This is a genomic window from Nostoc sp., from assembly GCF_036919495.1.
Classification (GTDB): domain Bacteria; phylum Cyanobacteriota; class Cyanobacteriia; order Cyanobacteriales; family Nostocaceae; genus Nostoc.
Genome location: NZ_JBALBZ010000206.1, coordinates 1 through 57,671, shown reverse-complemented (window position 1 = coordinate 57,671; position 57,671 = coordinate 1). Strand labels below are relative to the sequence as shown.

50 protein-coding genes, 1 tRNA gene and 3 pseudogenes (1 of these 54 running past the window's edge) are annotated in these 57,671 nt (G+C 40.4%); 31 read left to right on the top strand and 23 right to left on the bottom strand.

The features are described 5' to 3' along the window. Together mltA and V7K25_RS28625 are read right to left on the bottom strand one after the other, a co-directional pair. Positions 1-573 carry the 5' end (the start) of a murein transglycosylase A gene (gene mltA / locus V7K25_RS28630; RefSeq protein ID WP_335162882.1) on the bottom strand. It extends 699 nt beyond the left edge of the window, so 573 of the gene's 1,272 nt are visible here — the first part of the coding sequence; the start codon lies at positions 571-573; its stop codon lies off the left edge, out of view. Between the two features lie 116 nt (positions 574-689). Further along, positions 690-2,045 carry a proton extrusion protein PcxA gene (locus V7K25_RS28625; protein ID WP_335162880.1) on the bottom strand — a complete coding sequence of 452 codons (1,356 nt, stop codon included), beginning with the start codon at positions 2,043-2,045 and terminating at the stop codon, positions 690-692. A gap of 78 nt (positions 2,046-2,123) precedes the next feature. Between V7K25_RS28625 and V7K25_RS28620 the strand changes: the two genes are divergently transcribed. After that, positions 2,124-4,316, top strand: a complete 2,193-nt coding sequence (locus V7K25_RS28620; protein WP_335162878.1) for a recombinase family protein — start codon at positions 2,124-2,126, stop codon at positions 4,314-4,316. A 181-nt stretch (positions 4,317-4,497) separates the two neighbouring features. On the opposite strand, the gene V7K25_RS28615 is transcribed toward V7K25_RS28620, so the two are convergent. Continuing rightward, positions 4,498-5,400 (bottom strand): beta-1,6-N-acetylglucosaminyltransferase, encoded by a 903-nt coding sequence (locus V7K25_RS28615; protein WP_335162876.1) that lies wholly within the window; start codon positions 5,398-5,400, stop codon positions 4,498-4,500. A 14-nt stretch (positions 5,401-5,414) separates the two neighbouring features. Between V7K25_RS28615 and V7K25_RS28610 the strand changes: the two are divergent. Further along, positions 5,415-5,558 (top strand): annotated as a pseudogene (locus V7K25_RS28610) (IS4 family transposase); the annotation flags it as partial. 421 nt (positions 5,559-5,979) lie between these two features. Here the strand turns inward: V7K25_RS28610 and V7K25_RS28605 are convergent. Next, positions 5,980-6,414 (bottom strand): annotated as a pseudogene (locus V7K25_RS28605) (YidH family protein); the annotation flags it as partial. Positions 6,415-6,614: 200 nt separating this feature from the next. On the opposite strand from V7K25_RS28605, the gene msrA reads away from it, so the two are divergent. Next, positions 6,615-7,283: a peptide-methionine (S)-S-oxide reductase MsrA gene (gene msrA, locus V7K25_RS28600; RefSeq protein ID WP_335162874.1), complete on the top strand. Its 669-nt coding sequence runs from the start codon at positions 6,615-6,617 to the stop codon at positions 7,281-7,283. A 237-nt stretch (positions 7,284-7,520) separates the two neighbouring features. Here the strand turns inward: msrA and V7K25_RS28595 are convergent, their stop codons facing one another. The 5 genes from V7K25_RS28595 to V7K25_RS28575 form a co-directional block, all read right to left on the bottom strand. After that, on the bottom strand, positions 7,521-8,714 hold the full coding sequence (locus V7K25_RS28595) for a serine/threonine protein kinase (RefSeq protein ID WP_335162872.1): 1,194 nt from the start codon (positions 8,712-8,714) through the stop codon (positions 7,521-7,523). 301 nt (positions 8,715-9,015) lie between these two features. Beyond that, positions 9,016-10,077: a dTDP-glucose 4,6-dehydratase gene (rfbB, locus tag V7K25_RS28590; protein WP_335162870.1), complete on the bottom strand. Its 1,062-nt coding sequence runs from the start codon at positions 10,075-10,077 to the stop codon at positions 9,016-9,018. Positions 10,078-10,126: 49 nt separating this feature from the next. Next, a complete protein-coding gene (locus tag V7K25_RS28585) occupies positions 10,127-11,125 on the bottom strand; it encodes a glycosyltransferase (RefSeq protein ID WP_335162868.1) in 999 nt (332 codons plus the stop codon). Between the two features lie 148 nt (positions 11,126-11,273). Continuing rightward, complete coding sequence (locus V7K25_RS28580; RefSeq protein ID WP_335162866.1) at positions 11,274-11,975, bottom strand: DUF6391 domain-containing protein; 702 nt, start codon at positions 11,973-11,975, stop codon at positions 11,274-11,276. A 497-nt stretch (positions 11,976-12,472) separates the two neighbouring features. Further along, positions 12,473-12,736, bottom strand: coding sequence for a helix-turn-helix domain-containing protein (locus tag V7K25_RS28575; protein WP_069073632.1), 264 nt, complete (start codon positions 12,734-12,736; stop codon positions 12,473-12,475). 364 nt (positions 12,737-13,100) lie between these two features. Between V7K25_RS28575 and V7K25_RS28570 the strand changes: the two genes are divergently transcribed. Further along, positions 13,101-14,078, top strand: a complete 978-nt coding sequence (locus tag V7K25_RS28570; RefSeq protein WP_335162864.1) for a carbohydrate kinase family protein — start codon at positions 13,101-13,103, stop codon at positions 14,076-14,078. On the opposite strand, the gene V7K25_RS28565 is transcribed toward V7K25_RS28570, so the two are convergent. Together V7K25_RS28565 and V7K25_RS28560 are read right to left on the bottom strand one after the other, a co-directional pair. Continuing rightward, complete coding sequence (locus V7K25_RS28565) at positions 14,075-14,242, bottom strand: hypothetical protein (protein ID WP_335162862.1); 168 nt, start codon at positions 14,240-14,242, stop codon at positions 14,075-14,077. The two genes, V7K25_RS28570 and V7K25_RS28565, sit on opposite strands and share 4 nt — an antisense overlap. Positions 14,243-14,261: 19 nt before the next feature. Beyond that, a tRNA-Thr gene (locus V7K25_RS28560) sits at positions 14,262-14,333 on the bottom strand. A gap of 306 nt (positions 14,334-14,639) precedes the next feature. Between V7K25_RS28560 and argF the strand changes: the two genes are divergently transcribed. From argF to V7K25_RS28510, 10 genes are all read left to right on the top strand, one after another. Beyond that, positions 14,640-15,560: an ornithine carbamoyltransferase gene (gene argF / locus V7K25_RS28555; RefSeq protein ID WP_335162860.1), complete on the top strand. Its 921-nt coding sequence runs from the start codon at positions 14,640-14,642 to the stop codon at positions 15,558-15,560. A gap of 232 nt (positions 15,561-15,792) precedes the next feature. Next, complete coding sequence (lexA, locus tag V7K25_RS28550; protein ID WP_104909820.1) at positions 15,793-16,398, top strand: transcriptional repressor LexA; 606 nt, start codon at positions 15,793-15,795, stop codon at positions 16,396-16,398. A 54-nt stretch (positions 16,399-16,452) separates the two neighbouring features. Next, positions 16,453-17,928: a DNA phosphorothioation system restriction enzyme gene (locus V7K25_RS28545; protein ID WP_335162858.1), complete on the top strand. Its 1,476-nt coding sequence runs from the start codon at positions 16,453-16,455 to the stop codon at positions 17,926-17,928. A gap of 283 nt (positions 17,929-18,211) precedes the next feature. Beyond that, positions 18,212-18,385 carry a hypothetical protein gene (locus V7K25_RS28540; RefSeq protein WP_334834704.1) on the top strand — a complete coding sequence of 58 codons (174 nt, stop codon included), beginning with the start codon at positions 18,212-18,214 and terminating at the stop codon, positions 18,383-18,385. Continuing rightward, positions 18,382-20,454: an AAA family ATPase gene (locus V7K25_RS28535; protein ID WP_335162856.1), complete on the top strand. Its 2,073-nt coding sequence runs from the start codon at positions 18,382-18,384 to the stop codon at positions 20,452-20,454. The genes V7K25_RS28540 and V7K25_RS28535 overlap by 4 nt, the downstream gene beginning before the upstream one ends. Positions 20,455-20,465: 11 nt before the next feature. Further along, entirely contained in the window at positions 20,466-21,041 is a 576-nt protein-coding gene (locus V7K25_RS28530; RefSeq protein WP_335162854.1) for a Uma2 family endonuclease, read from the top strand. 53 nt (positions 21,042-21,094) lie between these two features. Beyond that, positions 21,095-21,331, top strand: a complete 237-nt coding sequence (locus tag V7K25_RS28525) for a hypothetical protein (RefSeq protein ID WP_335162852.1) — start codon at positions 21,095-21,097, stop codon at positions 21,329-21,331. A gap of 92 nt (positions 21,332-21,423) precedes the next feature. Beyond that, positions 21,424-21,594 carry a type II toxin-antitoxin system RelE family toxin gene (locus V7K25_RS31740; RefSeq protein ID WP_442948128.1) on the top strand — a complete coding sequence of 57 codons (171 nt, stop codon included), beginning with the start codon at positions 21,424-21,426 and terminating at the stop codon, positions 21,592-21,594. Positions 21,595-21,813: 219 nt separating this feature from the next. Then, positions 21,814-22,284: a DNA phosphorothioation-associated protein 4 gene (locus V7K25_RS28515; protein ID WP_322651025.1), complete on the top strand. Its 471-nt coding sequence runs from the start codon at positions 21,814-21,816 to the stop codon at positions 22,282-22,284. Between the two features lie 31 nt (positions 22,285-22,315). Then, complete coding sequence (locus V7K25_RS28510; protein ID WP_335162850.1) at positions 22,316-23,257, top strand: HNH endonuclease; 942 nt, start codon at positions 22,316-22,318, stop codon at positions 23,255-23,257. Between the two features lie 7 nt (positions 23,258-23,264). Here V7K25_RS28510 and V7K25_RS28505 read toward each other — a convergent pair whose 3' ends face one another. Beyond that, positions 23,265-24,863, bottom strand: coding sequence for a DGQHR domain-containing protein (locus tag V7K25_RS28505; RefSeq protein WP_335162848.1), 1,599 nt, complete (start codon positions 24,861-24,863; stop codon positions 23,265-23,267). Positions 24,864-25,051: 188 nt separating this feature from the next. On the opposite strand from V7K25_RS28505, the gene dndC reads away from it, so the two are divergent. The 12 genes and pseudogenes from dndC to V7K25_RS28445 all read left to right on the top strand — a co-directional run bounded on the left by dndC (position 25,052) and on the right by V7K25_RS28445 (position 35,973). Next, positions 25,052-26,704, top strand: coding sequence for a DNA phosphorothioation system sulfurtransferase DndC (gene dndC / locus V7K25_RS28500; protein WP_335162846.1), 1,653 nt, complete (start codon positions 25,052-25,054; stop codon positions 26,702-26,704). A gap of 78 nt (positions 26,705-26,782) precedes the next feature. Then, entirely contained in the window at positions 26,783-27,403 is a 621-nt protein-coding gene (locus tag V7K25_RS28495) for a Uma2 family endonuclease (RefSeq protein WP_335162844.1), read from the top strand. A 193-nt stretch (positions 27,404-27,596) separates the two neighbouring features. After that, complete coding sequence (gene dndD / locus V7K25_RS28490) at positions 27,597-29,582, top strand: DNA sulfur modification protein DndD (protein WP_335162842.1); 1,986 nt, start codon at positions 27,597-27,599, stop codon at positions 29,580-29,582. A gap of 205 nt (positions 29,583-29,787) precedes the next feature. Next, positions 29,788-30,069: a hypothetical protein gene (locus tag V7K25_RS28485; RefSeq protein WP_335162840.1), complete on the top strand. Its 282-nt coding sequence runs from the start codon at positions 29,788-29,790 to the stop codon at positions 30,067-30,069. Between the two features lie 37 nt (positions 30,070-30,106). Continuing rightward, positions 30,107-30,382: pseudogene (locus V7K25_RS28480) on the top strand (type II toxin-antitoxin system PemK/MazF family toxin); the annotation flags it as partial. A gap of 30 nt (positions 30,383-30,412) precedes the next feature. Then, positions 30,413-30,799 carry a DNA sulfur modification protein DndE gene (dndE, locus tag V7K25_RS28475; RefSeq protein ID WP_335162839.1) on the top strand — a complete coding sequence of 129 codons (387 nt, stop codon included), beginning with the start codon at positions 30,413-30,415 and terminating at the stop codon, positions 30,797-30,799. Positions 30,800-30,850: 51 nt separating this feature from the next. After that, positions 30,851-32,308, top strand: a complete 1,458-nt coding sequence (locus tag V7K25_RS28470; protein ID WP_335162837.1) for a DNA phosphorothioation-associated putative methyltransferase — start codon at positions 30,851-30,853, stop codon at positions 32,306-32,308. Between the two features lie 143 nt (positions 32,309-32,451). Beyond that, positions 32,452-33,726 (top strand): AmpG family muropeptide MFS transporter, encoded by a 1,275-nt coding sequence (locus V7K25_RS28465; RefSeq protein ID WP_335162835.1) that lies wholly within the window; start codon positions 32,452-32,454, stop codon positions 33,724-33,726. A gap of 11 nt (positions 33,727-33,737) precedes the next feature. After that, positions 33,738-34,145, top strand: a complete 408-nt coding sequence (locus V7K25_RS28460) for an ABC transporter permease (RefSeq protein WP_335162833.1) — start codon at positions 33,738-33,740, stop codon at positions 34,143-34,145. A gap of 159 nt (positions 34,146-34,304) precedes the next feature. After that, positions 34,305-34,493, top strand: coding sequence for a hypothetical protein (locus V7K25_RS28455; protein WP_335162831.1), 189 nt, complete (start codon positions 34,305-34,307; stop codon positions 34,491-34,493). Between the two features lie 22 nt (positions 34,494-34,515). Then, the gene (locus V7K25_RS28450; protein ID WP_335162829.1) at positions 34,516-35,040 is read left to right on the top strand and encodes a GNAT family N-acetyltransferase; all 525 of its coding nucleotides are present in this window, start codon (positions 34,516-34,518) and stop codon (positions 35,038-35,040) included. A gap of 174 nt (positions 35,041-35,214) precedes the next feature. Next, positions 35,215-35,973: a HEAT repeat domain-containing protein gene (locus tag V7K25_RS28445; RefSeq protein ID WP_335162827.1), complete on the top strand. Its 759-nt coding sequence runs from the start codon at positions 35,215-35,217 to the stop codon at positions 35,971-35,973. A gap of 98 nt (positions 35,974-36,071) precedes the next feature. Here V7K25_RS28445 and V7K25_RS28440 read toward each other — a convergent pair whose 3' ends face one another. The 8 genes from V7K25_RS28440 to V7K25_RS28405 all read right to left on the bottom strand — a co-directional run bounded on the left by V7K25_RS28440 (position 36,072) and on the right by V7K25_RS28405 (position 45,871). Continuing rightward, complete coding sequence (locus tag V7K25_RS28440) at positions 36,072-36,482, bottom strand: phosphomannose isomerase type II C-terminal cupin domain (RefSeq protein WP_335162825.1); 411 nt, start codon at positions 36,480-36,482, stop codon at positions 36,072-36,074. 175 nt (positions 36,483-36,657) lie between these two features. After that, positions 36,658-38,001 (bottom strand): PQQ-dependent sugar dehydrogenase, encoded by a 1,344-nt coding sequence (locus V7K25_RS28435; RefSeq protein ID WP_335163177.1) that lies wholly within the window; start codon positions 37,999-38,001, stop codon positions 36,658-36,660. Between the two features lie 170 nt (positions 38,002-38,171). Then, complete coding sequence (locus V7K25_RS28430; RefSeq protein ID WP_335162823.1) at positions 38,172-39,371, bottom strand: EAL domain-containing response regulator; 1,200 nt, start codon at positions 39,369-39,371, stop codon at positions 38,172-38,174. 165 nt (positions 39,372-39,536) lie between these two features. Next, positions 39,537-39,929 (bottom strand): hypothetical protein, encoded by a 393-nt coding sequence (locus tag V7K25_RS28425; RefSeq protein WP_335162821.1) that lies wholly within the window; start codon positions 39,927-39,929, stop codon positions 39,537-39,539. 393 nt (positions 39,930-40,322) lie between these two features. Next, positions 40,323-40,484, bottom strand: a complete 162-nt coding sequence (locus tag V7K25_RS28420; RefSeq protein ID WP_335162819.1) for a hypothetical protein — start codon at positions 40,482-40,484, stop codon at positions 40,323-40,325. A 238-nt stretch (positions 40,485-40,722) separates the two neighbouring features. Continuing rightward, positions 40,723-43,524 (bottom strand): family 10 glycosylhydrolase, encoded by a 2,802-nt coding sequence (locus V7K25_RS28415; RefSeq protein ID WP_335162817.1) that lies wholly within the window; start codon positions 43,522-43,524, stop codon positions 40,723-40,725. 103 nt (positions 43,525-43,627) lie between these two features. Then, a complete protein-coding gene (locus V7K25_RS28410; RefSeq protein ID WP_335162815.1) occupies positions 43,628-44,962 on the bottom strand; it encodes a TIGR03279 family radical SAM protein in 1,335 nt (444 codons plus the stop codon). 84 nt (positions 44,963-45,046) lie between these two features. Further along, positions 45,047-45,871 carry an undecaprenyl-diphosphate phosphatase gene (locus tag V7K25_RS28405; protein WP_335162813.1) on the bottom strand — a complete coding sequence of 275 codons (825 nt, stop codon included), beginning with the start codon at positions 45,869-45,871 and terminating at the stop codon, positions 45,047-45,049. 453 nt (positions 45,872-46,324) lie between these two features. On the opposite strand from V7K25_RS28405, the gene V7K25_RS28400 reads away from it, so the two are divergent. From V7K25_RS28400 to V7K25_RS28385, 4 genes are all read left to right on the top strand, one after another. Then, positions 46,325-47,104 (top strand): DUF3120 domain-containing protein, encoded by a 780-nt coding sequence (locus V7K25_RS28400; RefSeq protein ID WP_335162811.1) that lies wholly within the window; start codon positions 46,325-46,327, stop codon positions 47,102-47,104. Positions 47,105-47,613: 509 nt separating this feature from the next. Next, entirely contained in the window at positions 47,614-48,042 is a 429-nt protein-coding gene (gene psbU / locus V7K25_RS28395; RefSeq protein ID WP_335162809.1) for a photosystem II complex extrinsic protein PsbU, read from the top strand. Positions 48,043-48,209: 167 nt separating this feature from the next. Next, positions 48,210-49,886, top strand: a complete 1,677-nt coding sequence (gene nadB / locus V7K25_RS28390) for an L-aspartate oxidase (RefSeq protein ID WP_335162807.1) — start codon at positions 48,210-48,212, stop codon at positions 49,884-49,886. Positions 49,887-50,149: 263 nt separating this feature from the next. Further along, positions 50,150-50,278, top strand: a complete 129-nt coding sequence (locus V7K25_RS28385) for a hypothetical protein (RefSeq protein WP_335162805.1) — start codon at positions 50,150-50,152, stop codon at positions 50,276-50,278. A 785-nt stretch (positions 50,279-51,063) separates the two neighbouring features. On the opposite strand, the gene V7K25_RS28380 is transcribed toward V7K25_RS28385, so the two are convergent. The 3 genes from V7K25_RS28380 to btpA all read right to left on the bottom strand — a co-directional run bounded on the left by V7K25_RS28380 (position 51,064) and on the right by btpA (position 55,766). After that, entirely contained in the window at positions 51,064-53,262 is a 2,199-nt protein-coding gene (locus tag V7K25_RS28380) for a CHASE2 domain-containing protein (RefSeq protein WP_335162803.1), read from the bottom strand. 516 nt (positions 53,263-53,778) lie between these two features. Further along, complete coding sequence (locus tag V7K25_RS28375; protein WP_335162801.1) at positions 53,779-54,762, bottom strand: vitamin K epoxide reductase family protein; 984 nt, start codon at positions 54,760-54,762, stop codon at positions 53,779-53,781. A 155-nt stretch (positions 54,763-54,917) separates the two neighbouring features. Further along, complete coding sequence (gene btpA / locus V7K25_RS28370) at positions 54,918-55,766, bottom strand: photosystem I biogenesis protein BtpA (RefSeq protein ID WP_335162799.1); 849 nt, start codon at positions 55,764-55,766, stop codon at positions 54,918-54,920. A gap of 670 nt (positions 55,767-56,436) precedes the next feature. Between btpA and rimO the strand changes: the two genes are divergently transcribed. Continuing rightward, positions 56,437-57,671: 30S ribosomal protein S12 methylthiotransferase RimO (gene rimO / locus V7K25_RS28365; RefSeq protein WP_335162797.1), on the top strand; the 1,235-nt coding region annotated here is incomplete at its 3' end.

Here is a 57,671-nt window from a genome sequence, read left to right as displayed (position 1 = left end):
AGGATAACGATATTCTGGTGTGGGAACGCGACTGGCTGCGTAAAGCGGTTCATAATAGGCGGTGAACAAAACGGAACCTTTGCTGTCTTTACCGACTGACTGGTAAAGAACAAATTCCCGTTCGATGGCTTGATGTAATTCTCTTGCAGAATTAGTTGTTAGTAGGAGTTCGCGGAATCTTTTCAAGCTTTTTAAAACGCGATCGCGCCTAATCTGTGCCACCGGATAGTTTTGATAAGCAGCCGCAGCATTAGCTGTTTGCAGATATTGGAGACTGCGAGCGATCGCACTCAATAGCGCCTTTTTGTCTGGTATTTCTCCATAGACAAGTTCATCAAAACAAGAGGTATCACCTTGACAACAAGTGATTGGTAACCTCTGAATTAATGGTGATTTTTGTTTTTCAACAGTCAATGAAACTGGTATATTCCACTTTTTCACGCGACATTCAGGCAGACTAAGTTCCTGATGCGCTAAAGATTGCATACGCACCAGGAAAATTGACAAAACTACAGGTAAGCTGATAGCAATAACTTTGTTAAATTTTCCTAACTTAGCAAGTGTTTTTTCCATCAAAATTCAAATTTCTCATATTATCCCACTTTCCTCAAGTTCAAAAATAATGTAATTATTTGAGAATACCAAAATCTTACTCCACTCCCCACTTTCTATTCCCTACTCCCCTCTTCTTATTCATTCATATTCCGATAAGTTGCAACTGCTGAAGGCGATATCCGATTCAAATATCGGAATATCCAATATTTAAATATGGTATCTAAAATCACTGGAAATGTAGCAATAAATAAGAAGATAAAATCTCGATTTGCTGGTAATCCCCAATGACGCGATACACCTTCTAGGAGTACTTCCCAGCCATGAGGAGAGTGGAAACCTACAAATATATCGGTAAACAAAATGATGATAAATGCTTTGGCACTATCACTAAGTCCATAGACAATCCGATCGAAGAAATCTTTAATCACAGCAATAGAAGACTTGCTGACGAGTAAAAGCCAGATAAAAGCACCTACCGAAAAAATATCTGCAAAAACATTTTTGATAGCATTAGAGCTTTCGTGACGAAATTCTTCAGCAAGCTCAACCGCCCTATTTTTCATTTCAATTTCTATCTGTTCAGGCAACAGTGGCGGGGCATTTTTAATGAAATTTTCAAAATGGAGTTTTTCTTCAAATCTTTCTAATTCTCCAAGGGCTTCCTCTTCCATTTCGGAATTGAGGAATATTTGCATTTGCTCTGTGTCTCTAAACTTCTCAAGAACTGGCCCTACTACAAAAGCTTTTGCTATTTGATGCGTTAGAAGTGGTACGATAATTAATAGTAAAATAAACCTAATAGATATTATTGTTCTTCTTTGAGCTTGACGAAAGCTTTGGATTACTTCTTGTTCTGAATTAGGATCTAATTCAACTTGCAGACGAGTGATAGTACTTAAAATAGAGCGGGGTAAAACGCCTGTTGTATCAACTTTACCCTTTGGTCTTGCTTTTGTCTCCCAGTCTTGAGTTGTTATTTTGGGTGGCAACGTTGGATTATTGACGAGCAGCGATTTTTCGTCAGATATCACAGGGTTAACTGCTAGATTTGGAGGCTGAACCACTAAAGCTTTGGAACTTGTTTGATCGGAAAGTGTTTTGTATTTGGATATAACTTGATCGATAAAGTTAAGCTTTTCCAAAACCAAAGAAGGACTGAGAAACTCTATACCTGTTTTCTCGGCAGCTTTTTGATTCTCTTCATTTAGAAACCAACGGCTTGCTTTCAACTCTGTAAGCCGCATCCTCACAGTTTTTAATAGCTTTTTTAGGTCTGACTCAAAATAATCCATCACGCTGTTACTGTATATGGCGGAGTCAGTGTCTATTTTATTACCACTGAAATGCTTGTCTTCTATTTCCTTAATCTTTAATGCTGCATCGTAAGCTTGATTTAAAGAACGTTCAGGAGTTTGTAAGTACCATCGGTAAGTATCAAGTAAGAAAGAATAGATTTTTTGGCTAAAAACAGAGTTTTTCATTGGAGACAATCATCCAGCATTATTTGGTAACTATTAACCTTAAGTTAACGCACGAGGTATACTAGCAAATCTACAAGGAGAAAGTTTGTGGTTTCTCATTCGGTTTGGATTGTTGGCACTAGCCGCAGTGGTAAGACGGCTCGCTTGGTAGAGCAATTTTGTAGTTGGGTACAACCTGAGAAACAGTATGTTGAATCATTTTATACTAAAAAATCAGGACGTAAAAAAGGCGTTCATACACCCGAATTTTTATATCTTAAACAAACAGAGCCAGGAGTTTTAGTCTTAGCTGCTAATGATGATAATCGGCGAGAATTTGGAGATATAATTGTTACATCTACATTAGGAAAATATCCGGTACGTGCCAAGACACCACTAGGTTTTTTCCAGGATGAAGTTATTTTATTTTGGCCATTGCTAATTAACTCCTTGAGCCTGAAAGCACAGTTTCCGGTAAGATTGCGCCCAGAAACGGAGCAAGAATTAGCAACCAAACTCTGGCGTCCCCAATTAGACGAAGAAATTTTACGTGTTGCGGGAGTAAATGAATCTCGCTTGGTGCGTCGCATTCTAGACTTATTGCAATTAGCAGCTTATAGTGGTTTACCTTGCGAAGATATTGCCCAGATTTTGACAAGGGGTTTGGGGGAAAATACTACAACTTTAGAGCCAGAATTTCTGGCCTCTTTGCTCCTAGATTGGCGTAACTGGTGTTTAGAGAGGGGGTTACTAACTTATGGGATTATTACTGAACTGTATAGTCAGCATTTATTAAGCGATCGCAATTACCAGCAGCACCTAACTAAACGCTATCAGGCGGTACTGGCGGATGATGTTGATGATTATCCTAGCGTAGCGCGTCTTTTGTTTGAGTTGCTATTAGATCAAGGTGCAGTCGGGGCGTTTAGTTACAATCCCGATGGTGCAGTGCGATTAGGATTGGGAGCAGATCCCAACTACCTAGAAGGGTTAGCAGAACGTTGTCGGGTTGAAATCTTGACAGGGCCCCCTCCAGAGTCCCTTGGTGAGCAAGCTAAACAGATGGTGGAATTACTCACAGAACCGATGGTACTGTTGAGTTTACCAAAAACGGTGCATTCAATTCAAACTACCTCCCGCGCCCAACTATTGCGGCAAACAGCAGAAGTAATTGCTGATGCCATTCAATCACAGCAAATAGAACCAGAAGAAGTAGCGATTATTGCACCAGGTTTAGATGCGATCGCTCGTTATACTCTAGTAGAAATACTGGTTAAGCAAAACATTCAAGTAGAATCGCTCAATGACCAACGTCCGTTAATTAGTTCACCCGTCATTCGCGCATTACTCACCATGCTGGCACTAGTTTATCCCGGCTTGGGACGCTTAGTAGATCGGGATGCCGTGGCAGAAATGCTAGTTGTGTTGAGTAGGAAACAACAAACACCAGAAAACTCTACAGACGCGATGAATCGGGTATCTAGAACAGACGCGATGAATCGCGTCTCTACAAATATTGATCCGGTACGCGCTGGTTTGATTGCAGATTACTGCTTTGTACCGCATCCCGATCGCCCCAACTTGCTACCAGTATCAGCCTTCGAGCGCTGGGATAGAATCGGCTATGCAGCGACTACAGCCTATAGTGAGATATTACAGTGGTTAGAACAACAGCGATCGCAACAAGAACTGCGGTTAATTCCTAGCCCCATTTCTCTCTTAGACAGAGCAATTCAACGTTTTTTGTGGAATGGTAGTAATCTCCCCTACGAACAACTAGCAGCACTGCGAGAATTATTAGAAACCGCCCAACACTACTGGGAAATTGACACCAGATTACGACAAATTGCCCCAGTTGAGACAACGCCTCACACAACTATTATCGAATTTATTCAATTACTGCGACGTGGTACTATTACCGCCAACCCTTACCCTGTGCGTCCTATTGGTGGAGCGAGAAAAGCTGTCACCCTAGCAACTATATTTCAATATCGATCTAGTAGGCGATCGCACCGTTGGCATTTTTGGCTGGATGCTGGTTCACCTCTATGGGCCAAAGGTGGTGCAGCAACTTTGTTTGGTGCGCCGTTTTTCCTGCGAGACAGGTTAGGCGAACCTTGGACAGCAGAAGATGAAAAATTGGCAGAAGAACAAAGATTGCAAAGAATCTTGACAGATTTATTGTCTCGTGTATCCAAGAGAGTTTATTTATGTCACAGCGATTTGGCCGTGAATGGACAAGAGCAACTAGGGCCTCTGTTACCTTTAGTGAATGCTTGTGTAACGCATTCCGTTATATAAAACTTATTTAAAGTTTTCTAAATTCGCATATTCATACGCTAATTTAGCAGTTTCTTCTTAAATACGTTTGGTTCGCGGCTATTTTAAGCGAACCACTCTTTTTTGTCTAAAGTTCAATAGTCGAGAACATTTATTATTTCTTCTCTACGACCAAAATTCAAAATTTATTTGTAAGTTATGATTAACTCAATATTATTTTATCAATCATATCTAATATATCCGGGTCTATAGTCATATCAAACTTCCTGGCAAATAATTCTTCTGATTCTCTAATTTTATCAAAATCATTTTTTTCTAAAATTTTGGGGTGAAGGGCATTAACATTAGACCACTCTAGATATGTCAAGCGAGTGTTAATAATTTTATCCTTAAAAGGTGAATTTACAATTAGAATTTGGTAAAACAATTCATCTGGACAATAAGTGTAATTAAAACGATTAATAAACTTAGGGTTTTGCTTAACAAAATCATTTATCCATTTTATGGATTCTCCTGTTAAGCACCAAAATGCTGAACCTCCATAAAGAGCAAAGCCTTCAGTAAATTTATGTCTTTTCGGTAAAAGTAAAATCAACAATGAATATAAAAAAGAGTTAATGCGAGATTTAAATTCCCGCTTTTCTGGGATACAAAAATCTCTATCTTTCCAACGAATATGCCAAGCTCCTAATCTTGTTAAACCTCCTTTATACCATTTATCACAAGGTAGTGGAAAATACTCTAAAAATTCTCTCCCTTTATGTTCTTGGAGAAACTTCTTAATATGTTCATTTGACTTGATCAAATAGTCTTGACCCGATAAGTATATGACATAATCGAAATAATTACCTGTTTCAACTATTGATTTTATTCCTTCAAGACTAGCTCTGACAATATCAAAACTTCCCCATGTTAAATTGTATCTCTTTATGAAAAAGACATTTGGAAAATCCTTGAGTTGAGTCAGTACATGATGATAAATTTTATAATCGGCTTTTTTATCTATATGTATAAAAAATGAAACATCATCTGTGTTTAGTTTATAAATAAGACGTACTAATTGTTTTTGATATTTATGTGCCAAAATTATATATGCTATTTTCATAAAAACTTCCTTAGATGTTACTCATGTGGGGTAAATATCTACATTCTTACATAATGGTACGAGCGACTCTGGGACGACAATGTAATTACTTAGGTAGAGTACCAAAAAACGTTAAATTCCCAGTAGAAAATGTGTTGGAGGATGGCTCTTATCTGTCGTAAATTGCTCAGTATCGGTAAATATTTTGAATTATGAATTATAGCGCATAACGTAACATGATCTGCCATACTTTAAATCAATACTTCTTCCAAGAAGATAAAATAAAGGGAATATAATTCGTAATTGCATCTTATACCAATTTAATGTGAATTTGCATATATCTTGATCCCCCTAAATCCCCCTTTTTAAGGGGGACTTTGATAGATTTTTTCCGGTTCCCCCTTTATTAAGGGGGGCTAGGGAGGATCGAATTATATGCAGCTTCATAAAAAATTGGTATTAAAAAGCAGATTTACTATAATTAACGAATAGTAAGCATACTATTAGCCATTATCTAATGAGCTATTTCAAAAACAAAAATATTTGTTTGTATAGAGTAGTAATTGTCCCCTTGTTAACATTGAGGTTTAGGGTTGATATTTGCAAATTTCGGGACTGTGGTTGAATTGGAACAGGAGAATGAGGAGGGACTTTATCACGCCTTAAAAGCAAAGGAATACTGAGAAGTCCCAAAATCATTACTACTCCGGTCATTATCCAAACCATTAACCTATTTGGTTTATAATCTGCTCGTTCAATTTGCCAGAAAACTTGATTGTATCGCCACGCGGCTAACGCAACAGCCAAAATTCCAAAAATTACCAAAGCCAAACCCAAATTTTCTGAATTGGATAATGGATTTACCGGAGGTTCTTGTTGAGTAATAGCAATATTCAACTGGCGCAGAAATATACCAAATCGGGCAATAGCAAAACCAAAGCTAATCAATGCAATTGAAGTGCGTAGCCAAGCAAGAAAAGTACGTTCGTTCGCTTGATGCTCCCTTTGACGGTCAATTTTTGGTATTTTATCCATGAGTATCTTCTGACGCCAATTTATCCTTGAAAAGTTTTATAATTTTCATAATATTGATGAATAGCATGGACTAGTGCCACAAGGTTAACAAAGCCCATTGAAGTAAAAGTCTGTATTTAGGACTCTGAGAAAACCCCAAGCGATCGCGAGAATCTTTACAATAGTAAATAAGGTAAAGATATATATCAGAGTCAAAATCAATGGCACTATTCGGATTTGGCAAAAAGGCAGTTATGCCCACACCTGAGGAAGCTTTGCCAGGAAGGGCACAATCTATCTCAGTACCTGCGGCTCATTATGTCAACAAGAATCCCTTACAACCCCCTTATCCCGATGGATTAGAGAAGGCAATTTTTGGCTTGGGCTGTTTTTGGGGTGCAGAACGCAAATTCTGGCAACTTAAAGGAGTTTACACCACCGCAGTGGGTTACGCTGCTGGGTTCACAGCCAACCCCACTTATGAAGAGGTATGTAGTGGGCGAACCGGTCACAATGAAGTTGTGTTGGTTGTGTTTGATCCGAAAGTAATTAGTTATTCTGAACTGCTCAAAGTCTTCTGGGAAAGCCACAATCCAACCCAAGGGATGCGCCAAGGTAATGATGCTGGCACTCAATACCGTTCGGGAATTTATGTATATTCCGAAAGTCAAAAGCAGCTAGCAGAAGCATCGCGAGAAGCTTATCAGCAAGCCCTCAACGATGCAGGTTATGGCAAGATTACTACAGAAATCTTGGATGCGCCGGAATTCTACTACGCTGAAGCTTACCATCAGCAATACCTGGCTAAAAATCCCAACGGCTATTGTGGTTTGGGAGGGACAAATGTTTCTTGTCCCGTGGGTGTAGTTGAATCGCAAGTTAGTAGTTAGAAATGGAGTTGGTAGGGTAGTCAACTTAACGTGAGTTCGACGAACCTCTCCCTGCCTTGAACTAAAGTTCAAGTCTGTCCCTCTCCGAGTCGGAGAGGGATATGTTTTATTTATTTAAGAATATTTGTAGGTTAGGTTTCGTTCCTCAACCCAACCTACAAATATTCTTAACCGAGCAGTATTGTTATACTTATCTGCCTAAAAAATCTTTCCTTGATATTTACCCAAAAGACTGCTTTACAGTACAGCCTTAAGCAAAGCGATCGCTCGAACCCACATCATAATACTAATAGGCCCTCCAATTAGAATACCAGCGATCGCCCAGCCTCTTTGATGCGCTTTGAATTGTTCAATACTGTTCCACCGTCTACTTTTCCAAGCCCATTCATTGCCTTTTGCACCGAATGCGATCGCCAAAAACCACGAAAACTTTGGTATAAAGCAGAACACTCCACACCACACTTGATTCGGCCACATCCACAACCAAGGCATGAGAAATGCGCCCCAATTCCAACCGAGAATTTCTTCTGGGACTGTTTCATTGTGATTATTTATCCCACATCCAGAATTGTTGATTATTTCTTTTAGCGGCAAAAGCTGATTCTTGTTTGCAGATTTGATAGCCAAACGAGATTTGAGAACATTTAGCGCTTCGCGGGCATTAGTAAATCGTTGTTCTGGAGCAGGTTCTATCAACTTTTGTAGCCAATTGACAAAACTGGGACTCAAGTTAACTCGGTCTGCAAATTGCAACCGTAAATCCTGTTGGGGTAAATCAGAAGGGGAAGTTCCTGTTAACAAATGAATCAAAGTCGCACCTAATGCATACAGGTCTGAAGCCGCAACGGCTCGACCACCAAATTGCTCCATTGGGGCATAGCCATAAGTACCGACAACGGTAAAAGTAACGCCCTCTCTTGCCGCTTTATCCTGAACTGCACCAAAATCAACTAAATAAATCCGATTATCTTCACCCCAGATTAAATTACTCGGTTTAATATCTCTATGCAATACCCCTGGATTTAACTCATGTAGATAGATGAGAATATTTAAAACCTCAACAGCAATTTTTCTAGCTCGCTTTTCACTAAACCTTTCGCCAATAGCAAGTTTTTCCTTGAGCGACTCACCAGGAATATATTCTTGTATTAAAGCAAACCAGAGTGTGCGATCGTCGATACAAAAATAATCTATATATCGAGGGATGTGGGGATGATTTAGCTGTTTAAGTATTTGTGCTTCCCTCTCAAAAAGTTTCAAATCATCCCACTGGATAGTACCGCCAAAGGCCAAAAGTTTGACCACAACGGTCGAATTTTCGCCATCAGAGGCTTGTAAATCTAATGCTTGCCAAGTTTGACGAATTCCATTGTTGCCGAGTTGGCGTTGGATTTGATAACGCTCTTGTAATATTTGTTCTGGTTGCAGCATTTGACACCTGCTGGCAATTTACTCTGATTCTCTTATATTCAAGGATAGTCATTATTTAGAGAAATTGTGGGAGCCAGATAATTTTTTGAAAAGAGAGTACCTAAGCTGTGAGAAAATTTAGAACACTCGATAAATTTGAAGAAGAATACTTCCGTAAGCACCCGGAAGAAATCGACAATTATTTGACCGAGATATTTCAGAAATATGCAAAAGACAACGATTACGGCACATTGTTGTCATCCTTGCGCGTCGTTCGTTGTCCGTGTACGGGAAATTAACGAGATAGCTATTTTAGGTAATTCTACAGATAATTTTTGCGATAATAAGCTTGATATTCCGCAGACAGCAGAGGTTCCCACCAATCACGATGATTGAGATACCATTCAACTGTTAAACGTAAACCCTCAGCAATAGTTACTGAAGGTGTCCAACCAAGTTGAGTTTTAATCTTGTTCGCATTAATTGCATATCTCCTGTCATGTCCAGGTCTATCCTTGACAAAAGTAATCAACTGCTTTGCGGGATGCACAGGTAAATCAGGTGCTAATTCATCCATCATCTGACACAAAAGCTGCACCAGGTTGAGATTTTCCACCTCATTATTGCCACCAATATTGTATGTTTCCCCTGGTTGACCGTGATTGATTACCACATCTAAAGCACCACAATGATCGCCCACATAAAGCCAATCGCGCACATTTTTACCATCACCATAAACAGGTAATGGCTTACCTATTAAAGTGTTGATGCACATCAGGGGAATTAGCTTTTCAGGAAACTGATAAGGGCCGTAATTATTAGAGCAATTTGTGATAATTGTCGGAAGGTTGTAAGTATGGTAATAAGCACGCACTAAGTGATCGCTAGAAGCTTTCGAGGCTGAATAGGGACTATTAGGAGCGTAAGGTGTGGTTTCACAAAAAGCTGGATCATTTGCGCCCAAACTACCATAAACTTCATCTGTAGAAACGTGTAGAAAACGATAATCAGATGGTTGTGCTTTTGCTTCCCAATGTTGCCGAAAAGCTTCTAACAGGGTGAAAGTTCCTACCACATTAGTTTGCACAAAAGCAGCAGGCCCAAGAATTGAACGATCAACATGAGATTCAGCAGCAAAATGGGCGATGATATCTATATTTTCCGTTGATAATAACTCGTCTATGATGGTGCGATCGCAAATATCCCCCTGCACAAACCGAAAATTCTCTTTTCCCTCAACCAGCGCCAAATTTAGACGATTTCCCGCATAGGTAAGCGCATCCAACACCACCACCCGATCACCTGGATAAACCTGACACCAGTGATGCACAAAATTCGCCCCAATAAACCCCGCACCCCCAGTAACTAATAACCGCCGACTCATTCAATTTCCTCTCTTCTCTCTGTGATCTCTGCGCCTCTGCGGTTCATTTCTATTCCTTAAAATATTTCTTCCTCAACTTCCCATATATCCTCTGAGCGAGTAATTTTGCCACACGTATTCTCGTTAAACTTTTAATATTAGATGGCTGCTGTATCTTGTGATCAAAAAACTCATTTAACTCATCCAGAATAACTTGGAAACGCTTAATAATATTTTCAGTCCGATATTCAGCCAAAAACTCTTCAGACAAACTAAAAGCTACCGAAGAATCAATAACTTTTAGAATCCGTTGGACATCATATTCTTGAGAATATCCAGCAATTTTATAGCAATTAAATCCAGGGTCTAAATAATCAGCCAGTCCACCGTTGACACTAGAAAATACTTGACAACCACAGGCAAGAGCTTCCATTGGTTGTAGACCAAATCCTTCGCTAACACGCTGTTGTGCCCAGTACTCAGCCGAATCATACAGGTAAACCTTAGCTCGGTTGAATAGTCCAGGTAAATCCTCTATATATGAATCAACAACCAATACTTTACAACGTTTTTGTAACGCTGGAATCAATTCTTTAATTAAATACTCAGAAGATTTACGAGCTTGAACTAAAACATCAATATCCCGTTCCAGCCCCAAATTTTGAAACTCATCAGAAATTTGATTTGGCAAATAATAAATTAGAGAATTAGGTGATTTTTCTCCCCAATATCCCATTGTATAGCGGCTAACAGTGATGATTGGAATACTTGGAGGTAGCCTAAATGGATAACCTGCGCTATGTGCATGGTAAACAACATTGTATTGCTTAAGTTTAGCCACGAGTTGAGCTACATCAAATCCCCAACTGATGATAAAAATTACATCACTTAAATTTTTCTCTTTTAGCAAATCATCAATAAAAAGCTTACCTTTTTCTCGTTGGCGGTAAGTTACAACATCAGCACTACAGAATTGCTGAACCAAATTAAGGGCTTTTAACTCAGCCCAAAGACCACCACAGGCAAATTTACCATCTGTACCAGGAAGTAAGAAGTAAAGTTTTCTCATAATTTTTTTAGGGGAGTGCCGCAAGCCGGAAGTCAAAAGTCAAAAGTCACTCATGCTTTAATTTTGGGCTTTATGGCTGTAATAAAACCTGTACTAGATGGAGAAAACTATGGAGAAAAATTTTTTGTCTCCCTTATCCCCCTCATCCCTACTCTTGCCAGCCCACTTTAACAAAATGTGCATGACGCCCCCAAACGTCGCGTGTACGAGTAATATTGTCAATTGTTAGGTTAAAAGGAATGGCTGTTGTTAGGTAACGCTGTGCCATAGAACCTAAATCAGGTGCGAGTTCGGCGGCTGTCGTTGCTGCTAACCCCAAACCGATAAGTTGCTCGATTGGTCGAAATGGTAGTAACAGATGCACACCAACAGCTAGTCCAGCTGTTAAGAGCATTGCTACTGATAAATTTGTGCCGCAACGGGGATGTACAGCCAAATCCCATTCTCCACTGGTGAGGCGATGTCGAGCAAGTATGACCGCACGCCGCAAATCACTAATATTCACCTCACCATAGAGGTAGAATCCCTGCTCAGTAGACAAACCGCCTAATAGTTCATTATCTAATTGAAGGTTAGTAGGTTCACCTTTGGCAGGATAGGCACTTTTTGATTCGCTAAGAACCCAAACAGTAGCGTGTTCTAAGGCATGAACCTGCCGTATCATCAGAATTTCTTTCAAACCTGGAATAAACGATAGCTGTCTGAGTAAGTCAGTATCTTGTGTGGGTTGCGGAAACTCTGAAAATCGGTCTTCAAGACTCGGAATTTTCTCAGATACAGGTGTCGTAAAATCAAAGTTCAAAAATTTAAAGGGAGACGAGCTACCCTCAAAAGAAGCGGAAGTATTCATTGGAACACTGCTCCCAAAGCCGATGGGGCAACATAGATTTCTTTCAAATGTAACGCTTGCACCACTGAATTGTTGCTAATTTTTGTGGATGATTTTTGAGTTTGGGCATTGGCATGGGGAAACAGGACAAGGTGCAGAGGGCAAGGAGAAAAGGGGAAAAAGAACCTGCATTAAGCCTTTCACTTCCCCCTTACACTTGAGTATTGAGCATTGGTAATAATTCTTCTTCCCCTGCTTACCGTACTCCCCCTGCTCTCTCATTTCCCCATTCCTACATTTGTTCTGCTTAGTAAGAAATTCTGATCTTTTATAGTTTCCGAGTCCGAGGGTCAGCTGGCTCCACTAACATAAACTCCGGCTGAGTGAAGGACTCGGAACTTTTGGTAGAGTGTTCACACTGAAAACTTAGGCGTGAAGAGGGAAATAATCAGTAAACTTCAAGATTGGCTTGCCATTATACCAGACCAGAGCAATTACCTTGCTACTAAATAAATCGTTTATTCAATCTGGTTAGGCAGAGTACAGCAATTGACATCATTCAAACAGACTTTGCCCCACTGTAAAGCCCAGCGAACAAGAGCTACTCGATTTTCCGTCTCGGTCTTGGTAAGAATATTACTGATATGGTTATCAACTGTACGCTTGCTAATCTCCAGTTTTCCTGCAATCTCTTGGTTAGTTAAGCCAGCGGCTACTAAGTCGATAATTTGCAGTTCTCTGTCTGACAGACTAACGGGGGTCTCAGACTTGCCACCAGCCATGACTATTTCTATCCTCCCTTGGTATATGTACTTAATCACTCTTTCTAATTCTAGAAGATTCTTTTGTTGGGAGGGGTTTCAAGTTTTAGCAGTAATCCAATTGTCAATATTTTCTTTGGATTTAAAATTGGCAAAAATATAAACTATAGCATCACACAAGCATTAAATTACACTAATTTATCTACAAAGAGCTAGTATTAATACTTACAACATTTAGACGATATTCATAAGCATATAGATGTTATGGAGTAATAAAAATTGCCATTTAATTCTATGAAGGGCTGGCGACAGATTAGCGAGAATTGTTGTAGATTTTATACTGTAAATTACTAATCCAAAATCAAAATCTAAAATCTAAAATAAAATGAGCAATCCCCGTGTTTTGTGTCTCGGTGAAGTTTTGTTTGATTGTTTAGCCGATCAATTGGGGCTAAAGCTGGAAGAAGTAAAATCTTGGACTCCGTATCCCGGAGGAGCACCAGCTAACGTAGCCTGTGCTTTAGTTAAGCTGGGGACGCCAGCAGGATTTATCGGAGCCGTTGGTGAAGATGAAGCAGGGAATGCACTGGTCAAGCTATTACAAGATGTAGGTGTGGAGACAACGGGGGTACAACGCCATTCTACAGCACCAACGCGGCAAGTTTATGTTACACGGGATCTAGCAGGCGATCGCACCTTCGCCGGATTTGGTAAGTATGATACCGCAGAATTTGCCGATACTCGCCTGCAAGCTAAACAATTGCCAAATTCGCTATTTCAAGAGGCAGATTTTCTGGTTTTGGGTACTTTAGAATTAGCCTATCCTGAAAGTGAAGTGGCAATTCACCGCGCCCTAGAGTTAGCAGAACATTACGATTTGAAGATTGTCCTGGATGTGAACTGGCGTCCTGTATTTTGGGACGAGCCAAACATCGCTCATCAAAAAATTCCAGAATTATTTAAGCGAGTGGATTTTCTCAAACTCTCCAAAGAAGAAGCTGAATGGCTATTTGAAACCGCAGATCCCGGAGCCATCACTTACCGCCTTGCTTCAATTGAAGGAGTACTAGTAACAGATGGAGAAAACGGTTGCAGCTACTGTCTGGGTGAGAACGAAGGCAAATTACCTTCCTTTTCCATCCCCGTAGTTGACACGACTGGCGCAGGGGATAGCTTTTTAGCAGGATTCATCCACCAGTTGAGTCAGCATGGCATCCACAGCTTGCGGGATGCTGAAATCGCAAAACGCATCGTTACTTATGCCAGTGCTGTTGGGGCACTGACTACCATTAAACCAGGTGCGATCGCTTCTCAACCTACAGATGCTGAAGTTCAAGCTTTTCTAACCGCACATCAACTTTAGAAACTAGCATAAGCCATTGGGATATCAGCCACCAAAGGCTGATATTCCCGACTAGAAAATGGACGAAAATCCTCATGCCATTCTACGGTCATATTGCACTTTAAGATATGATGCACTCCAGTATCGCCAATTGGCTGAATTACTGTACATAATCGACAGTTCAAATACTTATGTATCACTTAAAGCCAGCAGCGGGATTTGAACTCGCGACCTTCCGATTACAAGTCGGATGCACTACCACTGTGCTATGCTGGCAATTTTATTGATTTTTCTCAAGTAGCAACCACAATTTCTTATGGTAGCATAATTAATTTATTTGTCTAGCTGTAATTGCTAAAAAATATCTATATTGCTGCTTTTGTGTATCTAGATGGTTGAGTTAGCGTTGCAATTGTAGTGATTTTGCTCGCTGATAAAGTTAATAAATTAGGATGCATGGCAAAAGCTAACTCCAATCTGGGCTGGGCGCAAAAATATTGGGTGCAGGTATAAAACTGTATTTTCTTAGCACAGCTGAATAAAGGGACAGAAATATATAATTATTTTTTACAGATTACAAGCATGGCAGCATTGCTCGGACGAGATTTACTAAGTCTAGGGGACATAAGTCCTACGGAACTTCAAGAACTCCTGCAATTGGCAACTCAACTTAAATCACAACAGTTGAAGTTGCAATGTAATAAAGTTTTGGGGTTGTTGTTCTCCAAAGCTTCAACTCGCACGCGGGTAAGTTTTACTGTGGCGATGTATCAACTGGGTGGACAGGTAATCGATCTCAACCCTAATGTAACTCAAGTTAGTCGCGGGGAACCTTTACAGGATACGGCGCGGGTCTTAGACAGATATCTGGATATTTTGGCAATTCGCACTTTTGCACAGCAAGATTTAGAAACTTTTGCTCACTATGCCAAGATTCCGGTAATTAATGCGCTTACTGATGCAGAACATCCTTGTCAGGTATTAGCTGATTTATTGACGATTCAAGAAAGCTTTAACAGCCTTGCTGGGTTAACTTTGACCTACGTGGGTGATGGCAATAATATGGCTAATTCTCTGATGTTGGGCTGTGCTTTGGTGGGGATGAATGTTAAAATTGCCACCCCTAGCGGATATGAGCCAGATTCTAAGATTGTAGAACAAGCAAGAGCGATCACTAATAACAAAACGGAAGTCCTCGTCACTCATGATCCAGAGTTAGCAGCTAAGGATTCTAATGTACTTTACACTGATGTTTGGGCGAGTATGGGGCAAGAAGCAGAAGCAGACAACCGAATGCCAATTTTCCAGCCTTATCAAATTTCGGAGCAGCTATTGAGCCTTGCAAAACCAGAGGCAATTGTTTTACACTGCTTACCAGCCCATCGTGGTGAAGAAATTACCGAAGCTGTTATTGAAGGTTCTCAATCACGAGTTTGGGAACAGGCAGAAAATCGCTTGCACGCTCAAAAAGCTTTACTTGCAAGTATTTTAGGGGCAAAATGAAAAGAGTTAGGAGACGCGATTAATCGCGTCTGTACAAAAGTTAAGAGTCAGAATGGCGAGTGGACAGCTGGCTCTTAACTACTTAAAATTTGTAAAAATCAAGAATAAATTTGGTAAAAGAAAAGAGAATATTCTTGCTTTTGATTTTCATATTTTTATTTTTCTCTTGTTATGGGGAGTTTTTTGTAGTACTAATGTTCTAGAGACATTTATAATTACTTCTCACAAATTTATGGAACGTTTAACTGAAGCTCAACAAGAACTTTACGAATGGTTGGCAGAATACATCCGATCGCACCAGCATTCGCCTTCAATTAGGCAAATGATGCAAGCGATGAACTTGAAGTCACCAGCACCAATTCAAAGCCGTTTAGAGCATTTACGCACTAAAGGATATATTGAATGGACTGAAGGCCAAGCAAGAACGATTCGGATTTTGCGTCCTGTGAAGCAAGGTGTACCAATTTTGGGCACGATCGCTGCTGGTGGTTTAATCGAACCGTTTACTGATGCTGTAGATCATTTAGACTTTTCTAATTTCGATTTACCTCCCCAAACCTATGCTTTGCGGGTAGCTGGCGATAGCATGATTGAAGATTTAATTACTGATGGCGATGTGGTATTTCTGCGTCCAGTAGCAGAACCAAATCATTTAAAAAATGGCACCATCGTCGCTGCTAGAGTTGATGGGTTCGGTACTACTTTAAAGCGTTTTTATCGTCAAGGCGATCGCGTTACCCTCAAACCAGCAAATCCTAAGTACAATCCCATTGAAGTCATGGCTCAACAAGTGCAGGTACAAGGTTCTCTCATCGGTGTTTGGCGAGGTTACAACTGAAGAATGGGGAGTGGGAAAGATAACTACCAACCAATGACCAATGACTAAATAAATATGTACCTGACGAAAAATTCAGTGCAGCAACTGCCCACTTTCCGGTTGAAATTACCAATTGCAAGGGAAAGTAAGGGCAGTTATTACACTCCGCAACCATTACCAGGATGCCCAAGAATGCCTGTGTCTCTGCAATTACGGCAATATCAGCGAGAAGCGATCGCTAGCTGGTTTACCAACAATGGCAGAGGCACGCTGAAAATGGCTACTGGTAGTGGTAAAACTATTACCGCACTAGCAGTAGCCTGTGAACTCTACCAACAGATTAATTTACAAGTTCTGTTGGTAGTGTGTCCCTATCGTCATCTCGTCACCCAATGGGCGCGAGAGTGTGAAAAATTTAATTTACAACCCATTTTAGCTTTCGAGAATCTACGCACTTGGCAAAGTCAACTTTCTACTCAAATTTATAATCTGCGTTCTGGTTCTCAACGGTTTGTTACTGTCATAACTACGAACTCCACTTTAATTGGAGATGGTTTTCAGTCTCAACTCAAATATTTTCCCGCCAAAACTTTAATTATTGGGGACGAGGCGCATAATTTGGGCGCACCTAAGTTAGAAGAAAGTTTACCGCGCACTGTTGGGTTGAGACTAGCTTTATCTGCCACACCGGAAAGATATTTTGATGATTTTGGTACGCAATCTTTATTTGATTATTTTGGCCCAGTTCTCCAACCTGAGTTTACTTTGAGGGATGCGATCGCTCAAGGTGCTTTGGTGCATTATCTCTATTATCCGGTGTTGGTGGAGTTAACTGAAGCAGAAAGTATTGCCTATTTAAAGTTAACTAAAAGAATTGGGCGATCGCTATTATATAGAGATAGAGAAAATGGCGGAAACTTTGAAGATAATGAAGATTTAAAGCCGTTGTTGATGCAAAGAGCAAGATTAATTGGTGCAGCAGAAAATAAATTAACTGCCTTGCGAGATTTAATGGCAACTCGCCGCGAAACTACTCATACTCTTTTTTATTGCAGTGATGGTTCCCAAGATGCGGGACAACGTTCATCGCTACGCCAACTTAAAGCTGTTGCTAAAATTCTGGGTGTGGATTTGGGGTACAAGGTAAGCACCTATACAGCTCAAACAACTTTACAAGAAAGGGAAATATTGCGCCATCAATTTGAAAGCGGGGAATTGCAAGGTTTAGTCGCAATTCGTTGTTTAGATGAAGGTGTTGATATTCCGGCAATTCAAACTGCGGTGATTTTATCAAGTTCTGGTAATCCTCGCCAATTCATTCAACGACGGGGGCGAGTTTTACGTCCTCATCCGGCTAAAGAACGCGCCACTATATTTGACATGATTGTTTTACCACCAGATTTAGATAGAGAAACTATAGAAGTTGAGCGTAATCTATTGAAAAAGGAATTGCGTCGCTTTGTGGAGTTTGCTGATTTGGCTGATAATGCAGGGGAAGCAAGAATGAAGTTACTTGATTTACAAAAGCGATATGGTTTATTAGATATTTGATGAGCAATTGTAAAATTTTTTTAGTTTTGAAAAAAGAAGCATTAAGTATGAAATAATAAAATTATGAATTAAATAATGGGATGTAATTAAAAATTTTAAAGTTAGTTACATCCCATTATTATCTAGATTACTTAAAATAAATAATAACAGAAAACAATTAAATAATAAAGCCTTTTTCAAATAAAAGTAGGATTTTAAAGATAAAGCAAACAGTGGCTTTACGGAGGCTATTTCAGTACTAGAGAAAGTTAAAATATAGAAAAACTTTATTTCAAAATCCGATATGTCACAAGAGACAAATATCGATGATGTACAGGAGCCAATAACCAGCGCTCCGCCGGAAGTACGGCAAATTATCGAGCGGGTATGGAAGCTGGAAAAAGGCAGGCTAGATAAAAAGATTAACAGCCATATAAATGATAATATTTTGGACATTATCAAGGAAGAGGTGCGATGAAGCTGACTTCAATCAAGCTATGCAACTTTCGCTCCTTTTATGGTACGACACCAGAGATGATCCTGGCTGGGGGAGATGCTCAAAACACGACGATTATTCATGGCAATAATGGTTCTGGTAAAACTAGTTTACTGAATGCCTTTACGTGGGTATTGTATGATAAATTTAGTGCGGCATTTGCATCGATAGAACAGTTAGTTAATAAGCGTGCGATCGCAGAAACTCAAAAAGGTCAAGCTGTAGAATGTTGGGTAGAAATTGGCTGGGAACATGAAGGTAAACGCTATCGAGTTAAACGCGCCTGTCGGGGTTATAAAAATGAAGGTGATTTTGACGCTAGCAAAACTCAATTAACGATGTGGGTTGGTGGGGATGATGGCAAATGGAATATACCAACTCAGCAACCAGACGATATAATTAATCAAATTTTACCCGCTACTCTACATCAATATTTTTTCTTTGACGGCGAACGAATTGAAGAAATAGTCCGTTCTGATAAAAAAGCTGAAATTGCGGAAGCTACAAAAATTTTCTTGGGTGTAGAAGTAATCAACCGTTCCATCAGACATTTGGGAGATGCTAAAAAAACTTTAGAAAATGAGTTAAAAGCTATTGGTGATTCTGAAACTAAACAACTATTACGACAGCAAGAAAAAATAGAACGGGAACGCGAACGCATTACCAAACGGCAAACGGAAATTAAAGAAGAGTTAGAATATCAACAAACTTTTAAAAAAGAAACAAGTAACCGTTTACGAGAACTTAGTGCAGCTAAGGAATTGCAAGAAAGATGGCAGGATTTAGAATCGCAGAAAGCGGCGAATCAAGAAGAATATAAAAAAACTAAGGAAGCGCTAAAAAAAGTTATTTCCGCGCGGGGTTATACCGTTTTACTCTCAGAAACTACATCCCAATTTCGAGGAATTATCAATGATTTGAAGCAGCGCGGCGAGTTAACATCAGGAATTTCACGAGAATTTGTGAATGATTTACTCAATTCTCAGCGCTGTATTTGTGGTGCAGAGTTACACGAAGGGAATCATTCTCATACTCATGTGAGTACCTGGTTAAATAAAGCAGGTTCTTCGGCGGTGGAAGAAACTGCAATTCGGATGATAGCTCAAGTAGATGAAATTGATAAGCAAGCAATAGGTTTTTGGGAAGAGGTTGATAGAGAACAAGCCAGAATTAATAAGTTAAGGCAAAGCATATCTCAAATTGAAGGCGATTTAGACAATATTCAAGAAAGGTTGCGAAAAGATGCTAATGAAGAAATTAGCAGTTTGCAAAAACGCTTAGATGAAATTGAAAGTAAAATTGATGAATTAAATCGAGAACAGGGTGCAAATCAGCAGCAAATTGCTCAACTCACAACTGAAATTGAAGGTTTAAATAAACAAATTGCTAAACAAAAGCTGAATGAAGACAAGCAAACTTTAGCACAACGCCGGATTAACGCCACTCAAGATGCAATCGAACGGTTAACGGAAGTTAGAAATCGTCAAGAACAACAATTTCGTCTGCAATTAGAAAAGCGAGTACAAGAGATATTTACAGAGATTTCTGTAACTCCATATATTCCTAAAATTAGTGAAAAATATGAACTGACATTAGTAGAAAATACTACAGGTATAGAAGCACCAGTTGCAGCATCCACGGGCGAGAATCAAATTCTCAGTTTATCCTTTATTGCCAGCATCATTGACAAAGTGCGCGAATGGAGTGAGAAGCGAAAAATGATGATGATTCCTGATAGTAGCACTTTCCCAATTGTGATGGATTCACCCTTCGGTAGTTTGGATGAGAATTCGCGGCGACACATTGCAAAGACAATTCCCCAATTAGCAAATCAGTTGATAGTTTTAGTTACTAAGACTCAGTGGCGGGGTGAAGTTGAAGCAGAAATGACAGAGAGAATTGGTAGAGAATATGTACTTACTTATTATTCTTCTAAGCCAGATTGCGAACAAGATTATATTGAGTTGGGTGGAGAAAGATATCCTTTGCTGAAACAAAGTCCGAACGAGTTTGAATATACTGAGATTATCGCGGTGGAACGTAATGTTTAAAGGATAAAGTTATGGTTGCGAATCCAGACGGAAAGTATATTACTCCCCAGGAATACCTGGAATGGGAAGAACACCAAGATATTAAATACGAATATATCAATGGTGAAGTCTTTGCTATGACTGGGGGTACAATTCCTCATACTAGTATTGCCTTAAACTTAGCTTCGGCATTAAAAAGTCACCTCCGAGGAAGTTCCTGTCGGGCTTTTATGGCAGATGCAAAAGTAGGAGTAACCGAGAACGGGCCGTTTCACTACCCGGATGTTGTGGTGAGTTGTGATGAAAGAGATAAACAAGCGATTAAATTTATTCAGTATCCTTGTTTAATTGTCGAGATTCTTTCCCCAAGTACAGAAGCTTACGATAGAGGCAAAAAATTTCTTCAGTATCGGTGTATTCAGACTTTACAAGAATATGTCCTCATTGATGCTGAAAAAATAAGTTTAGATTGCTTTCGTATAAATGACAAAGGAATTTGGGAGTTACATCCTTATGAAGAGGGGGATGAAGTTCATTTAACTAGTGTTGATTTTCACTTTCCTATTTCTTTGGTTTATGAGGATGTTCAATTTGCAACTTTAGTTTAGGCGAAACTAGAGAAAGTGGCAGAAAAAGTAAACCCATGCTCGGATGATTAAAAATGACAGTACACAAAAGAGAACAGTTAATTAAAGATATCAACGTACTGCTACATCAAGCTTATGACAGTACTTTAGTTGAAATTCACGCACTATTAAAAAGAATCGATGATGTAGATGATGAAGAAGACTTAAAAGATATTAAGGAAGCTAGGGAAGATATACGCATTAATGGCACTGTATCTTGGGATGAAATTCAAAACGAAATAAGAAACGAAATAAACAAGGATATTGCGTGAGTTACGAAGTTAAATTTTCAAGGGGTGCGAAAAAGCAGTTTAGAAAACTACCTATAGACGTACAACAACGCATATAAACTAAAATCAATGACTTGGCAATAGAACCGCGTCCAAACGGGGTAAAAAAATTACAAGGTGATGATAATTCATATCGTATTCGAGTAGGAGATTATCGAGTTGTTTATGAAATAGACGATGATGTTTTGATAGTGACTGTAATTAAAGTAAAACATCGTAGCGAGATTTATAAAGATGAAAGTTAGCGGAGTCGGGAATATCGGTGTGATGCCTACGGCGGCAAGCTACGCTAATTTTGGTAAAATAGTTATGCTTATACTGAACCCGCAGTGCCAGGATGGACTATGTTAGTGGATAATTTGTTTGTTTAGCGATCGCCCACATACTAGTATAAAATAATGTGGCAATAATTACTATCGCTTTTGACTTTCGGTTAAAATAGCAACAATGTAAATATTAAAACAATGGCTGCAAATAGAATCAGGGTTGCTAAAGATAAGGCTGAGTTGGTGAAGTCTCTAGTCGCATCAAAAGACACAACTGGGCCTTTTCAAACTTATGTAGAAGTTATGGTGTTTGCAGCAGCATTGGGCGTTAAATATAAAAAGCGCGTTCCTTTGGGAGAAACTACAAAAAGAGAACCATCTCCAATTCCACAAGAAAATTTTGCTTCATTGGGATATGACCTAATCATTAAATTATTAGGAATCAATGAAACTAAAGATATCAACATACTTTCATCTAGAGAAGAACAAGATGAAGATAAACGTACTCAAATATTTGAAGAGTATGCTAACGCAGGACTGGAAATTTTACAAAGTGAGTTGCGCGGTTCTGTTGACTACTCAGAGCGACTTCTATTAGTTCTTATTTCTGAAAAAGGAACAAAAGAACAGCTAGAAGAAGAATTTGATCTTAGTAAATTCTTAACTTGATTTTTTCGCTTGCTTAATTAACTTATTAAATATGAAAAATATAGCATATTATTGTAAATGCTTTGCTGAATTAAATGTGAGTAGTAGCCGGAAGCGTGGTAATGCTCAATATAAACCAATATTACTTTTATCTGTAATTGATTTAATTGTACGAGGTATTATTACTATTAACGAGATTCCGGTTTCAGACGAATTAGTTCAGACATTTGAGAGGTATTGGAATGTAATCGGTTCTCCATCTTACAAAGGTGGTTTACACTATCCTTTCTTTCATTTGCAAAATGAAGGCTTTTGGTACTTGAAATTTAAGCCTGAATTTAATGGGTTACAGCCAAAAACAATTAACAAACTAAAAGAGGCTGTTGAATACGCATATCTAGACGGTGAATTATTTAACTGTTTGCAAGATGAATTTTGCAGAAAAGAACTAATTGATGCACTTGTGGCAGCTTTCTTTTCTGATAATGAAAATGATATAGAGTCTATTTTACAAATAAATCAAACTTTTCAAGATGACACGGTAGATATAGAAAAAATAATTGAAACAGGCAATTTAAAGCCTAATCCAAGGTGGAGTTTGAAACGAGCAGTTATTAGAAATGCTTTTTTTAGGAAAGCAATTGTACACGTTTATGATTACAGATGTGCTTTTTGCGGACTAAAAGTAACTAAAAAAATAAATCAAAATATTGTGGATGGCGCACACATCAAGCCATTTTCACAGTTTTATGATAATAAAATTCATAATGGAATTGCTCTTTGCAAAAATCATCATTGGGCATTTGATAGGGGTTGGTTTACTGTAGATGAGCAATACAAAATTATAGTTAGTAATGATTTGGAAGAAGCATCTCCCCATACTAAACCTTTGAAAGATTTTCATGGTGAAACAATACTTCTACCAAATACAGAGCAATACTTTCCAGAACTGGAAGCGCTGCAATGGCATCGCCAAAATATATTTCAAGCATAATTCATAATTACAGGATAGGTGGAAGTCCTACCGCTTTCGGTTCAACAAACTTACCATCAAAACCTATAGTTTTATCTTCCACAGTTCTAGCATCCGCCAAAGCCTTACGAAGTTCAGCACGTTCCATCTGTTCCTGAATTCCACCCAGGATATAAACCAATAACTTCGCCGCCAAATCTCGTCCAGCAACCTGTACACGCTTTTTATTTGGGTCATACAAAACCCCATACCAAAGAGATTGGGGATATTCCATACCACTAAAACCACCTTGCTGGTCAAACTTCCGCAGTTTCTTAAAAATATCTGCGAGTGAGAAACCTTTTTTAAAAACCAAAATTCCCAAAGCTTGCGCTAATGCAACTTGAGCAACTGGACGGAAAAGCATATTTCCTTCACCTCCATCCTTCTCAAAGCTGAAGCGCCGTAAAGCTGGTGTATCCTCATGTTCTAAAATCTTATAACTAGAAAGACTAGCCAAAGAATCAAATAGCTTTTTAAATTCTTCAATTCCTTGCTCAAGTTCTTCATCCTCTGGACGCATGGGAATTAGACCTTTTTCCAAGGGTTTCCAGTGAGGGAACTTTTGAGCCAAATATCGCTCAGACATATCTTGTAGAGCTTGCAAAGTGGTCAAAACTGTAGAATTAGAAGCCACTGTTGCACTATTCCAATTAACACGGGGATTGCGCTCTTGCCGTTGTTCTAATAATGGATGTGTAACTGCAATTTTTCTAGCAACGATCGCAAAACCATCATCTTCATTCAACTGTGTTAGTTGCCCTTTAGTCAAGGGTGCAGCCATCAGGTTGACATGAACAAAAATCGATCTCACCCTCCGCCTCGCCTGAGTGCGAGTTTCTCCAGCCGCTACCGCACAGATGAACTCAATACCAATTTTTTCCTTGGGTAAATTTTGCAAGTAAGCAAGGTCTACTTGGTACTTTTCTATCAAATCATTGACTGTAATAAAACTGTCATCAGCACCTTTATCTTTTTTATAGCGCTGGAGTTTGCGAGTTTTAATTAACTCCATCAACCCCTGAACCCCCATTAATCGGTGTTGACCATCTAGTGCATAAATAGTCACATCATCCTCAGAAATATTTAGCAGACCTACTTTAGCGTCTTTATCTAAGGCTATAAAATCAGTAGTAGACTTTGTGGCGCGTCCTTCGCTATCCCACTCAGCAGCTTTGGGATTATCCACCCACGGTTGATTAATTACTACTAGCACTGGCGGAAATTTGTGATTTTGTCTAGCCGCTAAATACTGCACTAGCGGCGCTTGACGTGACCAATCTAGGGGACGCTGCTGAATTTCATCAATACTATCCGCGTCAATCTCGACATTATCAGTCTCTGAATTATATTTTTTTTGAAACAGAGGTAAGCCAGAGGCGAAGTGAACCCGGCCTGCAAACCATTCCAAGGTGACAGAGCTAACATAAGCCTCAGTACCCCCCATCTCGGTTTTTTGAACGAGAATCTGATCTTTTCTCCCTAAAAACTTCTCCAGGAGTAAAGCTAGTACCTGTTTCTCCTTGTTTTCCCGTTCCAGGTATTCTCTAGCGATGTCAGCCGTTGGGTCAGATGCACTATCTTTCATGTTAAATTTTAAAAACAGAATAAGATTATGTTGTTTAATTATCCAAAAAATTGGATATTAGTAGTAAAGTTTTTAAAAACTTTTATTCAACCCAGGTCGCTGGGTTTTGTCTGTATAGCCGCGAATTCTATTCGCCCTATTCGCTATTCGCCGGGATATTATGCCAGTGTTTCCAGAGAGAAGGAGAAATGACTACAGCACAACAAGCAGAAAATAAAAACCAGCAAACACGTACTGTAGCAGAGTTAGTGGACTACATCCAAGCTCTCACCATTGAAATTCAAGAATTGTATTGTTTAGATGAGATACCTTGGGTAGTAGGCTATTCCGGTGGTAAAGATAGTACTGCCACTTTACAGCTTATCTGGAATGCGATCGCAGCACTACCAGTTGAAAAGCGAAAAAAGACTATTCATGTTATTACAACTGACACACTAGTAGAAAACCCTGTAGTCTCTGTTTGGGTACGCAAATCCTTAGAAAGGATGAAAGTTGCTGCTCAAGAACAGAAAATGCCCATTGAGCCACATTTATTACACCCAGAAATCAAAGAGACATTCTGGGTAAGCTTGATTGGTAAAGGTTATCCAACGCCGCGAGGAAAATTTCGTTGGTGTACAGACCGTCTGAAAATTCATCCTTCTAATCACTTTATCCGTGATGTAGTTAGAGTAAATGGGGAAGTTATTCTTGTTTTAGGTACGCGCAAGGCTGAAAGTATCAAGCGTGCTATCTCAATGGAAAAACATCAAGCAGGTAGCCTAAAAGACCGCCTCGTTTCTGAGACAAGCTCACCGACATCTCTGCTTTACCATAGTGCAAGCTTGCCTAATTCTTTAATTTATAGCCCCATCGAAGATTGGCGTACTGATGAAGTTTGGATTTACCTAAATCAATGGCGAAACCCTTGGGAATATAGCAACAAAGACTTGTTCACCATGTATCGAGGTGCAACAGCAGATAATGAATGTCCTCTAGTTGTTGATACTTCTACTGCTAGCTGTGGTGATTCTCGATTTGGGTGCTGGGTTTGCACAATTGTTAGTAAAGATAAATCAATGGAGGCAATGATTCAAAATGATGAAGAGAAAGAATGGATGCAGCCTCTATTAGATATCCGTAATGAATTAGATAATAGAGATGACCGCGATAAAAGAGACTTCCGCCGTATTTGGGGAGAAGTCCAACTTTTTGAACGTCATGTAGATGGTGAAACTTCTATTGAACCAATTCATGGCCCCTATACCAAATATTGGCGGGAACATTGGCTCAGACGATTATTAGAAGCGCAAACAAAAACCCGTCGGACAGCGCCAGAAAATATGCGCGACATCACCTTAATTACTCTCGAAGAAATGAGCGAAATTCGCCGCATTTGGCTAGAAGAAAAACACGAATTTGATGATAGCTTACCCCGGATTTATCAAGAAGTGACAGGCGAAGAATTTCAAGACCCCCGTCCTGGTGCTGACTATAGCCTACTAGGTCGTGATGAGTGGATAGTATTAGAAGAAATCTGTGAAGGTGACGCGATGCACTTGGAACTCATGGCGAAATTGTTAGACACAGAACGCCAGTATCGCAAAAAGACTCGTCGCGTCGGAATATACGATACTTTAGAAAAATGTTTTAATACGAGTTCCCGTTCTCCAGAAGATGCGATTAAAAATGCCCGTTTGAAACGCGAATTAAGCGAAGCAGTTAGTCAAGGTGATGTTGCAAAAGTCAAGCAGATGACTTTGGGCGATGTTGCAGCAATCAATGAAGTAGATGAAGCTGAAAGTGAAAGTGATGAGCAGGTAACTTGGGCAAGTATGAAATTTAAAAAGGAAAATTCATAATAATAGAAAATGGGAGTCAACCAAACTACTTAAAGAACGCTTGACAAAGTTTGATTATCTTAAAAAAAACGAGGTTATATGATTCAAGCCATACACAAATTAGTAACTTTTGAAAATTTTGCAGCTTGGCGGCCGGAGGGTGGGAGATACGAATTACATGATGGCGTGATTGTTAAAATGGCTCAACCAGTGGGAGATCATGAGGATGTTGTTGGTTTTTTGGCACTAGAAATATCTGCTGATATCAAGCGTCTAAATTTACCTTATTACATTCCAAAAACTGTATTAGTCAAGCCATCTGAAGGTGAATCAGCTTATTCACCAGACATCTTAATAATCAATCGACCAAATTTAGTGAATGAGCCTTTATGGAAAAAAGAATCAACTGTATCTCAAGCTACATCTATTCCCTTAGTTATTGAAGTTGTTAGTACTAATTGGCGAGATGATTACTACAAAAAATTAGCTGATTATGAAGCTATAGGTATTCCCGAATATTGGATTATAGATTATGCCGCTATAGGTGCTAGGAAATTTATTGGCAATCCTAAGCTGCCGACTATATCCATTTATCAATTAATTGATGGTGAGTACCAAGTTACTCAATTTAAAGGCGATACCCATATTGTATCGCCTACTTTCCCAGAATTGAATTTAACCGCCGAACAGATTTTTCAAGCTGGAGGTGTGCAAATCTAGCTACGCTTACCAACACCGAGACAGATACAATCGCATTTCTTAACAGTTAGTGATGGTATTATCTATGTTTCATAGACAATATTTTTTATCAATGCGTCAGACAAAACCATCTAATTAATTTTATCTGATTCCTTTCATCACAAACTTTCTGCTTCTGCGATCGCTGTCGAACTCATGTTAATCTTAAAAATCAATGATATTTCTTGAACTCGTATTACAAAACTTTGGCCCCTACAGGGGGAAACAGCTAATCAACCTTAACCCAAAAATTGATGAGGAAAGCTCACACCCAATTATTTTATTAGGTGGAATGAATGGCGGCGGAAAAACCACCCTTATGGATGCCATTCGTCTCGCTCTTTATGGCGCTCGTGCCCAATGTTCTACCCGTGGTAATTTAAGTTATAGCGATTTTCTCAATCAATGTGTTAACAACAAAATAGATCCAGTTCTAGACACCCGGATTGAATTACTTTTTGAACATATTGAAAACGATAAACCAATAAAATACCGTGTTGTTCGTAGTTGGACAAAAAATCCTAAAGACGGTAAAGATACATTAGGAATTTTAGGTGACAGTGATACATGGCCTGATGCTTTAGTTAATATCTGGGATGAATATATTGAAAATCTTCTGCCATTAGGAATTTCTAATTTATTTCTCTTTGATGGTGAACAAGTTAAAGAACTTGCAGAACAGGAAACACCACCACCAGTTGTAGTAGACGCAATTCGTGGACTTTTAGGGCTAGAATTGGCAGACCGTTTAGCAGTTGATTTAGATATTTTAGTTAACCGTAAACTTAAAGAAGTTGGGAATAGTAAGGATTTAGCAAACCTAGAGGAAATTGAAACTAGGTTAACCCAACAGCAAGAAGATTATCAAACCACACAAGAGAAAGTAGAAATTCTCAAAAATCAGGTAGAAGAATTAGAACAAAAGCAGCAAGAAGCCTTTGATAAATTCATTTCTGAAGGTGGAAAGATTGCAGCAGAACGCAATCAACTAGAACTACAACAGGATACAAAAACTGCGGAAATTGAACAAGTACGTCAGGCGATGTGTGAATTGGCCGCTGATGTTTTACCTCTAGCATTAATTCCCAATCTGCTTAATCAGGTGCAAGCACAGGGGGAAAAAGAATTTCGCCATCAACAGGTACAGATTTCTAAAGATTTGTTAATTGAGCGAGATCAGCGTTTACTTACTTGGCTAAATCAAGTAGAAATTTCTCCGATAGAAGTTGATAAAATCCAATCATTTTTAATCCAAGATGTAGATAGTTTATATGCAAAGACTATCCAGACAGAAGCACCTTGGCTATTAGCCGATGATGAAACTTTAAGTCAGCTAGATAATCTCATATATCATTTACAAAATTCTAAAGTTTCTGCAAAAGATAAATTAGCTATTCTCAAAAATAAAGAAGAAGAAATTCATACTTTAGAAAGGCAAGTGCAAACAGCAGCAGCGCCAGAAGATTATACAAAGCTGCGTCAAGCACTAGAAGCGGCACAAAATCAAGTTGTTGAAGCTAAAGCAAATTACGAAACAATCCGCCGTCGTTTAGCTGAATTAGAAACTATTATTGCCAAGTCAAAGAGAGAATTAAGTGATTATACTGTAGAAAATATTAAACATAAAAATAGCGAACATATTATTACCTCAGCAGCGAAAGTTCAAAACACACTCAAGATTTTTCGTGAAAAATTAACCCTGCGAAAACTCAATAAATTAGAGGAAGAAGTTAAAAATTGTTTCCTTTATCTTCTCCATAAATCAGATTTAGTGCATCGCATTACCATTGATACTAAGACTTTTAGCCTTTTGCTTTATGATTTAAATGGTAAACCTGTTCCTAAACATCGTTTATCAGCAGGCGAAAAACAACTACTTGCGATCGCATTCCTCTGGGGTTTAGCGAAAGTCTCTGGACACCGCCTACCAGTAGCAATCGATACCCCATTAGGTAGACTAGACTCCTCTCACCGTAGCAACTTAGTTGAACGTTACTTTCCATCCGCCAGCCACCAAGTAATTTTGTTATCTACGGATACTGAGATTGGCAAGAAAGAAGTGGAAACACTGCGAGAAAACGAAGCGATCGCTCGTGAATATCTCCTCAAATACGACTCCACCACCCGCCAAACAACTATTCAGCCAGGATATTTTTGGTAGTAGATATTTAGGACTTACGCACGAGTTACGGAATAACGAACCGCAGAGGCGCAGAGGGCACGGAGAAATGAGAGTTTGAGAGATATTTTGCGTAAGTCCTAATATTGTTAAAAAATTGAGCGATGCCTGCGGCGGTAAACTACGCAATTTTTTGAAGCCTACATCTTTACAATATATCTAACGACCTTTGGAAAAGAGAGCAATTATGAACTCACCACATTTAATAAAAATAGAGCATGACCTGCGTGTTTTGTCCTTAGAAGAATTAGGATGGCTGTTAGAACGTATCGAAAAGCAAGTTCAGGAAAGAAAGCAAATATCAAATAAATTTACTGATATTAAATATATTAATGAACAACTACTTGCAATGGCTAGTGATTTAGATATAAAAACAGAAATTACCTCTATCAATAATGAATTTGGTGTTACAGAAATGGATGTTTTAGAAAAGCTGTGCTCATCGAAAGATGACAATTTATTTTGTTAATCTTAATTCAGTGCTGGGTGGATAACAGGCAGGAACAAGACCAGTTTTAGTTTTATCTATAGACGCTATCAATCAATTACCTTTGGTTGTGACTGTAGTTGTCGCTACGAAAGGAACAAATATTAAGCGTGATTATCCAACTAATATACGAGTCTCTCCAGGTGACAGTGGATTGCGACTAGAAACAGTATTTTTATGTTTTCAAATTCGCTCTTTAGATCCAGATCGCTTTCCTGCTGATCCAGTTGGCAAAATTTATGACTCAAAGATGCTTGAAGTCGAAACTGCGGTTCGCTACTGTTTGGGTTTATAAGCAAAAACTACCTCAATTTTTAGGAAGATAATGGAATCACCCATTGAAAGAATAAAACTCTCCCAAACAGCCAAAGACCAACTTACCAAACTTAAGCGCAGCACCAAAATCGACCAATGGAATATCTTATGCCGTTGGGCGTTTTGTCGTTCCCTCGCAGAATCAACCGCACCCTCCCCCGTCCCAATTCCCCAGGATAGCAACGTCGAAATGACTTGGCGCGTCTTTGGCGGCGAAATGTCCGATATTCTCCTCCTCGCCCTGAAGCAACGCTGTCACAATGACGGTTATCCCACCGATAAAGAAACCCTCGCCACCCAATTTCGCTTACATTTGCATCGAGGAATTGGCTACTTAGCAGGCGATCCAAATATCAAGAAAATTGAAGATTTAATTGAACTAGTGGTTAAAAATTGAAAGGATATTAGTTGACTGTTAACTGTTCACTGTTAACTGACAATTAATATTATGCCTGAAACGCTAGAAATCGAGCGTCATAGAGCTGCGATCGCTCGCACTGACATATCTCGCCCCGTGCGATTGGCAATAGAATGGGCAATCCTGAATCCAGACACCACTTTTTTTGACTACGGTTGCGGCTACGGTGGCGATGTCTGGCGAGTAAAAAACTTAGGTTACACCAGCGCAGGCTGGGACCCTTACTACTATCCCGATGTACGACGCATCGCCGCCGATGTGGTCAACTTGGGTTATGTCCTCAACGTCATTGAAGACTCAGAGGAACGCCGTCAAAGCTTGATCCAAGCTTGGGAACTCACCGGGAAAGTTTTAATTGTCGCTGCTCAAATACTGATTAACGTTCCCAGCAAAACCCAACTTGCTTACAATGATGGCATTGTGACGCGCCGCAATACTTTTCAGAAATATTACGAACAACAAGAACTCAAAACTTATATTGATGAAGTTTTAAATGTAGATGCAGTACCCATAGCACTAGGCGTTTACTTTGTTTTTCGAGATGAGGCGGAAAAAGAAAGTTACAAAGCTATCCGCTTCTTTTCTACCACCTCTACACCGCGAGTCCGCATTCCCACTAAACGCTTTGAAGACTATGAAGAACAACTGCAACCCTTAATGGCTTTTTTTACCAAGCGCGGTAGACTACCTGTTAAAGGCGAATTGGAAAATGAACAGGAATTACTGAGCGAATTTGGTAACTTTCGCCGCGCCTTTGGTGTAGTTTTGCAAGCGACTGATGAAGCAGAATGGGATGCGATCGCTTACCGTCGTTCTCTAGATATCCAAGTTTATCTCGCCCTCACCCACTTTGATAAACGTCCTGCATGGCAGAAATTAGCGCCAGAAATACGTCACGATATCAAAGCCTTTTTTAGTAGCTATGAAGAAGCGTGTCTTGTAGCCGACCAAAAGCTTTTCAGCTTAGGTAAATCTGGGGTGATTCAAACTGCTTGCGAAAAAAGCAAAATTGGTAAACATACACGCGGTGCGCTTTACGTCCATGTTTCGGCATTAGCTGCACTTGACCCTATACTACGAATTTGTGAAGGTTGCGCTAGCCGTACTATTGGGCGTGTAGATGGAGCCACATTGATCAAATATCACACTGATAAGCCGCAAATATCCTATCTGTTTTACCCTGACTTCGACACTGATCCCCACCCAGCGTTAAAAGCCAGCATAGGTATTGACTTAAAAACCCTATTCATAACTCACCGAGACTACGAAACTAGGGCAAATCCGCCGATTTTACACCGTAAGGAAACATTTGTTACCAGCAACTACTCAGGCTACGAAGAATTTGCTAAACTCACCCAACAAGAACAGCAATTAGGATTACTCAATAGCAAAAGCGACATTGGTACGCGTGAAGGTTGGGAAAAATGCCTTGCTGCACACGGAGTAGAAATCAGAGGGCATCAGGTTTATTCCATTAAGGAAAATTAATCAATAATGACACTGTTAGAGTATTGCTGATACGTATCTTAAATCAAGAAAATCTTAGCAGGTTTGTGTGCTTACACGAAATTAGACAGCAGTTATGGCAAGATAACTGCAATTGAATTAAATAAAAAGGAATCTTCCAGATTGTGCAAGTAAATAAATCGCTGCTACGAATTTTTGGCAGCCCGAAAATGGGAGCTTTGTTATTTCTGGGCTTTTCATCAGGGTTGCCGTTATATTTAACCAGTCAGACATTACAAGCCTGGTTGACCAAAGAAGGAATTAGCTTGGCTGCGATCGCCGCTTTTAGTTTAGTCAAGCTACCCTATTCTTTAAAATTTCTCTGGTCGCCTTTAGTAGATAGATTTGTACCGCCTTTTTTGGGGCGGCGTCGAGGTTGGCTGGTAATTACACAAGTAGCATTACTATTAAGTATAGCTGCAATGGCACTACAACACCCATCCCAAGGGCTACAACCTTTAATAATTGCTGCTGTAGCCGTTGCTTTTTTTAGCGCCAGCCAAGACATTTTAGTTGATGCTTACCGCACTGATGTAGTGGAAGTAGAAGAAAGAGGTGCTGGAGCATCTATTTACTTATTAGGTTATCGCATTGCCATTCTCGTAACCGGTTATGTGACCCTATTTTTGGCAGATAGAATGCCTTGGCAAGCCGTTTACTTGTTGATGTCGCTGTTGATGCTTGTAGGGGTGGTAAGTTCTATTTTTGCACCAGAACCAGTCCTACGCGATCGCCCGCCTCAGACTTTATCTGCCGCCGTTAAATTACCCTTCATTGAATTTTTCCAGCGTCATGGCTGGCTACAAGGATTTTTAATCCTGATATTCATTGTTATTTACAAGTTGGGGGATTCTTTACTAAAGAATGTATCCACACCATTTTTGTTAAATAAAGGCTTACATTTCACTCAAAGCGACATCGCATTTCCTGGTGCATTAGGAATTTTCGCCACTATTATTGGCACCTTGGCAGCAGGAGCAGTCATGACAAAAATTGGTGTTAATCGATCGCTCTGGATATTCGCTATCCTACAAGCTGTCGGCAACTTAGCTTTCTTTGCGTTGGCAGTAGTCGGTAAAAACTTCTATCTAATGTTAGCTGCTGTTAATATAGAACAGTTCTGTGCAGGTTTAGAAACTGCTGCTTTTGTAGCATTTTTAATGAGTCTTTGTAACCAAAGCTTTTCAGCTACACAGTACGCCTTACTTTCGAGTTTGCAAGCTTTTAGTAGAGATATTCTCACAGCTCCAGCAGGTACATGGGCGCAAGCCACGGGCTGGTCTACATTCTTTCTACTCACAGCAATAGCTGCTTTGCCGGGATTACTATTATTGCCATTCTTTGCCCCTTGGAATCCAAAGCCAGTGGTAGTATTATCCAGACCAGGATTAGACGACTAACAAGAGGATATATGGGGAATCAAGTAGTTATTGCTGTCGGCACATTTATTCTCTTACTCACTGGTTTATTACTTGGATATGTTCTGTCGCAGTTAGTTCTAGGATTTCTAGCATTTAACCTCCTAACTTTTTTCGGAACACTCAGCCTAATTTTAATTTTTGGTACACTTTATTACGTTTTATTTTGGCAGTTGCGGAGAGATCAGTCCCGGCCATCAACTATAAATGAAGAGATACGAAACCAGGTAGACGATGGTGTATCTGATAGCTATCTCAAAAACAGGCTAATCGCTAAATTATCCGGTGACACTGCGGCTGCCGAACGGTTAATTGAACAGGCAAAGGAGACTTATCCTGGGATGCCGGAGAATTGGTATTGTGAGAGAGTCCTTGACGACTTGGAGCGCGATCGCCAATAGTGCAAAAGCAAGGAGTGGGGGAGATAAGGAAGCAGGAGAAGAATAACAATGCCCCATTCCCCATTTCCATACACAGAAAATTGCTAAAATAAATCAAGAATACTTCACAAATCTTCAGCTAGGTTCTCATAAAAGTTCCTAGCTTCTTGCAATTAAAATATGGCTATTTTTCGTCAATACATCGCCCCACTGCTTGCAGTATTAGTATTTTTATTTGCCCTAGTGGCAGTCAGCGCCCGAATATTTTTACCCTCCGATATGGCAGCACCCGCACCAATTGAACAGGTGGGGGTAAGTTATCAACCTACTCCAACTTATTTCCCACCAGCAGCACATAACGCGAGCTAGCTAAGTCAATAAACATATTTAAGTGTCTGAGCAACTACTACCGGGGTATATTATTCGCCGTGGTTCCACTTTGGAGCGATCGCTGCTGCTTAAATTCATGCAGCGAACTTACGAGGATCTCTTTCCCAATGAGAATGAGGATTTTTCTCACCTAGAGCAAACAGTTAAACAATACTTTTCTAGTGATACGCCCTTGTGGTGGGTAGAAGAAGAGGGGGAGCAGGGGGAAATTCCTCTCCATGCCTCATTCCCAATTAGCAATCCCCATCCACCCATAGCCTGCCTCTGGGTGGGCAATTCTATAGATCAAGTAAATGGGAACCGTCATGCTCATATCTTTATCCTCTACGTTGTACCAGAACATCGGCGACGGGGTATTGGTAGAGCTTTGATGCGATATGTGGAAAATTGGGCTATTCAAAGAGGCGATCGCCAGATTGGATTGCAAGTATTTCAATCTAACAAACCTGCATTAAATCTTTACAATCAGTTAGGTTATCAAACCCAATCCCTGTGGATGGTAAAATTCCTGAGTGCAGAAAAATAAATTATAAAATAGCAGTAACATACTTAAGCGTCTTAGCTAGGGCGTTACTCGTTTGGATAAAACTCAACGAGGAGAATAGGAAAGTGTATAATTACGCAACTAATACTTATAAAGCTTTAACTTATTGACGCGGGGGATTATGTGTTAATCCCGAAAAGGGATTGAAATGAAATTATGTACGACGAAGACGATCTCAGCCTACTCGATATTGAGGAGGAGCTAGAAAGCCCCCTAGATAAAATAGAGCCGCTAACTGACGAATCAGTTGTGACAAAACCTGATCCAGAAGTGATGCTAGCCTTGCTGGAAAATCCCCAACCACAGCAAAGAATGTTAGCGGCGCGTGCTTTTTGTGATATAGAAGATGCGCGTGCTACCCCCTATCTGATTCGCCTGTTAAGTGATACCTGTCCCTTAGTGCGCGTGAGTGCAGCCTATGGTCTTGGACGCAATCCTAGTTCAGAGGCAGTGAGTCCGTTAATTGCTCAACTAAACAGTGATTGGAATGGCTATGTGCGTAAAGGCGTTGTTTGGGCTTTAGGAAACTGTCGCGATCGCCGTTCTTTACCGCCCCTAGCAGATGCCCTTAGAACTGACATTTCCGCAGTGCGTTTGTGGGCTGCTAGCGCCTTAGCACAAATGGCAGATGTGGGTTATGAAGCGGTTATAGGGGCAATACCACCATTAATTGAAGCCTTAGTTAAAGATCCCGTGGAAGCAGTGCGGAGTAACAGTGCTTGGGCAATTGGTCAACTGTGCCGCGAACTGCCTTCTAATGTAGTTTATGCCACAGCGATCGACGCTTTAATTCAAGCCTTTGCCGAAGACCAAGATTTAGGAGTTCGGGCAGATGCTAAAGCCTCACTGTTAGGAGTGGGTGATCCTCGTGGTTTACAGCTGATTGAAACCCTGGAACAAGAAGGATGGTTTTAATTTGGGCATTGGGCATTGGTCAATAATCATTGTTCTTCTTCCCCTGCTCCCCCTGCTCCCTCATCCCCCTCATCCCCTCATCCCCTCATCCCCAGCCCTTACTGACCATCAGCAACAGGTTTAACCAAATTTAAAAAATCATAGGGGCGTTCCGTATCATCTTCGCCCAAATATTCACCATTTTGAATTTCCAGAATAACTAGCGGAATCTGTCCAGGATTTTCTACCTTATGTAGGGTTGCTGCGGGAACATAAGTTGATTCGTTTCGATTTAGTAATATTTCTTTTTCTCCACAAGTCACCTTGGCTACACCAGAGACTACAACCCAATGTTCATTGCGATGATAATGAATTTGTGGTTTAATTCCGTGTCTGGGCTTAATTTCAAGACGACTAATTCTATAAGTTTCCCCCTCCTCAATTACCTGTACTTCACCCCAGTATCGTGTACCTGAATGTGGAGACAATTCGTTGATATTTGACTGAGTATTATTTTCATTGGGAGTCATAATTAATTTCTCAACCAGATGAGTATTAGTTATTTTTAAGTAATTTACCCTAAACGGGATAAACCTGGATAGGGAGATGCAGCCAGAACATTTCTATTAATGACAACTGCTCTAACTTTACTCCAGGCAACAGATCCCATCCGTGAATTTTTAAATGTTTGAATGCGTGAATTGCTTAACCCCCCGTATACTGAATCCGATAAATCCGATTATTGGCTTCTTCTGTTAGCAGTAGACTACCATCTGGTAACACGAGTAAACCTACTGGCCGTCCCCAAGTGGTTGGTACAGAAGGATTTAGCAAAAATCCTGTGAGAAAATCTTCGTAGTAGCCTTGCGATCGCCCTTTAGCATCGAAGGGAACAAACACAATTTTATAACCAGTACCGCGATCGCGGTTCCAAGAACCACGAAAAGCTACAAAAGCACCGTTACGGTATTTTTTTGGAAACGTTTTACCATCATAAAACTGCAAACCCAATGCTGCTGAGTGCGCCTGGAATAAGACATCTGGCGTTTGGGTACGGGCTGCTAAGTCGGGGCGTTTACTTTTGCCATTGGTCTTTTGGCGCGGATCTAGATTGTTTGGTGTCAGATAAGCATAAGGCCAGCCATAAAATGCCCCCTGTTTAACGCGTGTCAGATAATCTGGAACCAAGTCATCACCGATTCCATCGCGTTCGTTGACAGTGGCATAAAGTTCCTTAGTGACAGGATGAAACTCTAAACCAACAGGATTACGCAAGCCGGAAGCAAAAGTTTGCTGCTGGGAACCATCCAAATTCATTACCTGTACTGAAGCCCGTGGTAGACGTTCTTCATCGACATTGGTTCCTGAACCTACTGAAACATATAATTTATTGCCATCGGGCGAAACAACAACATTGCGCGTCCAATGGTTGTTATAACCTTGAGCAGGCAAGTCGGCGATCTTTTCTCCTTTGTCTGTAATTTTATTTTGACCTTTCTTATAAGGAAAACGTAGTACAGCATCTGTGTTTCCCAGAAAAAAGGAATTACTTGCAAAAGCCATACCAAAAGGTCTATTAAGTCCATTGTCCCTACTAGCAAAGGTTTCTCGAACGTCAGCTACGCCGTCACCGTTGCTGTCACGCAACAGACGAATGCGATTTTGCCCGGTTTCAGTCACCAGGACATCACCACTGGGAGTTAAAGCTAGCCAGCGTGGGGCATCTAAACCTTCTGCAAAGACGTTAACTGTAAAGCCTGGTGGTACGCGCAGCACTGGGTTTTCCGGAATGGGCACAACTTCAGGTCGCTTAGAGGCACTTTCTGTTGCGAAGGGTGCTGGTAAATTCTTCAGATTTATCCGGATGCGCGTGGGTGAAAGTGCTTCAGTCCGAACGGTATTTTTTGACTGTGTAGAATTCTGTGTCAGTTGAGCAGAAGGTAGAGGTGTTTCTGGTGTGGGATTATCTGAGGAAGCGCGAGTCTGGTTACAGCCTGCTACCAGGGTTAGTAAAAAAACTGGCAGCAAGAAACGCGCAAAGACTTTCATGGCAGTAGACACTATGACACAATTTTCATACTTTAGACTTGATACTTAATAATTGTCGCCAGTCTAAAGTCCGATTTTTCTGAGTTCACCCGATTAACAGTTATCAATGAAAAGTTAACTGTTCACTGATTTAATTTATTTCCCCATTCACAATGCCCAATGCCCAATCTTCATAGATTAGTCAATAAAATTTTTTCAAATTCTGCTGCTGGCAATGGACGACTAAATAGAAAGCCTTGCATAAAATTACAGTTTTGTTGGCGTAAAAAAGCCAGTTCTGCTTCTGTTTCTACGCCTTCAGCAACTACATCTAAATTAAGATTGTGAGCCATTTGAATTAATGCTTTAGTAATGGCTGATTTCTGTAGATCAGTTGCAACATTATGGATAAAATAACGGTCTATTTTTAATGTATTAATTGGTAAGTTTTTTAGATAAATTAATGAAGAGTAGCCCGTACCAAAATCATCGATCGCAATTTTTACACCCAATGATTGCAATTTGCTCATAGTTGCGATCGCACTATTTACATCTTGCATAATCATACTCTCAGTGAGTTCTAGCTCTAAGTAATGTGGTTCCAAACCATTAATATCTATAAAGTTGACTACTTTCTCAATCAAACCTGGCTGATTGAATTCAATTACTGACAAATTGACAGCAAGAATTAGGGGATATATTCCAGAGTCACGCCATATTTTTATTTGTTGACAGACCCTTTTTAATACCCATTTGCCAAGTGGAACAATTAAACCTGTAGACTCTGCTAACGGAATAAATTCTGTCGGGTAAATCAGCCCTAATTCTGGACTTCGCCAGCGTAATAAACTTTCAGCAGCTACTATTTTCCCAGAAGCAATATCCACTATTGGTTGATAATAAATTTCAAACTCTTCAAAATTATGTTGGTTAATAGCGCGGTGTAAACTGATTTCTAATAACTGCATCTTTGGAGACAAGTTTTTAATTACAGTTTGAGGAGAAAAATACCTTTTTAAAGTAGCGTGCTTTTCCAATCTATTCATGATGGTACTTAATAACTCAGCCCGAGTGAAAGGCTTAGTTATATAGTCATCAGCACCCATATTCATCCCTTGGCGGAAGTCAGATTTTGCTGATTTTGCAGTGAGAAAAATAAAGGGAATTGTTACCGTTGATGGATTTTGACGTAACGCTGTTAGTACACCATAACCGTCAAGTTGTGGCATCATCATATCGCAGAGAATTAAATCGGGAACTTCGGAGATAGCCAAATCTACTCCGATTCTGCCATTAGCCGCAGCAATAGTTTCAAAATTTTCAGCTTCTAACAAATCCAAAATGTTTTCACGAACTGCTTCTTCATCTTCTATTATTAAAATCTTGGGCATAAATAACCTCAATTTATATTTTATTTGTTATGCAAAAATTGACAAAAAAATTGTACTTCTACCCATATATTTATCGCAAAGTTTTACCTAAATAGGTATATATCCGATTCTTAAAATTTTCATTTCTAATCCAATATCTAATATTAACGGTGCAAGAAAAGGATTCTAACAACGAATGGAGTTCATTAGCCCAAAGCTAGGTTTTTTGAGCATTTTCCGCACTTGTTTACTCCTGGTAGTGACAACATTTTCCGTAATAAATGTGTTACCAATTGCATAAATCTTGCAGGTGTAAATTACTGCTGGGCTGGAGGAAAGTAAATATTGCAGATGTTCTTGATTGACAAGTAACGTCCACCATATTTCCCAATATGGACGCTCAATTACATCTTGTGGCTGTAGTTCTCCCAAGTAGAGTGCTGTTTGATTAACTTCTAGCACTATATCCTTTGTTATCAGCAACCCGATAAATTGGAAGGAACTGTTGAAGATGGGGCGAAATTGTCTTTCACTCTCACGAAATAATAGTTCTACCTGTACACAAAAGGTAATATCCACAGAAACTCCAATGAGACGAGCAGGTTCGCCTGTCGTATGTTTAAGTACTATAACGCTTACTAGTAACTATTTCTACTTGAATACTTGACTCTCAACTAGAATCTGATGTTATAACTCAAAGAAACTAACACTAGTGTTACCTCTAGTTTTCTCTATTTTTCTGCTAGTTATTGGCAGAGATTTTTAGCCATGATGAAAATGACAATGTGACCTTAGTTATCTACAACTGGCAATAGATTCAACTACTATTTTGTCAGTATTAACACTGCTCTTATATAAATAAACATTACGTATTTGATGTTATGTAAAGGTATGCATAACTTCAAAAATATTGGCTTTTTTCAAGCTAGTTCCTGAAGCTATAATCATTACCATATAATAATTGGTGGAGTACTATGCTATCTGCAAGGATGAATAAACGAAGATATTCTTGCCCCGTGCTTCCATCAGTGCGATCGCATATAATTGGGCTATTTTTAGCACAAGTATCAGTAGCTTAGAGTCAATAATTGACTCTAAGCTTAGTAACCTTAAAAGTTGAGGTAAAGTTTGCATATATTTGTACGATAGCTACTATAAAAAATAGTTATTTAAAGCTTTTAGTTAAATATTTTCCAAGATTTTGACACAAAATAAGTAATAATATATAGCTTATAAATACAACAAAAAATGTGTTAAGAATTACAAAGCAGCTAATATCTAGCTAGTTGGAAATTGGGTATCGGTATTGGGCATGGGGCATTGGTTATTTCTTCCCCTGCCCCCCCTGCTCCCTACTCCCCTTGCCTCTTTACTAAAGACGCAACCGCCGTTCGCCGTAACGTAATAGCCTTTCTATAGTTACAAGCCGATTTTCCCAAACTTTGACTTGATAGGAATTTGACTTAAGCTCTTGGCTCATCAATACCCGAAATTGAGATTGGAACCGAGTTAGAGAGGCTCTCGCTACTAGTAACTTGTTAGGATTCGGGGAAGCAGCAAGCTGATTTAAAGCACTGCGTAGAACTTCTGCCTGGTTGTTAAAATCTGATATTGTCTGAACCGGTCTTTGTAGTTGGTCATTTTGGAAAACAAATTTCCATTCCCGTTGCAGCGCGGTGTAACGGATGGCGGCAGTTTGAAAAGGCTGGCGGTGAGGAATGGGTTGACTTGTTGTAGATTGAACCCTACCTTGGGTGCTACTTAAGAGTTTTTGGAGATCGTTGTTAAAATTCTCTGCGGCAAAGAGGGCATAACCACTAACTGGCAAGTCCCTTACCAACTGGAGTTGATCGAATGTTCCGATTGTTGGCAAAGAAAGTAAGCGAATTCCCGGTATTAACAAGGTAGATCCCAATTGTTTAGAGGCGATCCAGGGTTGGGCCAGTCGTTGGAAGCGAGAAGTATCTAGAGCATAAGTCATGGGAACAATTAAGTCTACATCTCCCTGCCTTGCCCAAGTTTCCCAATTTTGTTGAATTTTCTGAATTCGCTCTAGTTCTGGCAAAGGAAATACTGCAACCGATAAAATCAAATTCGGTCGCTTTTGTCTCAACATCTGTGATAATTGGGCAACAAAGCTATCAACTTGTTGGGTGCGAAATGTCGTCCACTTTTGCCACAAGTCTGGTTGACTAGGGGAAATATTTATTGGATCTACACCAGTAAGTTGCTGAAATTGCGCTCTTGCAGCTTTGCCATAGCCGTAGGTTCGGCCTGCTGATGGGTCTTGAAAAGGGTAGCGAATGTAGTCTAGCTGTAGACCATCTACGTTATAGCGAGTGGCAATTTCCTCATAGAGCTTGAGTAAATACTTACGCACTTCGGGGTTAGCTGGATCGAAGAATGGCTTAGTCTGACCAACGGGAATCATGTTGCCAAGATTATCGTAGTTTGCCCAATCGGGATGAGCCGCCAGCACTGGCCCTGGATAATCAGGGTTAAGGTTGAGAATTTGATTGTGACGTTGGTTACCAGCAGCAAAAGTCCAAACCCAAGCGTGTAATTCCATGTCTCGCTCATGGGCTAATTTCACCGCATCTGCCAGTGGGTCCCACCCACGAATTAATGGGTTTTGCTCTTTTGCAACTTGGCTCGGATAAATGGTGTAGCCAGCATTAACAGTTTCAAAAAATACAGTATTAATCCCAGCTTGAGCTAGGCGATCAAAAATCTGGGCTAGTCCTGCCTTGCTACCAGCACGAACAATTGTTCCCCGATCTAACCAAACTGCCCGAATTTCGGGTTGAGCCACTCTTTGATCAATAGGAAACTGCTGCCACAAAGTCGTTTTAGCTTTCAGCCACTGCTGACGGGCTAGAGCATAGTTTTTTTGGGCAATCAATAGGGGGAAGTTTTTGGCAATGACCTTTACCCGTGCCAAGACTTGCTCTTTACTCATGCCTAGCGCCCCCAGTTTAGTTGAGGCTAATTGCGTAGGTTGCTCCTTGAGAGATTGGGATCTGTAGGTATCCAGATGCCTAGAGGACTGTTTAGCTTCAGATGTAACTTCACTAACATTAGCCGCATCGGCTGACACTGCTAAATTAGCACTTTCCACCCGACCTATCAGATTTTCTAGCTCTTGCTGGAGAGCGATCGCTTGGTTGTTATCAATCGGATCATTGGAGTTAGGTGCAACATCCAGACGCACCGCTTGTTCTAATTGGTCAATAGCCTCTTGAGAACTTGGGGGTTTGACTATAGGAAGCGGTTTAGGTATGGGAGCAGTGGCAATGTTAGGAGGAGGAGATAAAGGAGATGAGGGGGATGAACTGCCCCTCTGCTCCCCTGCCCCCTGCCCTCCTCCCTCCTGCCCCCTCGGCGCAGCCGCCACTGTTGTCGAGCAGTTTGGGGAACCTCCTGCTACTTTTTTCATGCGATTCGATGGCGGTTGCGCTGTCAAATAGTGATTGAGAGCAGCTTTTAACCAGGCATTATCTAACGTGGCCTCTGTTGCTGTGTCTGTTCCCCAGCGCCAGCCCATAAAGGTGGAACGCTCAGTTGTTACTACTGCGGCTGGATTATCTTTGGAATTCCAAACAGCAGGAGATTCACTGCCTATATCATTAGGAATCACAACACCGCCGCGCACTTTGCCAAAGAGTTCAGTTTGATTTGCCCATTCTGAAATATTGGTTTTTGTAGGTTTGATCTGTTCTGTCTCACTGAGGCTGAATCCCCAATAACCTCCCAACAGCGATCGCAATAATTGGCGCACTCCCGGTGCTGACAGACTACCTACAGGGCCACTAGCAATCAAACGCCCTCCCTTACTCATCCATTCTTCTAGAGCGATCGCTTGGGTTGGTGTTAATGTCTCAACATTTGGCAAGAATAATACCCGGCGATCGCCCCAATCTGCCTCACTCCTTACATCAGCTAGGGGAATTACACAATATTTCACCCCTATTGTCTGCAAGCGGTCAGTTATGCCTCTCCATTGATTTGCATTTTCTTGGCTATGCACTACGCTCAATACAGGCTCTTCAGTCGCCGCCGTTGCTGACAAAATACTAAAACTATTAAAAATTAAAAAATTAAAACTTAAGATGAAGAATCCGGCTTTTTGTATTTGTGAGTTTGCCTTTTTATGAGATTTTTCCTGATTCTTCACTCCTGACTCCTCAGCGAATTAGTTATAAGGCATTACTTCTTATTTATCATCCAGCTTGACAATAAATTACCTCCGAAAAACGACTGATCTTTGACAACTAAACTTAAGCAACATTGAAAATGCATGTTTTGATTAAATCTTCAACTCCTGCTACTGGAAAAAATTTTGTATTTAGTTTGCCAGCTAATTCTTCAATACTCATATCATCTAAAAACACTAGTTCCCCGTTTTTCAACATGACATTCGGTAGCAAAATACCATCACCTAAATCCTGCTCTTGTAGATTTAAAAGCAAATCATGACCAGTTAGCAATCCAGTTACACTGATAGTTTGTCCCCAATAATCACTACATAAAGCACACATATTAACTTCTAAACCCTCAACAGAATTTAAGCGTTTCAAAATTGGTTGAAATGCTTTTTCTACGGCGTTGCCTACTATCCAAGTGAACTTTCTTTGAGGATATACTTTTGGCGGTAGTAATTCTGCTGCAACGGTGGCAAATTGCTTGATAAATAATTGAATGGAACCAACTCCGTTATCAATTTGCGGATATTCTTCATATTCAGATTCGCTGGGTAATTCCTCACCTGCAATCAAAAACCACTCATCGGCTAACCAAACAACGCTAGAACCGAGTTTTTGACGAAATTGCCGCGAGAGCATTCGCACTTGGGAAATCACTTCTTTTGCTTTTTCCCTGGTTACAGGTATGAGTTCGTCTTCTGGAGGCCGAAACCGTGTCAACCCAACTGGCACAACTGCCACCGATGCCACCGCAGGCACTTCACCACTATTAAAGGACGCTAAATCTTTGAGAGTTTGTTCCAGATGTTTGCCATCATTTATACCAGGACAAACAACTACTTGAGCATGAATTTGTAATCGCCTTTCTTGAAACCACTTGAGTTGTTGCAAGATTTGCCCCGCACGCGGATTTTTCAGCAGTTTAATTCTAACTTCCGGTTCGGTAGCATGAACAGAAACATACAACGGAGACAAGCGCATTTGCTCAATCCGTTGCCATTCTCTTTCTGGCAAATTAGTTAGGGTAAGATAAGAACCGTACAAAAAGCTCAGACGATAATCGTCATCTTTTAAATACAAGCTGGTGCGCTTACCTGGTGGCTGTTGGTCAATAAAGCAAAATGGACAGCGATTGTTGCATTGAATTAAGCCATCAAATAGGGCAGTTTCAAATTCTAGTCCTAAGTCTTGATCGTAATCTTTTTCTATTTCCAGACTATGAGTTTTACCAGCAGCATCTAAAACTTCTAGTTCCAAAACTTCATCAGCACACAAAAACTGATAATCAATTAAATCACGGGGACGTGTACCATTGATAGCAACGATCGCATCCCCAGCTTCAAAGCCAATCTCTGCGGCTATTGAGTCTGGAAGAACCTTGGTAATTCGGGCAGGATTAATTGTACTCATTGGGTAGGGGGCATTGAGAATGGGGCATTAGTCATTTGCTTCTTCACTAATGACTAATGACCAATGACTAACGACTATTATGAATTATCCTTTCCATCCTGCTGCGATCGCAGCTAAAATAGCACTGCCGAATGCTAATCTATACCAAACGAAAACTAAAGTGTTTTTAGTTGCTAAGTATTTGATCAAGAATGCAATTGATAGGTAGGAAAAAATCAAGGTTGAAATAATCCCTACAATCAACAGTCCAACAATATTATCTGGCAACTCGTGGGCTTGAAATAATTTAAATATTTTCAAACTCTTATACAGCGTTGCAATGGTAAGAGTTGGAAACCCTAACAAAAACGAGAATTTTGCTGCTGTATCACGTTGTAATCCTAAAAATAAACCAGTTGTCAACGTTGAGCCAGAACGAGAAACACCCGGAATCAAAGCAAGTGTTTGTGCTAATCCCACTAAAATACCATCCCGAATCTGCAATGAATCAAAATCTCGCTTGCGAGTGCCAATTTTTTCTGCCAAAGCTAGTAGAAGTGCCATAATGATTGACATGATGGCAATAATTAATGCACTTTCTGGTATAACGTCTTTAAAAAGAAAACCGAAAAATAAGGCAGGTATTGTTCCTATTACAATACCGACAAGAATTTTCCACTCTTCACGTTGCCAGTCTTTGTCTTTTAGTGCTTCCATTCCACCTTTGACAATACTATAAATCAGCGACCAAAAATAGCCCACAATTGCGATAACGCTGCCAAATTGAATTGCATCGACAAAATCTTTAGAACCTAGTTCTTTCCAGCCAAATATTTTTGTCACAATCAGAAGATGTGCTGTGCTGCTGATTGGCAAAAACTCTGTAATCCCCTGAACAATACCCAAAATAAAAGCTTGAATAAACTCCATCAATTAATACCTTTTTCCTGTTCTAGACATCATTACTTAGTTGATGACAATGTTATTTTATATACTTTTTACTGCACCTGATATTGGAGAAAATTCCACTTTACTAAATCAATAACATCATCCAAGACGCTGGCCATGTTCTTACACCCACATCAATAAGTCAACGAAATTTTGGCAATTCATCAAACTTTAATATTCAGCGATTGATGCCATTGACTTTTTACCCTTTACATTCACATATATCTGTAGTTCTTTGTAAATGCGAACTACAAAGGAGTTTTGTACATAAGGCAACTTGAGTGAATTAGTCTGGTACAGAATGTTTTGTTTGGTTTGCAGCTACGCTCCCCGAAATTTCAGTATAATTACAATGCCAGAGGCAATCCCCCAGGGGGGGATTTTAAAATGTGATATCTTAAATAAAATAAAGTTTAGTAACAAATATTAAAAACTTTGATTAATAATACACTGTCCTCCTACACTGCTTCTACCCCTTCTATTGATACAGAGTTAGATTTAACTGTTACTGGGCACAAAGGTATCAGGGAATTGGAATCTACACTTTCCTTTTCTCCCTCTCTTCCCTTATCTATTTCTGCCCAACAAACTTGGTTAGTGTTTGCGGCGGCAGTGTTTTTGGTAACAGTACCAGTATTTGTAGAAGCGCCAATAGTGCGATCGCTACCAAGTCTAAGTTTAGCGCTGACAGCATTTTGGGTGTGGCTAAGTTTTACCTTAATGTCACGGACTGCAACTTATGTATGGGGAGATTTGCTCTTTGGGTTTAGCTGGAGTTGGTTAGCAGGAGCGATTTACTGGGGCTGGTTACGTTGGGAACCAGCATGGCATCTACCAGTGGAGTCTATAGGATTACCGTTTGCTTGTTGGTGTTTGGCGAAGAATTGGGGCAAAGTCGGTAACTGGTTTTATTTAGGTTCTTTACTCGGTACAGTCTTAACCGACGTATATTTCTATATAGCAGACTTGATGCCCTATTGGCGGCAAATTATGATAGTAGATGCAGATGTGGCACCGCAAATATTACAAAAGGCCTTAATACAAGTACAAACACCTTGGGGACAAAATTGGGCCATAGTTCTGGCCTTAGTCCTGTTGACAGTCGGAATTTTGCCTTTAGCTCGAAAGCAAAAACACTGGTATGCCTTTAGTGGCGCAGTTTTAAGCACGATTTTGGTAGATAGCCTATTTTTGTTAGCTGCGATCGCAGCCTAAAAATATTAAAAAATTATGTAATATCAAAACCGAAACTTTTCTAGCCCAGTCTACGGTACATCAAAAATGATGCTGTAGATGATTAACAGGTTAAGAAATATTACATAACAATTCATTACTATCAACTCATCCTGCTAGGGTTTGCGGTATTAGGCATCGAACGATTTCATCTATGGTTGGGAGCTAGAATCAGCCACGGCGAAAAGATTTCGTCTAGTTGGGAATGCTCAGGATCGTGGATAGAACCGTATTGCAGCTATCAGTCACTCTTACCACAATAAAAATTTTTGGCAAAAGTACAGTCAAACCCAGTAACGGCAAATATTGTGGATATTAATACGCTGTATATTAGTTTCTGATGACTGCTGTGTTGATTAAGCTATCAGGTTTTGTCCTTTGTCCTTTGTCCTTTGTCCTTGGCGCTCTGACTAATGACTAATGACTCATAACTAATGACTGCTGTTAGCTTAAAACTTTTATTTCTGTTTGATGGAAAGAGGTAGAAAATCGTGAAAGAATTGGCGCGTTTATTAACAGTGTTTAGCTTGTTACTTAGTTGCTGGGGATGGCTGGGAACAACTCAGATAGCCCAAGCTGCTAGTTTCAACAGTTTTGCATTTCCTCAAGTCCCAATTCTGGCAATTGAGCGGCAGAATCGGGCAGATGCGAAGCTAGGAACGGAATTTGGTAAAAAAATTGATTTGAATAATACCAACGTCCGAGCTTTCCAACAGTATCCAGGGCTTTATCCCACCTTGGCTAAGAAAATCATCACAAATGCTCCCTACAAAAATGTAGAGGATGTATTGGATCTTCCAGGATTGAGCGATCGCCAGAAACAAACCCTGCAAGCCAACTTGGATAAGTTCACCGTGACAGAACTAGAACCTGCCTTTAACGAGGGAGACGATCGCTTTAACAACGGTATCTATAGATAACTGCACGTTGCAGCTAATGTAGCAAATAGCAGCCCACTCCTAATTCTAGAGAGTGGGACATGATATTGAGTTATGAGTTAGGAGTTATGAGTTAGGAGTTATGACTTTTTAACTCCTCACTTCTAACTCATAACTTCTAACTCCTCACTTCTAACTCCCCCATTACCTTGTCTCAGATAGATATTCCTAGCCAATTTGATGTCTTAGTAGTCGGCGCTGGTGCTGCTGGACTATACACAGCACTGTGTCTACCAAATTCCTTGCGAGTCGGCTTGATTACCAAAGAAACTGTTGCTTTATCCGCCAGTGATTGGGCGCAAGGCGGTATTGCCGCAGCAGTTGCCCCGGAAGATTCTCCCACGCTACACATTGAAGATACGATCCGGGCAGGTGCAGGTTTGTGCGATCGCACAGCTGTAGAATTTCTCGCCCAACTTGCCCCTAACTGTATTCAATCCCTAGTTAACTTGGGAGTTGCTTTTGACCGTCATGGTCAAGCCTTGGCTTTAACTTTAGAAGCTGCCCATTCTCGCAACCGGGTTCTCCACGCCGCAGACACTACAGGGAGGGAAGTTATCACCACCCTTGCGGCGCAAGTATTACATCGCCAGAATATTCAAGTCATTCAGCAAGCTTTGGCTTTGAGTTTGTGGATTGAACCCGAAACTGGTCGCACTCAAGGAATCAGCCTGTTTTATCAAGGTAATATCACATGGGTAAAGGCTGGTGCTGTAGTATTGGCAACTGGTGGTGGCGGTCAGGTATTTGCCCAAACCACTAACCCGGCGGTGAGTACGGGTGATGGAGTAGCGATCGCATATCGGGCTGGGGCTATCCTCCGCGATTTAGAATTTGTACAATTTCATCCCACAGCCCTCACCAAACCTGGTGCCGATCACTTTCTCATTAGCGAAGCTGTACGCGGCGAGGGCGCACACCTTGTCGATAACGAAGGGCGGCGTTTTGCCTTTGACTACCACCCTGCGGGTGAACTCGCACCCAGAGATGTAGTAAGTAGAGCCATTTTCAGCCATTTACAACGTACTGCCGTTGATTTAGCTACTGCCCATGTGTGGTTGGATATGCGCCCCATACCTGCCGACAAGATTCGTCACCGCTTTCCCAACATCATCAAAGTTTGTCAGCATTGGGGAGTTGATGTCTTCCATGAACCAATTCCTGTGGCCCCTGCTGCCCATTACTGGATGGGTGGGATTGTCGCGGATTTAATGAATCGCACAAATGTTCCCGGTTTGTACGCGGTGGGTGAAACTGCTAGTACAGGTGTGCATGGGGCAAACCGCCTTGCCAGTAATTCCCTGCTGGAATGTATTGTGTTTGGGGCCCAGATGGACAAAATTGAGTTGGAAAATATTGGGCTACCGTCAGAAACACCAGTACTACCATTACAGAAATTTAGTGCTGATGCTAGTGAGTGGCACATCCAGCAAGCACAGTTAGAAGCACTCAGGGAGAAGTTACCACGTTTAGTGTGGGAAAGTGCTGGTATTTGTCGGGAGCAATCAAAGTTAGAAACTGCGATCGCTACTATTGAATCTTGGCAGCAAGATTTCGCTATCCTGCCTTTAAGCCAATTCTTGCTTGCTTTACGTCCCGCAGAACCAGCTAGTTTTGACATCCCAGATGTTGAACGGCAATTGAGACTTTGGGCAGAAACCCGCAATTTATTAGATGTAGCTGATTTAATTCTCAAAAGTGCTGCTTTTAGAACCGAAAGCCGAGGTGGACATTACCGTTTAGATTATCCTCAACCAGATCCAAATTGGCAAGTTCATGCACTTGTTCAAACACATCATTGGTGGAAATCTCCACTATTATCTTGATTGAAGTTTCCCGAACAGGCTTCTAACAAAGGCTTTTAATCCCTTCTCCTGTGGTCGCAGCGCTTAGGATGGGTGAGCTTTTAGGTCGCTATCACTAGGCGGTGAAAGGGGAAATTTCAGTCCACTTGAGTGACAGTAGTTTTTAACCTATAACTTAATGACAATGCCTTCAGGCATGGAGTCAATTTAAAATCCAAAATTGCTATTAGCGGGTGCCGCTACCATGCTGACTGTCGGGACCACCATAATTTGGTGGGATATAAATGTCTTTTAAATTTTCAGAATTCACTTTGCGAGCAATTGAGGTGTTACTGCTAGTAGCGCCAAAAGCATTAGCACTTGTAGTACTAAACATACCTGTGCCAGTGGCAATTTTCGGTATTAGTATGTAAGCACTTATACAGAATATTATAAACGTTGTGATTCGGAAGTTAGTCTTCATGGCTTTCAGTAAATTTACTATTTTTTAATTTAAAAAACGTTTTTTTATTTTCTACCGTATATTTGCTGGCTTTTGTAAAAAAATAACTTTATTAAATTAATTTAATATTGTTGCTGGTGTAAAAGTAATTATGGGAAACGCTTGTAAATTAAGCTTTATCTGCTCATATTAAATAATTTATCTACTTAAGTGATATTCTTAAATATGTCATTTTTGCATCAGTCTAAAGTTAGATATCTTGATAAGATATAGTAAGTATTTTGTCTAGACTACTATTTATTAATAATATATTAAAGCTTATAAGTATAAACACTATATTTACTGGCTAACAACTCAGAAAAATATTAAGTAATACTTAATTAAGAGTATATTTAAAATTTAATTATAGTAAAAATATATAAAGTTAGAGTAAGGTAATTACTATACCATAAGGATTTTCAAAACTATGAATCGAGTAAATACAGTATATTTTTATTAGTAATAATATTGACAAAATTAATTTGCTAGTTACCTCTGATGACTAATACCTTTTTCACCTATGTTCTTAGGTTTAGTCTCAGGTAAAAAGGCCTAACTAGGTCTCTATCTTGCCTAAAAAACCACTTTTTAGCATGCCATACTTTTTCAAGATAGTGCCTTGGACATACCTCCAGTCGTCATTGCTAATTTAAGCTAATTTAAAGGTAAAAATTGTGAAAAAAGTGAAAAAAATCTGGAGGCTTGACTCTTGACTAATTAAGCAAACTCGTAGCGATTTTTACCCTGGTGCTTGGCACGATACATTGCTGCATCGGCTTGTTTCATTAAAGTTTCACTATCTTGACTGTTGTATGGATAAACACTAATGCCAATACTGGCAGAGACTCGGATTGCATAGCCGTCCAAGACAATTGGCTTGCTAATACTAGTTAAAATTTTTGCGGCGATTTTAGCAGCTATTTGAACATTAGGAATTGCGCGTAAAATCACAGTAAATTCATCACCACCCAAACGAGAAACTGTATCACTAGCACGTAAAGAGTTGCTGAGTCGTTCCGCGATAGTGATTAGCAAGCGATCGCCTACCTCGTGCCCCAGAGTATCATTGATTTGCTTAAAGCCATCTAAATCAATAAACAGCAGGCCTAACACTAAATTGTTGTGTTGCGCCCAACATAACGATTCGCAAAGTTGTTCGGCAAAAAATTTGCGATTAGATAGACCTGTGAGCGGGTCGTGATAAGCTAAGTGGCGCAAGTGGTCTTCTTTGAGTTTTAGTTCCTTGTTAGACCGAAAGAGTTCAGCAGCAGTAAGTTTTAGCTGTTCTTCCATGAGCTTGCGCTGAGTAATATCTCGAATGACCCCAACTAAAAAGAAATTGCCAGCTGAGTCTTTATGGAGCGATCGCTTAGTGGCAATTTGATGAGTCTGACCATCTGCATTGGTAAATTCTTCTTCATGTTCCTGGGGTTTTTGAGTCCTGAAAACAAGCTCATCCTGCTGTCGAAACACATCGGCTTCATGTTTAGGGAAAAAGTCATAGTCTGACTTTTCAATTAACAACTTATTCGGATAACCGATAAATTGACAATACGCTTCATTTAAAACAATCCACTGATGTTGTTCATTTTTTACAAAAATTGGATCGGGAATCGTGTTGATTACATTATGCAAAAATTCTTTAGAACGTTTCCCCTCTTCTTGCATGTGGGCAATATTACTGGTAATCCAAATAGCTGAACTGCCAAAGCTTAACAGTGAGGGAATGAGCGGTATCCACCAACCAAATAAGAAAGCAAGGTACGCACTCACGGTCAATACCAAGCAAGAAACTAGGATGCTAAGGATGCTCTTAGTTGCGTGTCGTATCCGCAATGTCGTAACAGTTCCCAGATAAGACCAGATAAAAATCCACAAGTTTTCCAATAAGTCAGGCCAGACCTTGAGTAATGGTCGTCCTTGTAGAGCAGCTGAGATTAACTCACTAATAAAATAAGCTTGCAGTTGAATACCAGGTACAAGCTTTGCCGTACCCATTAGACTGCTGGAGTAGGGAATGAATACAAAATCCTGGATACTGGGTGCAGTGGTGCCAATAAGTATAATCCGATCTTTGATTAAGTTTTCTCCGACTTTATCTCCCAGTACATCTCTCATCGATACCTGGCGAAAACTATAAAATTCTCCACATAAACTTTGACATTTGGGTTTGGGAAAATTAGTCAAAATTTGGTAGCCTTTATCATCAGCTCCCACATAGCCACCATCATTAGCCTCAAAACGAGTAAATACTGCCTTACCCAATTGCAAATACTCAGGGTTGTTTTTTGCTTTGGTGGGAGTAATATTTTCTGACTTTAAATACAATAAAGCCAACTTCAGAGCAAAACTTTCGTGTACCTGATTATTAACGTGCCAATACAACAAACTGCGACGTACTTTACCATCAAGATCGTATAGCAAATTGTTAAAGCCCACTTGATCCTTATTTAGCCCCAGTGGAGGTGAAACATTAACGTTTTTGACATTTGCCAGTAACTGAATACCAATCAAGTTGGGTATTGACTTATAAGTATTACTAAGTTTTTCATTACCAGGCTCTACTGGCAAATCTCGGTAGATATCTAAGCCAATAGCACGGGGTTTGTGGACGTTCAATTTTTCTAACAACTGGGCAATATTCGCATCTGGAATCGGCCAGGAACGTACTTCCTTTAAATCGGCTTCATCAATCGCTACGATGGTAATACGCTGCTCTGGCGGTTCATTTGGACGTAAGCGGAAAAATTGATCCAAACCTGCCAACTCTAAAGATTCTAATAAACCGATGGAGTGCAAAAGCAGGACGCAGAATGCAACAATGGCGGCAGTAATCAATTCTCTGTGTCCTCGACCAAGCGATTGTTTCAGTTTAAAAATTAACTTCACAAAACGCTTGCCTAGCTGTTGATTCATTCCCATTACACTACTGGGGAGAAATATTCTCTATTTGCTATAGCTATTAACTATCGGATTAACATAGTTCAAGGGGGAGCTAAATAGAGTTTCTAAGAGTTTTTCAATTTAGTAAGGTTGTTCAAGATATCGTGGCACTTATGATGTATTAACATATATTAAGACCAATTATTTGGCCAAACAGCAACTGAGACTTATGTGGCTATCAGCACAAATTAAGTATAAATATTCTTGAAAGTGAGTTCAGTTGTGGGGTAGGCAGTGTTTGACTGAGCGATCGCGCTGAATTCTTGCCCGCCTTTGCTTAGTGGGCGGGCGAGACGACGACTCCACAATAAATTATTGGATATTTTTTTTTATCTGAAGTCCCTAAGCTATTTCTAGCTTAAGTTGACACCAATGGATATTGGACAACACCTATTATCTATTACCAAAAACAAAAAAGCCAACTGGAAACAGACTTTGCTGTATTCATCCAGTTGACTGGGTGTGAACTACACCGTAACACTAGATCGATTAGTTGAAATACTTAAAGTTCCGAGGGCCCGTGTAACCAGAAACTTTCGCTAGTTCTTCTAGGTTTTGGACTCCGCTATAGCTTTTACCATTGATGATCCAAGTGGGGAAGCCTTCAATTTTTGCGGCTTTACACAGTTCTGGTTGAGCTTTGAGTCCGTCAGAAGCGCACTCTACCTTAACATCCTTGTTGATTACTTCCTCTGCTTCTTTACCAAAAAGCAGCTTTTGTTCATGGCAGTGAGGACACCAGTAAGCGGTGTATTCCTTCGCGCCTACCTTTGCCAGATAACGTGCTAAGGCTATTTCTGCCTCACCAGAAGTCGTAGTAACTTCCCAACCGAACGCTGGGTTAGGATCTCCTTTGGAAGTAAAGGTAATTTTTGTGGGTTGTCCTGGAATTTCAGGTGTAACATCTGATTTATTCACGCCAGCATAAACGCCTAAAGTGCCAATCAGCGTCACCATCCCCACAATCAGGGCAGTAAAGAAGATTTGTCCAATATCTTCCCAAGTCCGACCGATAATCGTTAGTACCAAAAGACTCACAGAGAACAAAGCTGAACCGATACAGTAAGGACAAATAGCTTTGATTTGAGATGCTAGCACGTACATTAAGTAGCCGCTAAAGACAGACATTGCGATCGCACCTGCTAGCAGCAGCAACCACGTCCAATTTTCTACTTGCTTGCGGCTATTCTTTTCCCCTGAGTTGAATGCCAAGGGAGCCAAAGCAAATATCACCATACTGGTATATGCCAAAAACCCAAACAAAGCTAATGGCTGACCAAAAACCGTTGCCCAAGGGCTGGAAAGTACATCATTACAGCCCTTGACACCAGCCTGTGCCACACAAGCTGCACTGCCTCCTGTTAATTTTTCTATGGCAAGATAACCTGTTATCAGGGCACCACATCCAGCGATCGCGGCAATCAATGGACGTGACCATTTATGAATCCAAGGAGTAGAACGGCGGCGAATCATAAATATTAGGGGATGGGGAATGTTAAAAGTTAGGAGTTAAGAGTGAGGAGTGAGGAGTTAAGAATCAGGAATTAGGAACAATTAATTTAAAATTCATAACTCCTGTACAGACGCGATTAATCGCGTCTGTACTCCTAACTCTCTTTCCCCACTCCCTAAGAATGTAACTTTACTTGTTCTGCTGATTTCTTTTCACTTTTGGAGTTCCAATTGCGACGTGCAGCTTCGACAAATTGACTGACGCGAATTGGGTCAATTGGTTGCTCTATACGTCCGTGGCGTTTCAAAGAACTGGAAACTATGACACCATCTGCTGCTTGCATCAATGTATCAATATTTTCCCAATTCGCCCCACTACCGATGAACACTGGCGTGCCAGCTGCTGCACCACAAGCTAGTTCCAAATCTTCTAAGTTAGGTGGACTACCAGTAGCCCAACCAGACAAAATTACTCCGTCTGCTAAACCCCTTTCAATGGTATCTTTCACAGCGACTGTGAGATTTGGAGAACTCAAAGGACGGGCGTGTTTCACCAACACATCGGCCAGGATTTTAACATCACAGCCTAACTCCCGTCGATAGCGGAGTAGTTGATGGGCTTCTCCCTCAATTAATCCTTGATCGGTTGCCATCACTCCTGTGAGAACGTTGACGCGGATGAATTGCGCCTGTACACAGCTAGCGATCGCCATTGCACTTTTGCCATCGTTTCGCAAAACATTTAAGCCTATAGGCAAAGTCACCAAATTTTGTATCCGTTGCACCACAATGGTCATGGCACTCACAACCACCGGATCGACTTGGTTTTTGGTAAACGGCGCGTCAAAAAAATTCTCCACAATCAGCCCGTCAACCCCTCCACTTGCCAGGGCGGCGGCTTCTTGTTCGGCACGGTCAATCACCGCTTTTAGGCTACCTCCCCAACGAGGTGAGGTCGGCAGTGGTAGCAGGTGAACCACGCCAATAATCGGTGAGCGAGTTTTAAATAATTGATATAAGTCCACGTCTTTAATCCGCCTCGCGGAGTCCAGAGTCTAGAATTTTTTGACTATTGACTGTATGACCCTTGACTCTTGACTTTTCATTAACTAGTCAAATGTGTTTTATGATAGTCGGTTTATTGCCTCCTTCCTAAGATGGAAATTGGCCTCCAACCTCCCATAAGATATGTTAAGATAAAACTTGGCTACAAGAGGAGTTTGCCACTCACTAGATGCAAGGCAGCTTTCCGTGGTTTAGGCGTCTTGTCCGCGCCCAGTCGTAGGACTTGCCAATCGCCAGGCTAGCATTACTGCTTTATAAGCGTAGTCGCTTTCGTCGATTTCCCGGAGGGTAGCGACTTCTCACAACAAGCCCTTTGGGCGGCTTCCCGATGGGTAAATTAACAACGCACACGCTATGGTAATGTAAAATACCAATAGGCGAATTGTTAAAAAAGATTACAAGTGTCAAATGTACCCAAAGACACTTCAATTTACCCTGGGGAACAGATTGATAGGAATATCATAACATGACCTCTATTTTTATTTATTAATAGGGTTATGACACGAACAGTTATTGACAGTGGATATTTGCCACTGCGCTGTTTTCATGAGGATGCTGATAGCAAAAAAGCTTAATTTTGCGCCAGAATGTTTGATTACAGGAAGAAAAAAATGAAGATTTTTTCAAAATATGGGTGACAAGCCAACAATTGCCATTTCTCACCTGGGCTGTGAGAAAAACCGAATTGATACAGAACACATGCTGGGAATGCTCGTAGAAGCAGGCTACGGTGTAGATACAAATGAAGAGTTAGCCGATTACGTTATTGTTAATACTTGTAGTTTTATTGAAGCAGCCCGGCAAGAATCTGTCAGAACTTTGGTAGAACTGGCAGAGGCAAACAAAAAAATCGTAATCACTGGCTGTATGGCGCAACATTTCCAAGAACAACTTTTGGAAGAGTTGCCGGAAGCAGTAGCGGTGGTTGGTACAGGTGATTATCACAAAATTGTAAATGTAATTGAGCGTGTTGAACTTGGCGAACGGGTTAAACAGGTTAGTATCGAACCAACCTACATCGCCGACGAAACTACACCGCGCTATCGGACTACAACCGAGGGCGTAGCTTACCTCAGGGTTGCGGAAGGATGTGATTATCGTTGTGCATTTTGTATCATTCCTCATCTTCGAGGAAACCAGCGATCGCGTACTATTGAATCTATAGTCGCCGAAGCAGAGCAGTTAGTTAGTCAAGGGGTAAAGGAAATTATTTTAATTTCCCAAATCACCACTAATTACGGTTTGGATATTTACGGTAAGCCAAAATTAGCCGAATTGCTTCGCGCTTTGGGGAAAGTAGATATACCGTGGATTAGAATGCACTACGCTTATCCCACAGGACTGACCCCAGATGTGATAGCGGCGATCCAAGAAACACCCAACGTCTTGCCTTATCTGGATTTGCCCTTGCAGCATTCTCATCCAGAGATTCTCCGCGCCATGAACCGTCCTTGGCAAGGACAGGTAAATGATGGGATTATAGATCGCATCAAAACGGCGCTACCAACAGCCGTACTGCGGACAACATTTATTGTTGGTTTTCCAGGAGAAACAAGCGAGCATTTTGAGCATCTACTAGAGTTCGTTGAGCGGCATGAATTCGATCATGTTGGTGTCTTCACCTTTTCCTCTGAGGAAGGAACTCCAGCTTACAAGTTGCCAAATCAGTTGCCCCAAGAGGTGATGGACGAGCGCCGATACCAACTGATGGAACTCCAGCAACCGATTTCTCAAAAGAAAAATCAACAGGAAGTAGGCAAAATCGTCGATGTCCTGATTGAGCAAGAAAATCCTGAAAGTGGTGAATTAATCGGTCGTTCAGGTAGATTTTCCCCAGAGGTTGATGGCCTGGTGTATGTCAAAGG

Bases quoted from the DNA above. Each gene is read 5' to 3' on its own strand.
- V7K25_RS28380 (WP_335162803.1), bottom strand. From the start codon at position 53,262: ATGAATCAACAGCTAGGCAAGCGTTTTGTGAAGTTAATTTTTAAACTG.
- V7K25_RS28420 (WP_335162819.1), bottom strand. From the start codon at position 40,484: ATGCAAACTTTACCTCAACTTTTAAGGTTACTAAGCTTAGAGTCAATT.
- V7K25_RS28375 (WP_335162801.1), bottom strand. From the start codon at position 54,762: ATGATTCGCCGCCGTTCTACTCCTTGGATTCATAAATGGTCACGTCCA.
- argF (WP_335162860.1), top strand. From the start codon at position 14,640: ATGGCAGCATTGCTCGGACGAGATTTACTAAGTCTAGGGGACATAAGT.
- dndC (WP_335162846.1), top strand. From the start codon at position 25,052: ATGACTACAGCACAACAAGCAGAAAATAAAAACCAGCAAACACGTACT.
- V7K25_RS28530 (WP_335162854.1), top strand. From the start codon at position 20,466: ATGGTTGCGAATCCAGACGGAAAGTATATTACTCCCCAGGAATACCTG.
- V7K25_RS28470 (WP_335162837.1), top strand. From the start codon at position 30,851: ATGCCTGAAACGCTAGAAATCGAGCGTCATAGAGCTGCGATCGCTCGC.
- V7K25_RS28410 (WP_335162815.1), bottom strand. From the start codon at position 44,962: ATGAGTACAATTAATCCTGCCCGAATTACCAAGGTTCTTCCAGACTCA.
- dndE (WP_335162839.1), top strand. From the start codon at position 30,413: ATGGAATCACCCATTGAAAGAATAAAACTCTCCCAAACAGCCAAAGAC.
- msrA (WP_335162874.1), top strand. From the start codon at position 6,615: ATGGCACTATTCGGATTTGGCAAAAAGGCAGTTATGCCCACACCTGAG.
- V7K25_RS28495 (WP_335162844.1), top strand. From the start codon at position 26,783: ATGATTCAAGCCATACACAAATTAGTAACTTTTGAAAATTTTGCAGCT.
- V7K25_RS28445 (WP_335162827.1), top strand. From the start codon at position 35,215: ATGTACGACGAAGACGATCTCAGCCTACTCGATATTGAGGAGGAGCTA.
- V7K25_RS28455 (WP_335162831.1), top strand. From the start codon at position 34,305: ATGGCTATTTTTCGTCAATACATCGCCCCACTGCTTGCAGTATTAGTA.
- V7K25_RS28515 (WP_322651025.1), top strand. From the start codon at position 21,814: ATGGCTGCAAATAGAATCAGGGTTGCTAAAGATAAGGCTGAGTTGGTG.
- V7K25_RS28580 (WP_335162866.1), bottom strand. From the start codon at position 11,975: ATGAATACTTCCGCTTCTTTTGAGGGTAGCTCGTCTCCCTTTAAATTT.
- V7K25_RS28535 (WP_335162856.1), top strand. From the start codon at position 18,382: ATGAAGCTGACTTCAATCAAGCTATGCAACTTTCGCTCCTTTTATGGT.
- V7K25_RS28435 (WP_335163177.1), bottom strand. From the start codon at position 38,001: ATGAAAGTCTTTGCGCGTTTCTTGCTGCCAGTTTTTTTACTAACCCTG.
- V7K25_RS28575 (WP_069073632.1), bottom strand. From the start codon at position 12,736: ATGGCTGGTGGCAAGTCTGAGACCCCCGTTAGTCTGTCAGACAGAGAA.
- V7K25_RS28525 (WP_335162852.1), top strand. From the start codon at position 21,095: ATGACAGTACACAAAAGAGAACAGTTAATTAAAGATATCAACGTACTG.
- V7K25_RS28405 (WP_335162813.1), bottom strand. From the start codon at position 45,871: ATGGAGTTTATTCAAGCTTTTATTTTGGGTATTGTTCAGGGGATTACA.
- lexA (WP_104909820.1), top strand. From the start codon at position 15,793: ATGGAACGTTTAACTGAAGCTCAACAAGAACTTTACGAATGGTTGGCA.
- V7K25_RS28570 (WP_335162864.1), top strand. From the start codon at position 13,101: ATGAGCAATCCCCGTGTTTTGTGTCTCGGTGAAGTTTTGTTTGATTGT.
- V7K25_RS28385 (WP_335162805.1), top strand. From the start codon at position 50,150: ATGTCTTTTAAATTTTCAGAATTCACTTTGCGAGCAATTGAGGTGTTA.
- V7K25_RS28485 (WP_335162840.1), top strand. From the start codon at position 29,788: ATGAACTCACCACATTTAATAAAAATAGAGCATGACCTGCGTGTTTTG.
- V7K25_RS28585 (WP_335162868.1), bottom strand. From the start codon at position 11,125: ATGAGAAAACTTTACTTCTTACTTCCTGGTACAGATGGTAAATTTGCC.
- V7K25_RS28440 (WP_335162825.1), bottom strand. From the start codon at position 36,482: ATGACTCCCAATGAAAATAATACTCAGTCAAATATCAACGAATTGTCT.
- V7K25_RS28595 (WP_335162872.1), bottom strand. From the start codon at position 8,714: ATGCTGCAACCAGAACAAATATTACAAGAGCGTTATCAAATCCAACGC.
- V7K25_RS28505 (WP_335162848.1), bottom strand. From the start codon at position 24,863: ATGAAAGATAGTGCATCTGACCCAACGGCTGACATCGCTAGAGAATAC.
- V7K25_RS28545 (WP_335162858.1), top strand. From the start codon at position 16,453: ATGTACCTGACGAAAAATTCAGTGCAGCAACTGCCCACTTTCCGGTTG.
- V7K25_RS28615 (WP_335162876.1), bottom strand. From the start codon at position 5,400: ATGAAAATAGCATATATAATTTTGGCACATAAATATCAAAAACAATTA.
- rfbB (WP_335162870.1), bottom strand. From the start codon at position 10,077: ATGAGTCGGCGGTTATTAGTTACTGGGGGTGCGGGGTTTATTGGGGCG.
- V7K25_RS28460 (WP_335162833.1), top strand. From the start codon at position 33,738: ATGGGGAATCAAGTAGTTATTGCTGTCGGCACATTTATTCTCTTACTC.
- V7K25_RS28430 (WP_335162823.1), bottom strand. From the start codon at position 39,371: ATGCCCAAGATTTTAATAATAGAAGATGAAGAAGCAGTTCGTGAAAAC.
- V7K25_RS28540 (WP_334834704.1), top strand. From the start codon at position 18,212: ATGTCACAAGAGACAAATATCGATGATGTACAGGAGCCAATAACCAGC.
- dndD (WP_335162842.1), top strand. From the start codon at position 27,597: ATGATATTTCTTGAACTCGTATTACAAAACTTTGGCCCCTACAGGGGG.
- V7K25_RS28510 (WP_335162850.1), top strand. From the start codon at position 22,316: ATGAAAAATATAGCATATTATTGTAAATGCTTTGCTGAATTAAATGTG.